Here is a 57,671-nt window from a genome sequence, read left to right as displayed (position 1 = left end):
AAGGTGAAATGTCGCCAATAAAACAGGCGTTAATCGATAAAATCATGACACGCATTCAAGGCGTTATTCAAGCTCGTGAATCCAAATATATTATGCTCCACGCCCCTACTGAGGTGTTAGATGATATTGTTGCGCTATTGCCGGGTGCCGAAAATCCAACCATTTTACCGTTAACAGGCGAGCAAAATCGTGTTGCGCTACATATGGTGAGTAGTGAATCTCTTTTTTGGGAAACCATGGAAAAATTAAAAACATTAGGCGCAAGTTCAATTCTTGTATTACCAATTGAAAAAATGATGGAGTAATAATATGAAACTCTCTTATTGGCAACAATGTACTGACGATCAACGCAGGAAACTACTTACTCGCCCAGCAATTACTGCTTCTGATTCGATTAGTCAATCGGTAACTGATATTTTGGGTCAAGTTAAACAAAATGGTGATGAGGCATTAAAAACGCTTAGTAACAAGTTTGATAAAATTCAGATCAAGCAAATTAAATTAACTCAAGATGAAATTAAAGCTGCAACTTGCCGAGTTAATTCAGAATTGAAACAAGCTATGCAACTTGCTGTTTCTAATATCGAAAAATTCCACCTAGCTCAAGTAAAACAAGCTATTACAGTTGAAACAATGCCAGGTATAAATTGTCAGCAAGTGACTCGCCCAATTGAATCTGTAGGACTATATATTCCTGGTGGCTCAGCACCTTTATTATCAACCGTATTAATGCTAGCAATCCCTGCAAAAATTGCAGGATGTAGTAAAGTTATTTTATGCTCGCCGCCTCCGATTGCTGATGAAATATTATATGCGGCTGAACTTTGTGGCGTGACCGAAGTTTACCAGCTTGGTGGAGCCCAAGCAATTGCAGCTATGGCATTTGGAACCGAATCAGTGCCTAAAGTAGCTAAGATTTTTGGTCCTGGAAATGCTTACGTTACCGAAGCCAAACGCCAAGTTAGCCAACGCCTTGATGGCGCAGCCATTGATATGCCTGCAGGTCCATCTGAAGTATTAGTCATTGCAGATAGTTCGGCTAATCCTGCTTTCATTGCTGCCGATCTTTTATCACAAGCTGAACATGGTCCTGATTCACAAGTTATTTTGTTAACACCTGATGAAAAAATAGCACAAGCAGTATCGATTGAAGTCGATAAACAACTTACGCAACTATCCCGCCAGAATATCGCTGAAAAATCATTGCAAGAAAGTCGCCTTATTGTAACTAAAGATTTGGATGAATGTGTTGCTATTAGTAATCGCTATGGTCCCGAACACTTAATTATTCAAACTGCAAATGCGGATGAATTAGTTGAGCAAATTACTAGTGCTGGCTCAATCTTTTTAGGGGATTGGTCACCGGAGTCAGCAGGTGATTATGCATCAGGAACCAATCATGTATTACCAACTTATGGTTATACAGCCACATATTCTAGTCTTGGGCTTGCTGATTTTCAAAAACGTATGACGGTGCAAAAATTAACACCAGAAGGATTAAAAGCAATAGGTAATGCCGTTGAGCTTATGGCAGAGGCTGAACAACTCACCGCCCATAAACAAGCAGTTAGTCTTCGTTTATCGGTATTAAATTCAATAAATCAAAAATAGGTAGTTAAAATGGATATTAATAAATTAGTTCGAAAAAATGTTCAGCAATTAACACCTTATCAATCTGCTCGGCGAATTGGTGGTCAAGGCGATGTGTGGCTAAATGCCAATGAATATCCGGTAGCACCTCATTTTGACTTGACCGATCAAACCTTAAACCGTTATCCAGAACCGCAGCCTGAAAAAGTAATTCAGCGTTATGCACAATATGCAGGGGTTAAAACTGAACAAGTGCTTGTTAGCCGAGGAGCTGATGAGGCCATTGAGCTTTTAATGCGTGCATTTTGTGAGCCTCAGCACGATAGTATTTTATATTGTCCACCAACTTATGGCATGTACCAAGTAAGTGCTGAGACATTAGGTATTAAAACCAAAACTGTGCCAACCACTTCTGATTGGCAGCTTGATCTTGATGGCATAAAACAAAATCTTGATACTGTAAAATTAATTTATGTCTGTTCACCAAATAATCCGACCGGTAATTTAATTAATCCTGATGATATCAAAGCTTTACTTAATATTGCCAAAGATCGTGCTTTGGTCATTATTGACGAGGCGTATATTGAGTTTTCTCTTGACTCAACGGTTGTAAGTTGGCTTGCTGACTATCCGCATTTAGTAATTTTACGCACGCTATCAAAAGCATTTGCTTTGGCTGGATTACGTTGTGGCTTTACCATCGCAAATAAACCCGTTATTAATGCATTACAAAAAGTTATAGCTCCTTATCCTCTTGCAACTCCCGTTGCCGATATTGCGGCTCAAGCGCTGAGTAAAGATGGCGTGAATACCATGAAGCTACATGTGGTAAATTTAAATAATCAAAAGGAAAAATTTGCCAATTTACTTCGACAATTGCCAATTGTCGAAAAAATTTATCCGAGTTATTCCAACTATTTGTGTGTTAAATTTCAACATGATAAAGATGTATTTAATATTTTATGGTGCCAAGGCATTATTTTACGCAATCAAAGTAAATCTATTGGGCAACAAAATATAATTCGAATTACCATTGGTACTCAAGCCGAGTGCGAAGCTGTCATTTCTGCGCTCAAAAAAATTAAATAGGAGCAAAAATGTTACAAAAGTACTTATTTATTGATCGAGATGGCACATTAATTACGGAGCCTCCGGTTGATTTTCAGGTTGATCAGTTTGAAAAATTGGCTTTTGAACCTAATGTGATCCCAGCACTACTCAAGCTACAAACTGCGGGATACCATTTAGTGATGGTCACTAATCAAGATGGGCTCGGGACTAGTAGCTATCCACAGGCTGATTTTGATGGTCCACACAATTTGATGATGCAGATTTTTAAATCGCAAGGTGTTAATTTTGAGGATGTCTTAATTTGCCCACACTTTCCAGAAGATAATTGTGAGTGTCGTAAGCCGAAAATCCAATTAGTTTTGCCATATCTTACTAGTGGTAAATTAGATAAACAAAACAGTTATGTTATTGGTGACAGGGTCACAGATATTCAATTAGCTGAAAACATGCAAATCCAAGGATTACGATATCATCCTGAAAATTTAAACTGGGACGAAATCGCCCAACGATTAACCATTAAAGATCGTTATGCAAAAGTTAAACGCAATACCAAAGAAACTAAAATACTTGTTGAAGTGTGGCTTGATCGCCAAGGTGGCAGTCAAATTAATACTGGAATTGGTTTTTTTGATCATATGCTCGATCAAATTGCGACTCATGGTGGAATTAAACTCAATATCCAAGTTGATGGTGATTTACATATTGATGATCATCATACCATAGAAGATACTGGACTAGCTTTAGGAGAGGCACTAAAAATAGCACTCGATGATAAACGTGGTATTACCCGTTATGCCTCAGTTATCCCTATGGACGAGTGTTTAGCTAAATGTGCAATAGATATTTCAGGACGCCCTTATCTAAAATTTAAAGCAGAGTTTACTCACCCTAAAGTTGGCGATATGAGCACGCAAATGGTAGAACATTTCTTTTACTCAATTAGTTATGCTATGGCTATTACATTGCATATTGAAACAGAAGGCGATAATGATCATCATAAAGTAGAAAGTTTATTTAAAGCTTTTGCTAGAACATTAAAACAAGCCATCAAAATTGAAAGTGACCGATTACCAAGCTCAAAAGGAGTACTATAAATGAAGATTGTCATCCTAGATACTGGCTGTGCTAATTTATCTTCGGTCAAATATGCCGTGCAACGATTAGGTTATGATCCAATAATTAGCCTTGACCCAGATATCGTGCTCAGCTCAGATAAGTTGTTTTTACCAGGAGTAGGATCTGCAAGTTCGGCAATGAAAAAATTAAAAGAGCGTAATTTAACCGAACTAATAAGAGTTTGTACTCAACCTGTATTAGGGATCTGCCTTGGTATGCAACTTCTAGCCGATTATAGTACCGAAGGAAATGTTAACACATTGGGAATTATTCACGAAAAAGTTAGAGAAATTCCTGATTGTGGTTTACCTTTACCACATATGGGGTGGAATCAGGTTTCACCTAAAGCCGGTCATCATCTATTTCGAGATATTCCTGATGATGCTTATTTTTACTTTGTACATGGATACGCGATGCCATTATGCTCAGCAACAATAGCAGAAACCAATTACGGCGAAAGCTTTACCGCAGCCGTACAAAAAGAAAACTTTTACGGCGTGCAATTTCATCCCGAGCGTTCTGGCTTAGCCGGTGCAAAATTGCTAAAAAACTTTTTGGAGATGTAACTATGACAGCTTTTCCAATAATCATTCCTGCACTTGATTTAATCGATGGTTCCGTTGTGCGATTACATCAAGGTGATTATAAGCAAAAACGTGATTATGGCAACGATCCACTTTTACGCTTACAGGATTATGAAAAACAAGGTGCTAAACTGTTACATCTTGTTGATTTAACAGGTGCGAAAGATCCCCAAAAACGCCAAATTTTACTAATACAAAATCTGATTAATGGTGTGCAAATACCAGTTCAAGTTGGTGGAGGAATTCGTACTGAAAAAGATATACAATCATTGCTATCTGCCGGCGCTGCTCGCATAGTAATTGGTTCGACAGCTATTAAGCAACCCGAATTGGTCAAACAGTGGTTTTCAAAATATGGTGCAGAAAGGCTAGTATTGGCTCTTGATGTCCGCATTAACAACCAAGGAAATAAATATGTCGCTATTCATGGATGGCAAGAAGATTCCTGTCAGACACTAGAACAAGTGATTGATGATTACCTTCCTTATGGCTTAAGGCATGTATTGTGTACAGATATTTCCAAAGATGGCACACTCAGTGGCTCAAACGTTAAGTTGTATCAGGAAATTAGTCGTAAATACCCACAGATTGCTTTTCAAGCGTCTGGCGGAATTGGTCAATTGAGTGATGTCAAAGCACTGAAAGACAGTGGTGTTAAAGGTGTCATTGTTGGCCGTGCTTTACTTGAAGAAAAATTTACAGTTCAGGAGGCAATTTCATGTTGGCCAAAAGAATAATTCCCTGTTTAGATGTTCGCGATGGACAAGTGGTTAAAGGTGTACAATTTCGTAATCATGAAATTATTGGAGACATAGTCCCCTTAGCAAAAAAATATGCAGAAGAAGGTGCAGATGAGCTCGTTTTTTATGATATCACCGCTTCGTCAGATGGTCGTGTTGTCGATAAAAGTTGGATCGCAAAAATTGCCGAAGTGATTGATATCCCTTTTTGTGTTGCTGGTGGTATTAAAACGGTTGAAGATGCAGGTCAAATATTAACCTTTGGAGCTGATAAAATTTCGATTAATTCCCCTGCCCTTGCTGATCCTAGTTTAATTACACGGCTTGCAGATCGTTACGGAGTACAGTGCATTGTAGTTGGCATTGATAGCTGGTATGACAAACAGTCAAACAATTATCATGTTTATCAATTTACTGGTGACGAAAAACGTACCGTTGCCACAAAATGGAACACTCTCGACTGGGTACAGGAGGTACAAAAACGTGGTGCAGGTGAAATTGTTCTTAATATGATGAACCAAGACGGTGTTCGTAATGGATATGATATTATTCAACTAAACGCCGTTCGAGAAGTATGCAACGTGCCACTAATTGCTTCAGGCGGTGCTGGTACTATTGAGCATTTTTTACAGGCATTTAATGAAGCACAAGTTGATGGAGCATTAGCTGCCTCAGTTTTTCATAAACAAATTATTAATATTGGTGAACTTAAACAATATTTGGCACAGCATGGAGTAAATATTCGATTATGTTAACGCAAAATTGCAATACCCAATTAGATTTACAACAACTGAATTGGCAAAAAGTGGATAATTTAATGCCGGTCATTATTCAGCATTATGTTTCGGGCGATGTGTTAATGCTTGGCTATATGAATCAAGAAGCGTTAGCACAAACACAAAATAGCGGCAAAGTCACTTTTTATTCACGAACCAAACAGCGCCTTTGGACAAAGGGTGAAACTTCTGGCAATTTTCTTAATGTTGTGAGTATTTCAACGGATTGTGATAATGATACGTTATTGATTTTAGTTGATCCAGTTGGCCCAACTTGCCATACCGGCTCAACAAGTTGTTTTGCTTCGACTAAAACTCAATGGGGATTTTTATTTGAATTAGAACAGATAATTGCAGGGCGTAAAAATGCCGATCCTAAATCATCATATACCGCAAAACTGTATCATGACGGCACTAAACGCATAGCTCAAAAAGTGGGAGAAGAAGGCGTTGAAACAGCCCTTGCAGCAACAGTTCATGACAGCGAGGAACTAAAAAATGAATCTGCCGATTTAATTTATCATTTATTAGTTTTACTCCAAGACCAGAATCTGTCTTTACAAGATGTCATTGGTATTTTAAAAGCAAGACATAAATAGTTATAACCCATCCAAAGTGCGAGTTATGTCGCACTTTGTTTCAATTTTTTATTCTCATAAAAAAAGATAGAATAAATTAGTAAACCGGTAATTTAACCCCGTTAAACATCGTTAATACTTCGGAATTGTTTTCACATAACATAAGTTTGTCTACAGCTTGTCGATTCAAATGAGGCGAAAACTGACTGATAAAATCATACATATAACTGCGTAAATATAATGAGCGAGGAAAAACGATATAGGTCGTGCTGTAAGGAAAAATATGTCCAGCATTAAGTACAACTAAATCGTCATCTGAAGTATTGATCACCGCCATTTTTGCCACAATACCAACGCCGACACCTAATTTAACATAAGTTTTAATTAACTCGGCATCCGTTGTGCTAAAAACAATATTAGGTGATTGGTTAGCACGCAAGAAAGCTTGATTTAAATCTGAACCATCATTAGAAAAATCATAACTAACTAACGGATATTTTGAAAGCTCTTCAATAGAAATTAATTTACTTTTGGCAAGCGGATGATCTTTCATCACAATCACAGCTTGGTTCCAGTGATAACAAGGTAAGGCTATCATATCATCGCTAAGCTGTGAGATATCGGTCACAATAGCAAATTCTGCCATACCTTCTTGAGTTTGTAAAATACATTGAGGGGATGATCCTTGCTCCATATGCAATGTAATACTTGGATATTGCTGCATAAACTGTTGAATCACAACTGGCAATGTATAACGAGCTTGAGTATAGGTAGTGGTAATTGTTAATGAGCCTTGATTTGGTTGACTAAACTCTTTGGCGATAATCTTAATATCATTGGACTTATTGAGGATCTCTCGGGCAAAAGCAATGATTTTTTCACCAACCGGTGTGATTTGAGAAAGGTGTTTACCCACTCGAGTAAATATCTGAACGCCGAGCTCGTCTTCTAATAATTTTATTTGTTTGCTTATACCGGGTTGAGAGGTATACAGTTTTTCGGATGTTAGCGATACATTGAGGTCGTTATTTGCGACCTCAACAATATAGCGTAATTGTTGCAATTTCATAACACTCAAACGCTCCTCTAACTGTATGCTCTTCTTCCTTTCTATAAAACTCCAAAAGGAAAAATTGCTAAGGTAAGTAATTTCACAGCCTAGCACAAAAGAATAATTATTTTATACTTAACCACATGCTTTCCTGAAAGTTTTTAACAAAATTCAAACGTGTCTACCTATTTTTTGCTATTGATCCATTTGCCATCTACATATTGCATCACCCAACCTGTCGATTTTCCATTAACTTCAGAAGTAACATATTGTTGTTTATTTTTACGGCTAAAACGAACAATTGATGGATTACCATTAGGATCTTTATTTGGTGCTTCGGTCAAATAAATGAATTTTTCGGGCAAGCGTTCTTTAAAACGTTGTAACTCTTCTATCAAAGGTGCGCGTGTTTCTCTTGATTTTGGAAAATTATGCGCCGCCAAAAAGATACCCGCAGCACCGTCACGTAATACAAAATGTGCATCTGACTTGGTGCATTTTAGTTCTGGCAGATCAACTGGGTCTTCTTTTGGTGGTGCAACATCACCATTTTTTAAGATCTTACGCGTATTTTTACAATCAGGATTAGTACAGCCCATATATAGGCCAAATCGCCCCGATTTTAAATGCATTTCTGAACCACATTTTTCGCATTCAATAATTGGCCCTTCATAACTTTTAACCTTAAAGTTACCTTTTTCGACAATAAAACCATCACAAATCGGGTTATTGCCACAGATATGCAGTTTTCGTTCATTATCAAGTAGATAACTATCCATAGCCGTGTGACATTTTGGACAGCGTTTACGGGCTCTTAAAGCATCAGTTTCTGCTGTTTCAGCTTCTTCTAGAATATTTAATGTTTCGTGCTCAGGAATTAAGTTAATGGTCTGTTTACAACGCTCCTTAGGTGGCAACGCATAGCCTGAACAAGCTAAAAATACACCGGTACCGGCAGTTTTAATACCCATTTCACGCCCACAATTTGGACATTTAATTTCAGGTGTTAGCACCAATGGATTAAGCTGCATTCCACCTTTATCTGGTGCTTGTTCAGCAACCTCAAAATGCTGACTAAAGTCACTAAAAAACTGATCAAGCACTTCACGCCATTCTTGTTTTTTATGAGCAATCTCATCCAGAGCATGTTCCATACGTGCTGTAAAATCATAACTCATTAGATCATTAAAGTTTTCACTAAGTCTATCGGTAACAATTTCACCAATTTTTTCAGCATAAAACCGACGATTATCTAAACGCACATAACCACGATCTTGAATTGTCGAAATAATGGTTGCATAAGTCGATGGTCGCCCAATTTCTCGCTTTTCAAGCTCTTTAACAAGAGATGCTTCGTTATATCTTGCTGGTGGTTTGGTAAAATGTTGATTTGGATTTAAGTTAATCAAATCAAGCTTATCGTTTATCGATAGTGATGGTAATATTTTATCTTCATTATTTTTGGCTAGCTGTGGCTGCACTTTAGTCCAACCATCAAAACGCAATGTCCGACCTTTGGCTTTTAAAGTAAAATCACCTGAATTAACCGTAATTGTTGTTGAGTTATATTCAGCCGATGTCATTTGGCAAGCTACAAATTGGCGCCAAATTAGTTGGTATAATTTAGCGGCATCAGCTTCAACATCACTAAGATTATCAGCTAAGATAGTAACATCTGATGGGCGAATCGCTTCATGCGCTTCTTGCGAGTTCTTTTTACTACTGTATATATTAGCCGATTTTGGTAGATATTTATCGCCAAAATTTTTACCAATATAATCACGTACCATCGCTAGCGCATCCTGACTTAAATTGGTCGAGTCAGTACGCATATAGGTAATGTAACCTGCTTCATATAATCTTTGAGCCAACATCATGGTTTTTTTAACACCAAAACCAAGACGAGTACTTGCTGCTTGCTGTAAAGTTGAGGTAATAAAAGGTGCTGTTGGATTACTTTTAGTTGGCTTTTGTTCAATATTAGTTACTTGATATTGGTTTTTATTAAGTTCAGCTAGCGCAATATCAATGGCAACTTTATCTTTAGGTTCGAATGCATCGTTTTTATAATGAGTAACTTGTAAACTTAATGGCTCATTTTTAGCCGTGCTCAAATCAGCAAACAGATCCCAGTATTCTTCAGGAATGAAAGCATGAATTTCGCGTTCACGCTCAACAACAAGGCGTACAGCAACAGATTGTACACGTCCAGCTGATAAGCCCCTAGCAACCTTTTTCCAAAGTAATGGCGATAGCATAAAGCCAACTACCCGATCCATAAATCGACGTGCTTGCTGGGCGTTAACCCGATCCATATCAAGCATCGATGGTTCATTAAAAGCATTTTTGATCGCCGTTTTGGTAATTTCGTTAAAAACAACACGACGATATTTGCTATCTTCACCACCTATCACGTCTTTAAGATGCCATGCAATGGCTTCTCCTTCTCTATCCAAATCGGTTGCAAGATAGATCATGTCAGCATCTTTAGCCAGTTTTTTCAGTTCAGATACTACTCTTTCTTTACCTGGTAGAATTTCGTAATGCGCTTTCCAACCGTTATATGGATCGACGCTCATGCGATCAACCAATACTTGTTTTTCTGAACGTTTAACTTTTTTCTCAACTTTATCTTTTTTGTCTTTTATTGATTTTTCAGCTCGTTGGCTGCTACCACTTACAGGTAGATCGCGAATATGACCTACACTTGATTTAACCACGAAATCTTTGCCAAGATATTTATTGATCGTTTTTGCTTTGGCTGGTGATTCCACAATAACAAGGGATTTTCCCATAATTAAACCTTTCTATTCTGTTGTTTGTATTATTTACTATCAATATTTACATCTAGGAGTGACAGTAAATCATCTTTAATTGTTGATACTTTCGTTGCATATTGTTCTTTCTGCTCTGCATCTTCAATTAGTTGAGTAATGGTTTGTGACAACGTGCATCCACGGCGTTTAGCTAAATTAGCCAATCGTTGCCAAACTAAAAATTCCAAATCAATGGATTTTTTTCGAGTATTTTGTTGTTCTGCATTAAAATGACGCTTTCGCCTTGCCCGAATAGTTTGCTTCAGGCGATTATCTAAGTCAGGATTTAAATGCTGTTTTATCCAATCAACAACACCAGTTGGGTTATGTTCCAACAACAATAACTCATTGACCGCATGTTGCGCAGCACTTTTTTCAATATAGCGTGTAATTAACTCGCCTTCTAAGTGCCTTTTAACTAGGTAATTCCATTTCCAACCGCATTCAAGGTTTTCTAACTGTTGATATTTCATCCGTTCACCTTGTGACGCTGTAACTAAATAGCTATTTGTAGCATAATCTGCTCACACAATAAAGAAAATTATTGCGTTTGACAAATTTTTTATAAATCTGTTATCGTGAGCCTTTCATTTCGATCTTTATTTAAGGAATTCTACATAATGGCTAAAGCTGATGTTATTTATATTAATGGCTATATTTACACCGCAGATAAGCAAGACAGCGTGTGTGAAGCTATCGCAATTGAAAATGGCTATATTATTGCAACAGGCTCCACGCAAGAAATAAATAACAGTCACTATGTTGATAATCATACAATAATTTATGATTTGCAAGGCAAAACAATGATGCCAGGTATTATTGACTCACATTTACACACCTTTTGGGGTGGCATGCAATTATCATCATGTAATTTAAATTACCAAAGTTTAACTATTGATGAAACTTTAGCTATTATTCAAGACTATTTAGATAAAGATAATCCCAATCATAACGCTAATTGGTTGCAAGTCCGTGGTTGGTTACGCCAAGAAGTGTTACCAATTGGTACAGATATTACTCGTTTTGATCTTGATAAACTCAATACAAAACGCCCTGTTATTTTGTTTTCAAATGATTGTCATACTTTGGTTGCTAACAGTATAGCATTAGAGAAATTTGGTTTAGATAGAAACACACCGGAACCATCGGATGGTAAAATTGGTCGTACTGATGAAGGTGAATTAAATGGTATATTAGAAGATGCTCCAGCCATGCGTGCTTTTGATAGTATTTCTAAATTAACTGATGAACAAGCACTTAATATTGCTAAATTATCGCAAGCAGAATTAAATAAACAAGGCGTTACTGCTGTTATGGATGCTCGAATTACTGAAACTCAAGCCGATGCCTTTTTAAGACTACAGCAACAAGATGGGCTTTCTATCCGCCTGTTCGGCGCACGGGAATTGCCACCTGATGATGTGTCATCAATTGCCGATATTCCAAATGTCATTGAGAAAGTAAAACAGTTTGCCGCTCGTTATGATGATAAAAACTGGCAACCTAAACCAGGCATTAAAATATCACATACTAAGTTATTTGTAGATGGCGTAATGCAAGCACCTTTGATGACTGCACGATTACTTAAACCATATCAGTTAGAAAACGAAAAAGATCGTTACGGTGATCTTTATTATTCCACTGAAATGTTAGATACATTAATACTTGAATCCGCAAAAGCAGGTTTTCACCCACATATGCATACTGTTGGTGAAGGGGCAATTGAAGTGGTACTTGATGCTATTGAAAAAATGCGAAAAGCCTTACCTGATGCAGATATCCGTCCAAGCACTGCACATAACGAACTAAGCGCAACACACCAGTTTGCCAGATATAAACAATTAAATGCTTGCGTAGTATTTTCTTTCCAGTGGGCTGGTTGTAGTTCAGCAATGGTTGAGCAGTATCAAACTCTATTTGGTCCAGAACGTTATAATGGATTAGAAGCACACGGGCAATACATTGATGCTGGTGTAAACTGTGCATTTGGTAGCGATTGGCCAATTGATCCTTTAAACGAATGGTATGATTTCCAAATTGCTATGACTCGACAAATTGATGCTGATCATCCACGATTAGACAGCGATCGTAATTTAACTATTACTGAAGTATTGCGTAGTGCTACTATCAATTCTGCATATGTATTAAAACAAGATGAATATATTGGTTCAATTGAAAAAGGTAAATTTGCTGATTTAATTATTTTAGATCGCAACCCATTTACCATACCAACTAATGATATCCAAAACGTTAACGTGTTAACAACTATTGTTGGCGGTAAAACGGTTTATCAAAATGATGTAATTTAAAATTTAAATTTTTTATGTCAAATTACTACACCACAATTATTAGTGGTGTAGCATAAATAATTATCCAAGCTTTAATCAACTTCAATTGCTTTTGATTTTTCTGTTTCCACCGCTGTCGTTTTTGTGAAATGTAAGATAGCAGCAATAATCAATGCTCCGATAAACATATCAATCACATACCATATGGCTCCCTTAGTCACTCCCCCTAACGCTACTAGACCACCGAATGCGACAAGCGAATCTATGCCATTTATCATGCCTAACAAACCTGCAACCGCTGTACCAACAACAATTGCAATGATAACGCGTTTAGGATCTTTGGCGGCAAAAGGAATGGCACCTTCGGTTATCCCAGCTAACGATAAGAAAAAAGCTGTTATTCCAAACTCTTTTTCTTCTTTAGTATATTTTGAACGTGAAATAATCAATGATGACACCGCTAAACCTAATGGTGGAATAGCGCAGCACATACGAAACACGCCATTTGGACCATAAACCCCCTCAGCCATTGCTGCTAGGGTAAATGCAGTCGCCGCTTTACTACATGGTCCTCCCATATCAAGCGCCGCTAATACTCCGATTCCAATACCTAAAAATGCGGCATTCACCTCTGACATCCCTTTTAAAGTAGCGACCATAACTTTAACAAACCAATCGAGAGGATAAGATAATCCATAAATATAAAGTGGTGCCATCACTAATATCGTCACCGTAGGGATGATCATCACTGGCATAATCGAGGCAATTACCGGATGGACTTTAATCGTTTTCAACCATTTCACGAAATAGCCGATTAAAATACCAAAAATCATTGCACCAATAAATCCTGTACTGACTTGATTGTAACCAACTGGATTATTAACCACATAGCCCATAATAAATGCTGGCGCTAAAGCCGCATTTCCTCCAATGGAATAAGCCATGTAGGCCGCTAGTACGGGAACCATCATGGCAAAACCATATAGTGCAACCTGTTTTAAATCGACAAAAAATTGATTGCTTGGTAAGATATCGTCATTAGTAACATCGCCTGTCATTAACACAATTGAAAAAAGTATTCCTGATGCGATGATAACTGGTAAAAATTTACTAATACCTGTATTTAACGCTCTAAATATTTCTTTGCCTATACTATCTTTAACTTCTTTGGTTGATATTTGATCCGCATTATTAAAAATTGTAACGGTATTTTTTACAGCTTCACCAGTACTAACTTTAATGATATTTTTATAAGGTTCTAGTCTATCAGCATTTTCGATTGAAATATCGGTAGCTAATACAATAACATCCGCAGTTTTAAGATCTTGCTCGGTTAATAGATTATCAATTCCAGCAGCACCTTGTGTTTCAACCTTATAATCCCAACCTCGTTTTTTCGCTTCATTTTCAATTTTTTGTTTGGCAATATAAGTATGCGCCATGCCAGCTGTGCATGCACAAATCGCAACAATCTTTTTTTTACTCATATAATCCTCTGATTTTATTAGCTACAATTTGAATATCGCTGTTAAGTAAATCCTGAATAAAATCATCATCAGCTAAATTTGATGCTAATTTAGCAATAATAGATAGATGTTCTTTATTAGCATGCTCTGGCGCACCAATTAAAATTACTAATTTGACTTTATTATCATTATTCCAAACTATGCCATCAATATATTTACCGACAACAATAAATGGCGTATTAACTGCTGTACTTTTGGCATGAGGCAAAGCAATATCTGGTAACATATCTGTTTCCATTTCCTGCTCATGAGCCATCACATCATCAAAAAAACTTTTAACATTTGTTAAATAAACTTGGCTAGCTTTAGCCATTAAATTAATAACGGAAGATTTTTGATTAGTAATATCACTAGTCAAATCAACCGATAAAACAGGAATTGACTGCATAAATAGACTCTCTTTAATTAATGATAACTATACAAAATAAACTAATTTTTATTTCACTTTGTTCATTCAATATACAATAATTTATTTATGCTGACATTTTTTGTTTAGAAAATAATAGATTTGGATCACAAATATGAAAATTAAAATGCATAATGTGTTTTTTCCGAAATCGTTTTATGCGGTTTAACTGTAATAAAATTTAAAAAATCATTTAAGCTTCTATTTTATATCATTTAAATTGCTAAATATTTTTGGCCATGTCATATTTCAATTTAAAGTTCGTATCACTCTTATCATTTTTTTAATCTTTAGACGGTATAGAATCCTGAATATTTTTTACAAAAATATAATCTAAAAAGCGAGCAGTGCGATCCTCGACAAAATATTAGACAATGCCCACCTCTATCATTTTTTTGTTTGAAAATGTGGTCATTCCGAGTATGATTAAAAAATAACAATATAGATTGGAAATAATGAATAAATTTTTAATATTGATAACAAGCCTATTAATAATTTTCTCTTGTAAAGCACAAGATGAGATAACCAATATTTCTAAGTCATGTAATGATTTAAAATTTCGAAACCTAATTTATTATCAAATGTGTTTAGATTGGAATTTAAGTGCAGACAATATCCTGGAAATTATTCAAAATAAGCACGAAGAGTACTTACCCAATGATGTTGATTTTGGACATTTTTATGGTTTTACCCCTGATAGTATCTATATTAAAGCTGAATTAACAAAAAATAATAAACTTTATGATGTTCTGTTAGACTCAGAATCTTGGTTTTTACTTACCGAAAAGCATACCGATAAATCACAGCTTTTTTCTTGTCGAGATCCTAAAATTTCACAATACTTTATCGGTGACTTTGTCACCGAGGCATTAGTCGAACAACATCCTGAGTTAGAAGAACGGTACAAACAACATGATCAAACAGCAATTAACACTATTTTGCAATATCAACCTACTACCTTAAAAGATTTTAATGGGCATTATTTCTCCACTAATTTAACACTTACTATTAGTGATACTAAGATTAAACTTAATACGCTTGATTATGATTTACCACTATTTCTAAAAGAGGATGATAGTATTAGAGCTTATCAAGGATTAGCAAAAGAACAAACGCAAGGCAATTTTATCTTTACCCTGTTTATTAAGGATAAAAGATATTATTTTCAATCACCGGACATTATGGATAATAAAATCATTGAAGTTCATAAAAAAGATTAAAAAATGATAAAAATCATCATTCTACATACCTTACCGTTTACTTAGGATGGTTTAAAAAATTTTTATTCTTATGACGAAAATAAGGATACTTATAAAACAAATGCCCATTTTTTGGAAAATTAAAAATGAGAATATTATTACTAATTCTATGGTCTTTGGCTAACCTATCATGCAGTCAAAAAATAGAAAATCAACCAGCAGTTACTCAAACAATTCCACAACAAGAGTTTGAACCTACAGTGTATCAACTTATTGACTTTTTTTTAATAAAAAGGATTTTGAAGGAATTAACCAATATATTCATAAAGATATAGGACTTTTCATTGTATATAATGCGAGTACCAGCCCAACAATGAGAAGAATTGAAGAATTGAAGAATTGAAGAATTGAAGAATTGAAGAATTGAACAATTTAAAATCTAATAATAAAATAATTGAAAATACTATACCGTCTTGGATAGAAGATGAATTGCTAGGGGTTTCAATATCTGGCAATCCTAAAATACAATATGAACAATATCCTACATTTAATCCATGTAGTGAAAAAGTCACTAAACTAGGTCTGTATGCCAATCCAAAAGAAAAAAATATTGAGGCTTTAAAAATAGCGCTTGATTATTATCATTGGGAATTAAAACACTATCAATTTGAAAAAAGCCCTATTTGGGAGAAGTACCAATCCATTGCCGATAAAATAGCCTCTAAAACAGTTAAAGTTGTATATATAGAAAACTTTCCAGGTATATTACCGAATGATGAAAAAAATATTTTCATATTTTATCTTACACAACTGGATAATAAATGGTATTTAACCATTCTAGATTTTTATACTATGGATTGCAGCGCATAAAAAAGTATTCTGACAATATAAATTTATTAACAATGAAGAAAGAAAAAAATATACTCAATGGATCAAAGAATTTATAGAATATGATAAAAAATGTCCTAATCGATAGCTATATGAAAAATAAAATAATCTATATTTTTATTATTGTTTTACTATCTAGTTGTAGCAATAAACAATTAAATAAAAAAAATGTGGAAGTTAGTTCCTTCAATGAAAAAAAGAATATTCATGAAACGGCTAAAACCATGTCACCCATCATAAAAGATGATTTCGAAGGTACTTATATTTTAGATACGTTCAATGTTTTTTCTCATAAGATAATTTTGCAATCCGAAGTTTTTTTAAATCAACAAAATATTTATGAAAGGGTTTTTGAAATCTCTCTGATAAATAAATCGGATTTCGCTATTGTCGAAATACAAAACAGAATGGGCGTAAGCGCCTATCAACTATTTATTCGAGAAAGAAATAAGAAATTGGAAATTTTCAAACAAACTAGTTGGGATAGTATAGTTTTTACAATGGAAATAGCAAAAGATGATTATACTGATGAAAGAGCAAATTTGATCTGCTTAAGTCAAGAGATAAAACCAATAAATGGCATCATAAAAATCTCCGATGATTTAAATTTTACCAATGAAAATACAAAAGACTGCTTTGCCTGCCCACAACAATATACCACTGAAGAATGTTTGCAAAAAAAACAATCGGGTGAAAAATTTAGTTGGAAAAAATAAGAAGAAAGAAATATCACATATTTTTAATCCATGTAATGAATTAAAAGAGAAACATATCATCAAAACAAGCACAAGAATTTTTACTTGATAATGTTGTTCTTATTTATTGCTATGGTTTTTGTTTCTATTTTGGAGAAAACTATGAAAAAAATAAAATATCAACTAAAAACTATACGCCATGAGGAAATATAAGCAATTAAAACATGCCGTACAATTACAAAAATAGTTAGACCATAAATATGGCGCTCACCGTTTCCATGCTGCTTTTATTATGGTGCTATTTTTCTGTCTGTTTTTTACTTCGTGTAGCAATTTTTTCTATTAACTGGCGCAATAGAATATGGGGTTTATAAAGACTTAATTAATGGTATACGAAATATTCAATTTTTACCATTTTATTTTAAAGAAGATATACAGTTGCATAACAATAAAGGTAAATTTATTTTGTCAACAGCGATTAAAACCACACCACAGCTAGAAGCCATTTGCCAAGAAAGATATTTTGATGAGATCCGGAAAGAGTCTTATTTGGCTCAAAAACAGTTCTATCAGAATGAAATAATCGATAAGCCAGAAAAATATAAGGATTGTTGCCTTAAGTATATTGAATATGCAACACAGTTTTTATCTAAAAAAGAGCGTGATTTTCACTCATTACAAATCCTGTTTGTTGAAATTAAATGTAGGAATTTCTCACGTTATTTACAGTAATTTCTTAAATTATCCCTACATCTTAATTCTACATCCATATTTTCATATATTTTAATTGGTTTAAGGGGGATTAATTCTTTGTGGTTTACTTCACATTCAGAATTTTTATTTGAAAGAATAATAATTTGTCCCAATGGTAATTTCAAATCAAGAAGTGCATATGGTACAACGGGAGCTAAAGAATAAAACTCTCTATCTCTGTTATCTGGAGGAAACTCATAATAAACAACTTTTTTATTATAAACATACACGATTGTGTCAGAATGTTTCTGATATATTCCAAAATCAGTATTGGTATCAGAATACTGAACTTTTTTGACATCAATACCTTGATCACGCATAAACTTTAAATAATATCCGCTGATATTGCCACTTATTAACCATACTTCATCCCATTTAAAATCAGTATAATCAGTTAACTTGACAGTTTTAATAGAATTTTCTTCAATATCATTTAATATTTTTTCTAATGGTGCTTTATTACAAGTTGTCAAAACTAAACAAATAATTAATAACAAAATGATTTTTTTCATTTTTTGATTTTCCTTTTACCTTAAAACTGTATTTATTGTTTTATAACTCTAACTTTTCCCTAAAATATTATTTATTTTAAAATACAAATTGACATTGAATTAGTGGAAATTTTTTACTTTACTAGGGTTTGATTATAATTAGTTCATATTAAGTTATTAACTACATAATTTACATAATTTAATGTCAATATAATTAAAATTAACTTGCATAATTATCATAATATGTCAGAATTCCCTGCCGCTTTAAGCGGGTAAAAAGGCAAAACTATACTTAGTAGTTTTTTATTGTTTTTTGGGACAGAGGAGCAAAGTAAGTCATGTCCGCAATAAAAATGAAACGAGTTTTAACCACACCTGCATTAATTGCATTTGGTTTAGCTTATATGGTTCCTTTAGGGATCTTTACCACTTATGGGGAAGTCACTGTTGCCAGTAATGGACACTTACCTATAGCCTATATCATCACCCTTGCCATGATTTTTTTCACTGCATTAAGCTATTGTCGTATGGCAAATAAGCTACCTATTGCTGGTTCTGCTTATTCTTATGTACAACGTACTTTTGGTGGAAAAGTTGGTTTTTTGGTGGGTTGGGCACAAATTCTTGATTACCTATTTTTGCCAATATTAAATTATTTGGTTTTAGGTATTTATCTTAATGAAGCATTTCCAAGCATTCCTGCTTATGTTTTTGTATTGGGTTCACTTATTAGTGTTAGCTTTTTAAATTACCTTGGTATAAAACTGATTAATTCAGTAAACTTTACCTTAATCATTGTACAAATGGTTTTTATCGGGTTATTTATATTTTTGAGTTTAACTAATGTGGATTTAACTCCTGAAGCAATGATGAAACCATTGCAAGTTAATGCCAGCGATTTTAGTGGTTTAATGTCAGGAGCAGCAATATTGTGTCTTGCTTTTTTGGGTTTTGATGCCATTGCAACCCTAGCCGAAGAGTCTAATGATGCACAAAAATCATTACCTAAAGCTATTATATGGACTGTGTTAATTGCGGGTTGTATTTTTTTAGTGGTTTCTTATTGTGCTCACTTAGCTTACCCAACGTGGACTGCTTTTGCTGATAATAAAGATACTGCAAGTTTAGAAGTGGTTCGTCAAGTTGGTAAAATTAGCCAATTAGGCGGTGATTTTATGTATAATTTCTTCCAAGCAGCCTACTTAACGGGAGTTTTTGCATCAGCGATGACTGCGCAAACTAGCGTGTCACGGATTTTTTATGCAATGGGACGTGAAGGGGTGCTACCTAAACAGATTTTTTATAAAATTCACCCACGCTTTAGAACACCTTATTTATCAATTATCTTTGTTGCTTGCTTTTCATTGCTGTCATTAGTATTAGATCTTAGTTTAGTGGTTTCAATGATAAGCTTTGGCGCATTAGTGGCTTTTACTTTTGTCAATTTATGTGTGATTAAAACCTACCTTGGTGGTAATAATGCAAAAACAGCATCAACGTTATTTAAGTACGGACTATTACCTGCAATTGGCGTTTTACTTTCATTGTGGTTGTGGACAAGTCTTGATGCAACAGCAATGATTGTTGGTTTAGTTTGGTTAGCAATTGGGTTTATTTATTTGCTTTATCTTACTCGAGGATTTACTCACTTATTACCGTCGATTGATCATAAAGAGCTCAATTCGATTATTAAAGATTAATTTGATCTTTTTAAATTAGGTCTACTTAAAAGTATCTAGTTACGCCTTTTAAAAAAATTCCGTCGACCTGAGTCGACGGAATCAAATAAAAAATAATTATTAGCTAAGCTAATATTATAATTACTCACCAAAACCAGTAGCGAATAATTCACGGATTTCATCCATTGCTGCTTGTTCATCTTCACCATCACAGATGATTTCAACAGTTGAACCACCTTTAACACCAGCACCAAGTAAGCCCATCATACTTTTTAATTTAATTGCTTTATCATTATAAACAAGCTCGATTGAAGATTTATAACGGCCTGCTAATTTAACTAATGCTGTAACAGGGCGAGCATGAAGACCAGTTGAATTTTTTACTACCATTTGTTCTTTTAACATAATAAAGTCCTTATTTATATCTTAACGTTAATACAATGCCTGTATTTATATCATAAATTAAATCATTTTTCTCTTTTTTAGTTATAATTTTTATACAATACTTTTAATTAGACCCATTATGTCCAGTAATATCGCACAATATGAAAAAAAACGGGTGCAGCAAAGCAGATAGAGTCTAAACGGTCAAGCACACCACCGTGCCCGCCAATGAGTTTCCCCCAATCTTTGATACCTTTATCTCGTTTTATTGCTGACATGACTAGTCCACCTAAAAAACCAAGCAAAGTAATCATCAGTGAAATCAAACCTGATTGAATAAAAGTAAAAGGTGTTATCCAAAATAAACACGCACCAATCAAACTTGCCGATAACACTCCCCCAATAAAACCTTCAATGGTTTTTGATGGTGATAAATTTGGGCTAATAAGATGTTTGCCAAATAATTTTCCAAAAACATATTGTAAAACATCTGAAAGTTCAACAACTAAGACTAAAAAAGCAATCAAAAGTAAATTACGATCTTGGTAATGTTCAATGTTTAATGCTAATAATGCTGGCACGAAAGAGATACTATAAACAGTAATCATTAATCCCCATTGCACTTCAGCTGTTCTTTCTAGAAAATTATGCGTTGAGCCAGTGATTGCTGCTAAAATGGCTAATAACAAAAAGCCATAAACAGGAATAAAAATACTAAATAGCCCGTACCACGACATAGCAACTAAAATATATTGTAAAGGTAAAGCAATAAGATAAGAAAATATTAAAGCATAATTATCATAACTATTAGCTGAAGTTAAGGTAAGAAATTCTCGCAAAGCGATAGCAGATGCTAGGAAAAATAAAAAAATAACTGCCAATTTACCTAATAAAAATGCAATACCTATGATTGCTACCATTACCCACCATGAATTAATGCGAGTATTTAAATTATCAATGACACTATTCGGGCTTTTTATGCGTTTTTTTAGTTGTAACCCTATTATTGATGCAATAACGAGTAATACACCTATACCCGCAAACAATAATAAAGTATCACGTTGATAATCAGACATTGTTCCCCCCTTAATTATATTTGCAGCGCAATACATTTAAATCAATTTTACATTGATACCATTTAACCAAAACGAATCATTCCACTGATTAATATTCCAACTAATAGTAGCATTTGTAAAATAAGCCAAAAAATTTGTTTTTTTAATAACTTTATTGTTCCTTTTTGGCGTTCAATAATCGATCTTGTAGGGAGTTGATTGGTGTTAATTAAATTTAATTGTTGTAATGCTTCATCTAATTCGATTAACTTATTTGGTAACTGGTCAACATTAATGACTAAATATTCAAACAGCTTTTTATCAAATTCAATGCGCAGGGCATAATATTTACTTATTAATCCTATCCCAAAACCGATAAGACAGCCAATAACGCATAGCAATGAACCTATCCACCAACTTGCTATCAATCCAAAACATAATGTTATTATGGTTATAGCTAATGAAAAAATATAAAATTGCTTACTCATTGCCAATAAGCTACAAAATGTCACCAGTGTAGTTTGATTGGTAATTTTAGCTGATTTCATTTTGTTATTACTTTGCATAGGTTTCCTTTGTGTATTTGTAAAAATAGATCTGACAAAATTAAACGTTGCTTAGTTGTAATAACGACTGAATGACGGCTTGACTTGACTTTTGTAATGGCATCATCAAGGCTAGAAGCCCTTTTTGTTAGTAATAGCCAAGCAATTACTGCTGTAGCGCTGCGTGAATAACCTAACGCACAACATACTAATACATTTCCTTGTTTATGATACTGCTCTATCATTTTAGACGCTTGCTGACATTGTTCAATAGTTAGTGGTGTCATGTCTAACACTGGAATTGAGCAATAATTACCCAAAACATGCCCTATAGGTAATTCAGCACATAGATCAACAATCGAGGAATAAGAATTTTTTGGTAATGTATTGTTAGAGGGTATCTGCCCTAAATAAACATTATCATAAATTAAATCGGCTGGCTTATTTTTAAATGTCCATAATCGTGAATTGATCCACATGATCATAAAATAAGGTAGATATAAAATCGTAGTGGCAAGATTAAAACGTCCGTTAGTCTGTTTTTGAAATCCTATTGCACCAATAAATAAATAATTGACACAAACCAATAATAAGGAACCCGAAAGCCATAACAACCAAAGCCACCATCCATTAAAGAAAACAGCTAAACTCAATGACAACAAAAATAAGATAAAATAGATACCTGCCCAAACATAGTGTTTGGCTAATTGTCTGTTTTTTAACGGCGATAAGTTATTATCTGGCCATAACCAAATACAAAAACAACCAACCCATAATCCAGTTGGAATATCAAAGAAATGGTGTTGCCAAGTTGTTAATACTGACACACCTATAAAAAAACACCAAACATGCAAAATGTAACGAGCTAGCTTGCTATGTAAATAATTAACATAAAACTGCCATAAAATAATAAGTAATGTGATATGTAATGAAGGTGCTTGATTAAATGGTTTATCAAATCCCATTAAAACAGCAAACAATACTCCAGAAAATCCACCTAATGGTGGGCGCTCAAAACTAAATTTAAGCGGAAAGATTAAAAAACAAAAAATACAAATAATTTGGGCTGACAAAAGTCTGAAGCCAAGCCTTTTAAGAGCAGAGAAAGAACTAGCCAACAAAATGGCTAATCCATACATAAGATCTATTGACCAATAAGGTATAATAGTCCAAGGCCATAAAGGTATTGAGTGTTCCCATTCAAAAACTAAACTACCTACATCACTTCGTATCGCGGTAAGTTCATTGGCAAAATTATAGCTAGTAAAAAAGAAAACGGTTAAACCAACTAACCATGCTAACTTATAAGCAGTTAGCTTATTAAAGCAATATTTTAACTCATACATTCTTTATTATTTAATTCGTTGAGCCAGTGATACGGTAAAAATCCCCCACTGATCAATACGCATGGTGATCTTTTTAAATCCAGCATCTGCGACAAGTTGATCCATTTCTAGTTGGGTACGTCTGCGCATAATCCAAGGTTGTCCATCTCTATGTGATGTTAATGCTCTTGCTATAAATTCAAGTTGTGGGTGCCAAGGTTGGTTAGTATAAATTAAATAGCCACCTTCAGCGATTGAATCAGCTAGACCTGACAAAGATTCACGCAGTAACTGGTTATCACTAAATAATTCATATAAGCCTGAAACAACAGCTAATGTTGGTTGCGGTGATAATTGGGCTAGCTGTTCACGATTAAAAGCATCACCTTTTTCAAAGCGGGCTATATTAGTTAATCCTTTTTCTTCTATTAATGCTTGACCATTTTGTATGTTAATATCACTATAATCTCGTAATAGTACCGAATTGGGTTTATTAGCAATTTGGCTTATCGTTTCTAAAATATAACGGCCATGCCCTGCGGCAATATCAAGAATATCGACAGGTTTATTTTGTTCGTGAAGTTGATTGATAGCGAGTTTTAACAGCTCTTCAAGATGTGTTTTTCGTTGACGGATACCTCGCCACCCGATAGATTGTAAGTAAATGTAATCTAAAAAACGACCTAGTTTTGAAGTACCAGAAGGTTCATTGCGATAGACATAATCCAATGAGCTTCCCGAATCAAAGCCCATTGTCGTGCCCAATTTTATCCCATCTGAAAGTCGGCTAGCGTATGCTAAACTATCTTTAATAAATTGCCAATATAAAGGTTTAATCCAACCTGATGGCGGTAAGGATAAATTATCTGCTTCTTGTCTTGTATAACCTAGCATATCGGCATTAATAAATGATTGAATCTTTGGTTCAGTGGCAAAGGATCCGAGAATAAATCGTCTTGCACGATCGATTGCAAGTTTTCGTTCTTTTTCACCCAAAGTATCATGATAAAAACCAGGCAACACATGAAACTCTTTTTGTTCGGTACCTAAATTATCATAAAATTGTTTTTGCGGTTTACGCTTGACTACATAATCCGATCCTGAAACTAATAGTTGCGTTGGAATGTTAATCGCGTTGGCATCTTTAACAATACGATCAGACACGGCATATAAATCAAGGAGTAACCGAACCGATATGGGGCGAGTAATCAGTGGATCTTGGGTAAATGATTCGGCACGTTCAACGTCGTGTGTCAACAATTTAGGTTTAACATAACTATTAACAAAAAAATTGCCTTTTAAGTTATACAGCAATTTCAAACTAGGTACGGCTAATGGTACATATAATTTTACGCTAAAAGCGGGGGAAGCTAATACCAAAGCACGAATATTGGGCACATAATCATGTACCCATGCCGAGGCAATAACCGCCCCAACGCTTTGGGCGATAATGGCAATATCCTCATAACAAAGCGAATAGGTTTGTTTAATATGTTCAATAAAACAGTTAGCATCTTTAATTAATGTTGCAAAATTAAGAGCATCGCCACGCTCGCCTTCAGATAGACCATTTCCTCTAGCATCCCAAGCAAATATGTGATAATCAGGTAGTTCTAATTCGTCAGCCAAGTGAGCCATACGCCCAGAATGTTCATGTCCTCGATGAAAAAGTACAATTGCTTTAGAAAGGCCTGTATTATTATCAGTAGCAGGCCAATAACGATAAAATAACCGACAACCATCATGGCTAATAAAACTTTTTTGTTGCTGTTGACGCATAATTTTCCTCGCTATTTTTGTATTTCTTGCATGCCCTTTCGAACTCGGTTAATGACAGTATAAATAAGCAAAAAGCTGATGATCCATAATAGCGTATTGAGCCAATTTAAAGGTAATAAATAAGTTGCAATACCTAAACTTATCATCCCAAAGACAAAAGCACGATCGCTTTTACCCATAGGTCCATCATATCGCCTTGACGCGCCAATCATGATACCTAAAATGCCACTATATTCCGTTAAAATAGATAGTAAAACCACAAAAATCACTAAATTGCTATTTATTTCGTGAAGTTGTGTAAAAATGAGTAACAGCGCGCAGTCAGAAATGACATCACAAATTTCATTTAAATAAGCACCTAAATTTGATTTTTGCTGATATTCTCTCGCAAGCATACCATCAATCGCATTGAGTGCCATACGGATAAACATCCATATTGGAATAAGACAAAAAATCCATTGATATGATGCCAATATCCCAACAATACAAGCAATCGCGATAGAGCCTAAACAGGCAATCAAAGTTACTTGATTAGCTGTAATATTGGCTTTATAAAGACCCTCAACATAAGGGCGCAGTTGTGATTGAAACTTGGGCTTTAATTGATAAATTGAGAACATCAGCGATCCTTGTTTAAAGTTCTTTGGCTAATCCTTGTTTAGCGATTTTTATCACATTTTTTAAATCGACACCTTGTGCTTTAGCGGCAAAAATACAGCCACAATAACACTGCCGATAAACATCATACTCTTTACAAAGCTCAATGGAACGTTTATAACCATTATTCTTTTTGAAATCAGAAGGCAGATAATTGACCGAAAAAATTTCTTGAATTTCTAATCCTAGCTCATTAATTTTTTGGCTATTTTTTTTAGGACTTAATGTTAATGCACTGGCAAAATAGTCAAAACCCAACTCTTGCGCTTTAATAGCAGCCAAATCTAAACGCATTTTATAACAGAGATGGCACCGTTCCCCTCCTTCTGGAGCATCACGTAAATGTTCAACTTGCTTAATAAACTCAGCAGGCTGATAAGGAGCTTCTAAAAACTGAACGTTATTGCCTGTTTTTTTATTAAAATCAGTAATAAACTTTTGTTGCACCACACTACGATATTCATATTCAACACGAGGATGAATATTAGAATTAGCAAAATAGATTGTAATATCAGCATACTGTGCTAAATACTCTAAAACATAGGTACTACAAGGAGCACAGCAACTATGAATCAACAGTTTAGGACGAATGGCTGCCGATTGCCAATCAGCAATCAGCTCTTTTAAAACGGAATCGTAATTTACTTTATTGTGTGGGTTTAATTTATCAAGAATAGTTTTAGCATTAATTAACATGAGGACTCATTTATTTGTTATTTTAGTGAATAAAGTCTTTATGGTTGGCTATAATATAGCGATACCATTCATCGTTCAAGATCAACACAAAACTTTTATACTTATCATTATTTATCCAAACTCATTTTAAAATATTTGGTTATTACCCACAAATTCCAAAATAAATACAATAACTAATTACACATAGCCATTAAAGGCTATGTGTATAGTACCTTCAAATTACGTCGATAACTATTATTGATTGTCTTTTCTAACTTCCGTGACAATCATCTTCTTGATACAACGCCTTTCTAAAATAAAGGCAATAAGAAAATAGATAATCGTCAATACCCACAAATGCCAGTATTGCAAGCTAAATTCAGAAAAATTTGCCCCCATTTGATTAATTTTTACAGAGCCAACAATAGTTGGTACTGCAGGAAATATATAACCAATTAAGTGGAACAATGAAGGCATCAACTCTTTTGGCCAAGATAGTCCTGTAACAAAAAATATAATCATACTTGACGGTATAATTAAACAAAAAACATCGCTAACCGTATGAACAAAATGCGATATCACTTTACCCAATAACGCCGTAGAAAAAATAAAAGGAATAATAAACGACAAAGAAACGAAGATATTCCCTAAACGTGGCAAGTTATACCAATAATTAGCAAAGACGGTATAGATAATAAAATAGACCAAATAAAGTACTAAATAAGTAAACAACTTACCTGAAAGTAGCAATAGCGCTGAAGATGTAGCATTATTTTGTTGATTAATAAATGCTGCTTCAAAATCAGAATTTTTGCTAAATAGACGGCATAATATGCTACCAATAAGTAATGTTTGATATAAAATCAAAATAAAGGCAGCAGGAATAATATAAGTTGCATAACCAGATTGTGGATTAAATAAACTAATCAACTGAGTACTAAAAGGCGAAACATTACTGGTTGCAACAGCAGGATCAACGCCTTGAGCTATTTTGCGTGAAATTGAAATTTTAGCACCAAAATTACTAGCTACCGTATTAATAGCCGTTGCCACATTACTATAAATTAAAATATAACTAGCATCACCATAATATAAAACAGTGCTTGTTTTTCCCTCTAAAATATGTTGCTGAAAGCGATAAGGTATCAACACTACACCATATATTTTACGCTCTTCAATCAGTTTTTTAGCTGTCTGTAAATCTGCAATGTGTAAGTCTGTTTCAATGGACTTATTTGCATCAATCTGCCTAATTAGCTCTCGGCTATAATTGGTATTATCTTGGTCGATAACGGCAATAGGAACATCGCGTATCGCTTCATGTAAATAAGGTTGCGGATAAAAAAAGAAATAAATAAATATCCCCAAAAACATAACGCTAAGTATCGCTTTGGTTTGAAATATCCGCTTTAACTCATCATAGGAAATTAATAGTAAAGACTTAATCATATTAACCGCCTACGAATTTTTCGTAAATGAAGCATAATAAGCATTAACACAACACTGAATTGAATCAGTAAATAAACAAAGGGTTCTAATGAAGTCATCATATTCGGTGCTCTAAGTGTTTGATCAAGACGGATCTGTATATACCATGTCACGGGTAATAAAGCTCCCCAAACATAAGCAAAAGTATTCATGGCAATACGAGGGAAAATAAGCCCTGTAAAACCAAAACTAGGCGAGGCAACTAAACTTGCAGTGCCATATGCCTGTGCTAATGTTGAACCTGTTAAACCAAAAAAAATCCCATATAAACATGACGTCAAGATAAAAGCTATATCACCAAATATAAGCAATATCAAATATCCATTTAGTGGTAAGTTAAAATAGGCAATTAAAATACTATCAAATAAAATTAGACAAAATAAAAAATAGACAAAATAAGGTGTAATGCGCCCTACTAAGAAAGTCAAAATGTTGTAATTAGCTAATTGTAATGTTTTTTGATAGCTTGTTCCATCAAAGCGATCGCGAGTAATACTAGTAACCATCGCAATCATAATAATAATCTGCAAAATAGTAGGAATTAAACCACTCATTAATGTATATAAATAATTTAATGTTGGATTAAATAATGGATGTAAATTTGTTGGAACTATTTGCATTTGGCTTTGAGCAACAGGTGAAGCAATCCCTTTTTCTAATAATCCCTGCAATACGATTTGGCTATTAGCTGTTTTTAATGCGGTGCTCATAGCTCGAAAAATAATAGTACCCGCAGACATATATTGATTATTATAAAAAGCAACTACTTCTGGTTGACGACCGGCTATAAGATCTTTTTCAAACTTAGGCTGAATAAAAAGCACAGCATAAACATCCCCTTTAATTAACGCATGTTTAGCTGAAGAAAGATCTTGATAACGTTTAGCTACCTGCAATTGCGGTGAAGCAGCTACTTGTTGAATTAATAAGCGTGATGATTTGGTTGTATCTTGATCAACAACAGCAATAGGTACCTGAGTAATAACACCGGCATGGTACATATAAAGAAATAAAAAAATAAATAATAAAGGATAGATAAAAACTAGCAAAAACAAAAATCGTTGTTTGACTAATTTACTCAGTTCCCATCTAATCACTTGTAATAGCGAACTAGACATGAATGCCGTTTCCTTTTGTGTAAGATCACCAAATTAATTATGTTAATGAGATTGCCATTTTGTGGTAACACTCATCCCTGGACGGAGACCTGCCACTTGATTGATTGGTTTTGCACGCATTTCAAAGGTTTTTAGATCAAAGTCACCTGTTGCTTTAGTCGCTTGCCAATTAGCGTATTGCCCTAAAGCATTTAACACCGTAACTTTAACATCAATAACTTGATTGTTTAATGCAGGAACTTTTACCTGAAACTTATCGCCAACTTTAAGATTGCCTAATAAGTCTTCACGAATATTAAATGTAAACCAAATATCATTTAAATCAATAATAGAATAAAGAGGAGTTCCTGGGCTATATAACTGCCCCGTTTCAGCAACTCGAGTCGTAATTTGGCCATTAATAGGTGCAACCAAAGTTAATTCATTAACATCTGCTTTTACTTGCGCTAAAGCAGCCTTTGATTGTTCTACTTGAGCATCAGCTAATTTCTTCTGTTCTATGCTACTGCCATTTTCAGCCAATGTCAGATTAGCTTTAGCTGCTTCATAAGCTTTAATAGCGACTTGGTATTGATTAAAAGATTCATCATAATTTTGCTTTGAAACCGTTCCATTTTTGGCTAAACGATTAATTCGGTCATAGCTAGCTTGAGCTAAAGCTAAATCCGATTTTGCTTTATCTAATTGAGCTTTTTGTAGATCAATTGTTTCTGGCCTAGTACTATACGTCGTATCACGACTTGCTATTGCCACATTTAATTGTGCTTCAGCGGTTGCAAGCTGAGCTAATAATGCAGGACTTGAAAGAGTAAGAAGAGTATCACCTTTTTTAACATCATCCCCAACATCATAGTTAAATTGAATCACTCGACCTTGTACTCTAGCGGCAACATCAACACGGTTAGATTCAACTTCACCCTGTAATATAATGGTACTAGGTTGATTAGCAAAATAGATAATAATAACCATAGCAATAACGGCAATGATTGCTATAATCAAAGAAAGACGTTTTTTATGCATAAATTGTGCTTATAAATGATTAGAATAAAATTAAATGATACTATTGAGACATAATATAAAGCCAAATACTAAATTACGCAATAAAATATGGCATTATACAATATAGGCTTAAAAAAGCTTTACATAAATAAAGCTAAAAATGTAAGAATAATTCACATTGTTTACAGCAATTTGAGAAAATACTGTAATTAATAGACATAAAAGAGCACAACTAACCGCTTATCACCGACAGCGATAGGATGCTGATATCAAAAAGAAAAATAGCTGTCACCAATTTGGCTAAACACTTTATGGTCAACCGCTAGACCATTTATAGCGTGATAAAAAAACCGATGAAACCTTTTTACCTTTTTAACTAGTCAGAATGAGCATTATAAAACCATCAGTTAGAGGGTTAAATGTTTGTTTAAAATCGAAAAGCCCATTGAAAATAAATTAAGACCGGCAAGCTAAAAGTGATAACAAAACCTATCCGAGCAAAATACGACAGGTTGATACCAAAGGTTTACCTTTACTTAAAAATCAAACAAAACAGCAAACTGAGAATACTTAGCAATTTTTATAATATTGATTTTTAAAATCTTTTTACATAAACGTAGTACACTCCTGAAAGTTTTTGACAAAATAACGCTGTTTTTATTTGTTCAGATAAAATGTCTGTTTAGACAAACTGGTGATAACCATCATTTCAACCAAAAATTGACAAAATCATTTGCCCACAAACCAATGGAAACACCGAAAACGTGATGCAAAATTTGAATTCAGATATAGCATAATCAGCAATTATTTAGCGATCCAAAAGTGAGAAAGCATCTTGTGCGTTTTTAGAGAGCTATTTTAATCATGAAGTATAAACAATTTGGGTTGTCCTAAAGTTTTATTATCACAATTTATATTAATTGACTGGGCTATTTAATTAATTTGCCAACTGATAAGCTAAAGCGTAAAATGCCCATCCTATTTTGCTTAACCTATTACTAATAAGTAATACTGACCTGAAATCAGAGGCATTTTTAATGACAAATTTATATGCAAAACCAGAGTTACTTTCTCCTGCTGGTTCTTTAAAAAATATGCGTTACGCTTTCGCTTATGGAGCGGATGCGGTTTATGCTGGTCAACCTCGTTATAGTTTACGTGTACGAAATAACGAATTTAATCATGAAAATTTAGCTATTGGCATCAATGAAGCTCATGCTCAAGGCAAAAAGTTTTATGTGGTAGTTAATATTGCCCCTCATAACTCTAAACTCAAAACTTTTATTCGTGATTTAGAACCTATTGTAAATATGAAGCCAGACGCTTTTATCATGTCTGATCCTGGTTTAATTATGTTGGTTCGTGAACATTTTCCTGAAATGGAGATTCATTTATCAGTCCAATCTAATGCTGTTAACTGGGCAACGGTAAAGTTTTGGCATCAAATGGGATTAACTCGTGTTGTGTTATCCCGTGAATTATCGCTTGATGAAATTGCTGAAATCCGTGAAAAAGTTCCTGAAATGGAGCTTGAAGTGTTTATCCATGGTGCACTTTGTATGGCTTATTCTGGGCGTTGTTTGCTTTCTGGTTATATTAATAAGCGTGATTCAAACCAAGGCACTTGTACTAATGCTTGCCGTTGGGAGTATAAAGTTACAGAAGGTAAAGAAAATGAAGTAGGACAAATTGTCCATAAATGCGAACCAATTCCTGTGCAGGAAATTGAACCTACGTTAGGAATTGGTAAAACTACCAATAAGGTCTTTATGCTTGAAGAATCAGGTAGACCTGGCGAATATATGCAAGCTTTTGAAGATGAACATGGTACTTATATTATGAATTCAAAAGATTTAAGAGCGGTCGAGTTGGTGGACGATTTAACTAAAATTGGTGTGCATTCTCTTAAAATTGAAGGGCGCACTAAATCATTTTATTATTGTGCAAGAACTGCACAAGTGTATCGCCAAGCTATTGATGCGGCAAGTGAAGGTAAACCATTTGATCCACGTTTATTAGCCGAACTCGATTCTTTAGCTCATCGAGGCTATACTGAAGGTTTTTTACGTCGCCATAAACATGAAGATATGCAAAACTATATGCATAGCCATTCTGTATCTGATCGGCAACAGTTTGTCGGTGAATTTAGTGGTAAACGTTTAAATGGCCTTGCTGAGGTTATTGTCAAAAATAAGTTTTCGGTCGGTGATAGTATTGAAATGATGACACCAAAAGGTAATAAAACCTTTATTATTGAACGTATGGAAAATAAAAAAGGACAGCCTGTACCTGCTGGATTAGGTGATGGACATATTGTTTATATTCCAATCCCTGAAGAAATCGATTTGAATTATGCATTATTGATGCGTAATTTTGATTAGTTTTGTTAAACAGAATAACTGTTCGGGTGACCGAACAGTATGTTAACTTTTATGCTAATTTTGATTTTTTATTGGCGAATCAAATCATCACCATAACCGATCCATTTATAAGTCGTCAGCGCTTCAAGTCCCATTGGCCCACGAGCATGCAATTTTTGTGTACTAACCGCAACTTCAGCACCTAACCCAAATTGCCCACCATCAGTAAAACGTGTCGAGGCATTGACATAAACAGCAGCTGCATCAACTTGATTTACAAATTGTTCTGCGTTAATTAAGCTACGCGTTAAAATTGATTCTGAATGACCTGTACCATATTCGCGAATATGTTCTATAGCCAGTTCAAGCGAATCAACAATAAGTACATTCAAATCTTTTGATAACCATTCTTGTTGTAATTCCTCATCTTTAACAGGAAAGACGGTTGCTGTACAGGTTTTTAATATGTCATAACAGCTTGCATCAGCATGTAAAATCACATTATTATCTGCCATGATCTGGCTAAATTTAGGTAAAAACTGCTTTGCAATATTTTGATGAATTAATAGCGTTTCAAGCGTATTACATGTGCTTGGACGCTGAGTTTTAGCATTAACAATAATTGGTAGGGCTTTATCAAAATCAGCCGTTTCATCGACAAAAATATGACAAACACCTATACCCCCTGTAATAACAGGAATTGTTGAATGTTCACGACATAATTTGTGTAAAGATGCACCTCCACGAGGAATAATCATATCAACGTATTTATCAAGTTTAAGTAGCTCATGAACATATTTACGATCAGGATCATTAATACATTGAACAGCTGTTTGCGGTAAACCAACTTGTTTTAATGCTTTTTGGATAACAGCAATTATGGCTGCATTAGTATTGATTGTTTCTTTTCCACCACGAAGTATTGCTGCATTACCTGTTTTTAAGCACAAAGCTGCAATATCAATTGTTACATTTGGCCGTGCTTCATAAATCACACCAATAACGCCTAAAGGCACTCTATGACGTTGTAGCTTTAATCCATTATCTAAAATTGAACCATCAATCACTTGACCAATAGGATCTGTTAAGGAAACCACTTTTCGTACATCATTGGCGATAGATGTTAACCGTTCAGGTGTTAAAAGTAGACGATCTAAAATAGCTTCGTTTAAACCTTGTTTTTTTGCCGCTTGGATATCTTTTTCATTTGCACTGAGTATACTTGCGCTATGCTGTTCTAATAAATCAGCAATAACTATCAAAGTGTGGTTTTTTATAGTGGTAGAACATTGCGCTAGTTGATATGAAGCAAGTTTAGCTGTTTTACCTATTTGCTGTAACATTATTATTGCCTCTAAAGTTTATTTTTAATAATTGTAGTTGTTAAGCATTATTTTTTCTAAAAAATCTCTTGTATAACGTTAATATTATATTGAAATTTGTCAAAAATTTTTATTTTATTATTTATTTGGCGTTTTTCTACACATAAAAAGCAAACTCACTTATACCCCACTAACATTTCACGTTTTAAACCAAACCCTTTTCGTTTTTGAACAGTAAATCCAGCATTAATTAAATGACGACGAACAAATCCAGCCGCTGTAAAGGTAGCAAAACGCCCACCATGAGCGGTTAGTTTAAAACAATGTTTAAATAAACATTCTGACCACATATCAGGATTTTTTGCTGGTGAAAATCCATCAAAAAACCAAGTATCAATCAATACATTTTGCTTTACTAAAAAATCTGAGTAATTGCTAATATCATCATAACATATCGCTAAACTGACGTTGTCAAACTGACAAGTCGCATCAATTAAATGCGTTTGAAGCCGCTTAGCTAACAAAAATAAAGGCGAGTTTTTAGAAATGACCTTATCATGAATCTTGATTAATTCGTCTAATGATAATGGATATTTTTCGACACTAAAAAAAGTAAGATACTTAAGTTTATGATTTGGGTGCTGACGCCTAAAATTTAAAAACGTTTGCCATAAAATCAAAAAACTCAATCCCGAACCAAAACCTGTTTCAGCAACGACAAATGTATCTTTTTGATGTTGAGTAAAACGCTGAAGTAAATCATTACCATCAATAAAAACATAAGTGGTTTCGGCAATTGCCCCTTGCGTATTAAAATACACATCATCAAAATAAACAGAAACAGGCGCCTGATTTTCATTCCAAGAAATAGTCGATTTATGCATGAATATCCTTTTAAACAGTAATATTTAACAACTGTATATTAATGTTGATTATGTATATAATACGCAAGTTAACTTATGAGGTAAATTATGGTATTTCTTTTTCGTCTAATTAGTGTTGTGATAATTGGTATTGCTATTTGTGTGTTAGGCACCATTTTTTGCTTGTTTAATCCAAGAAATCCCAAAAATGTTGCAAGATTCGCTCATTTATTTGGATTTTTCTTTAAACCGATATTTGGCGTAAAAGTGGATACTCGCATTCACCCTAATATTAGTAAAATAGGTAGCTGTGTGTATATTGCCAATCACCAAAATAATTATGATATCGTTGTAGCTAGCGATGTTGTACAACCTAAAACAGTCACTGTTGGTAAAAAAAGTTTGGCTTGGATTCCTTTTTTTGGGCAGCTTTACTATCTTACTGGTAATATTCTTATTGATCGTAATAATAAATCAAAAGCTCACGATACAATTGGACAAGTGGTTAATGAAATCCAAAAACGTAATATTTCTATTTGGATGTTCCCTGAAGGTACTCGTAGCCGTGGTCGTGGATTATTACCTTTTAAAACTGGCGCATTTAAAGCAGCAATTGCAGCGGGAGTGCCTATTGTACCAATTTGTGTATCTCAAACCAATGATATCAAATTAAACCGTTTAAATAATGGCCATTTTATTGTTGAAATGCTAGAGCCTATTGAAACCAACATATTAAACAAAGAAGATGCTAGAGCTTTAATGGAACAATGCCATAATAAAATGACAAATAAAATAGAACAAATAAATGCAGAAGCAAAACAGTTAAATAATCAAAAATAACTATGAATAAACAAGATCGTAATTTTGATGATATCAGTAATAAATTTGCTCAAAACATTTATGGCACTACTAAAGGTAAAATTCGTGAAGCGGTAGTGTGGCAAGAACTAGAAAAGATCTTAGCGACCTACCCCACCAATAAACCAATAACCATACTTGATGCAGGTGGAGGACAAGGTCAAATCGCCTGTAGATTAGCCAAACTTGGACATCAAGTAATGCTTTGTGATATTTCGGAACAAATGCTAGAACTAACCAAACAAAAAGCGCTAGCAGAAAACCTAACTATCAATTGCTTTTGCTGCCCTATTCAGCACCTTGATAGTTTAATTAATCAACAATTTGATTTAGTTATTTGCCATGCGGTATTGGAATGGGTAGCTGATCCAATTGAATTGATAAATTCATTAAAAAATCACCTTAAGCCTGACGGTTATTTATCGTTAATGTTTTATAATTATCATGCACTTTTGTTTAAAACGGTGACATTAGGCAATTTTGGCTACACTCAAGCGGGGTTAGCTAAACGCAAAAAAAAGACACTTTCGCCCGATTATCCAAGGGATCCGAACGATGTATATCAATGGCTTATTCAAGCTAATTTTACTATTTTACAAAAAACGGGGATTCGTATTTTTCACGATTATCTTACTAATAAATCCAAAGCAGAAACCCATTTTGAACAACTATTAGAACTGGAACAAAAATACTGCCAAACAGAACCTTATCTTCACTTAGCAAGATATATTTTAGTCACAGCAAAAATAAAATAAATTCGTAAATATCCCACTTTCATTCATGCTTTTTAAAATGATCACTCGAAAATTTTGCCATAAATCGGTATCATAAGCAGATAAATTTATTGGTTAAGGAAAATTATATGATCGTGGTAACCGGTGGGGCTGGATTTATTGGTAGCAATATTGTTAAAGGCTTAAATGATCAAGGTCGTAAAGACATTTTAGTCGTTGATGATTTAACTGATGGCACTAAATTTGCTAATTTAGCTGATTTAGATATTGCCGATTATATGGATAAAGACGAATTTATTGCTGCTATCATTTCAAACGAAGACCTTAATATTGACGTTATCTTCCATCAAGGTGCTTGCTCATCAACCACCGAGTGGAATGGCAAATTTATAATGGAAAATAATTATGATTATTCCAAAGGTTTACTGCATTATTGCTTAGATTTTAATATTCCATTTTTATACGCATCATCAGCTGCTACCTATGGCGGACGCAGTGATAACTTTATCGAAGATCGACAATACGAAAAACCTTTAAATGTTTATGGGTATTCTAAATTTTTATTTGATCAATATGTCAGAGAAATTTTACCCGAAGCAAAATCACCAGTTTGCGGATTCCGTTACTTTAATGTTTATGGCCCTCGAGAAAATCATAAAGGTAGTATGGCCAGTGTTGCGTTTCATTTAAATGAACAAATTAATAAAGGCGAAAAGCCAAAGTTATTTGCTGGTAGCGATAACTTTAAACGTGATTTTATTTATGTTGGTGATGTGGTTGATGTCAATTTATGGTTCTGGAAAAACAATATTTCAGGCATTTATAACTGTGGAACAGGCCGTGCTGAATCATTCCAAGCTGTGGCTGATGCCGTTCTTACTTACCACAAAAAAGAAGAAATTGATTACATCCCTTTCCCTGATCATTTAAAAGGCCGTTATCAAAGCTTTACACAGGCAGATCTATCTAACTTTAGAAAAACAGGTTGCCAGATTGAATTTAAAACAGTCGCAGAAGGCACAACCAAATATATGCAATGGCTTAATAAGCAAGAAAGGTAATTTAATGAAAACACTCATTATTGGTCCATCTTGGGTTGGCGATATGATGATGTCGCAAAGCTTGTATCGCACATTAAAACAACTTGCTCCTAACAATGAAATTGATGTTATGGCGCCAGCTTGGTGCCAAGCATTATTAAATAAAATGCCTGAAGTGAATCAAGCTATTGATATGCCTATAGGTCATGGTGAATTTGCATTATCAAAACGCCACGAAATAGGAAAATCACTTCGTGATAGCCATTATGATCAAGCAATTGTGTTACCTAACTCATTTAAATCAGCATTAATTCCATTTTTTGCCAAGATTCCTAAACGTACAGGTTGGAAAGGTGAAATGCGCTATGGATTATTAAATGATATGCGTAAACTCGATAAACAAGCTTTTCCATTAATGGTTGAACGCTATATTGCGCTAGCGTATCCTAAAGAGCAAATACATTCAGCATCTGATTTATCACAACCTTTATTATGGCCTAAACTTAGTGTTAACCAAGATGAAATAGCTCAAGCACTTTCAACCTTTACAATAACACAAGATGAACCATTAATTGGCTTTTGCCCAGGAGCTGAATTTGGTCCAGCAAAACGTTGGCCTGATTATCATTACGCTGCCCTTGCCGACATGCTAGTTCAACAACATGCTAAAATTATTATTTTTGGTTCAAAAAACGATCATAATGTTGGCGAGCAGATTATTGCCAAAATGACTCATGGCGATCAATGTATAAACTTGGCAGGTCAAACGCAATTAGAACAAGCGGTAAGTTTAATTGCAGCATGTAAAGCAATTGTTACTAATGACTCAGGATTGATGCATGTTGCTGCTGCATTAGATAAACCACTTGTCGCACTTTATGGACCAAGCAGCCCTGATTTTACACCGCCATTATCAAATAAAGCCGAAGTTATTCGTTTAATTACCGGATATCAGCGCATCCGCCAAGGTAATGCAGAGCAAGGCTATCATCAAAGCTTAATCGATATTAAACCTGAGAACGTATTTGAAACATTGATGAAACTGATAATGCGTTGTGAAAAGAGTAATAGATAATGCGTGTATTAGTTGTTAAAACTTCATCAATGGGCGATGTTCTACATACTTTACCTGCATTAACCGATGCTGCAAATTGCGTGTCTAACATTACCTTTGATTGGGTAGTTGAAGAAAGCTTTACCCAAATTCCAAGTTGGCATTTTGCTGTTGATAAAGTCATCCCTGTGGCAATAAGGCGTTGGCGAAAAAATTGGTTTTCTAAAGCTATTCGCCAAGAGCGACACGACTTTATTAATAACTTACAGCAACAACAATATGATGCAATTATTGATGCCCAAGGGCTTATTAAAAGTGCACTTTTTATTACTCGTAAAGCTCAAGGTATTAAACATGGTTTAGATCGCAAAAGCATCAAAGAGCCTATTGCTAGTTGGTTTTATGATATAAAACATAATATCCCCAAGCAAATGCATGCCATTGAACGCATCAGATTGTTATTTGCACAAACTCTACAATGCAATTTACCTAATTCAATGGGTGATTATGCCATTGCTCGCCACTTTTTATCTTCGTTACCTAGCGATAACCAACAGTATCTTGTTTTTTTGCATGCCACAACTCGAGATGAAAAACATTGGACTGAAGACGGTTGGCGACAATTAATCAAACTTATTGAACCGACAGGCTTAAAAGTTAAGCTACCTTGGGGAGCTTCACATGAACAGCAACGAGCAATACGCCTTGCTCAAGGATTTAACCATGTTGAAGTATTACCAAAACTTTCACTTAATGACATCGCAACTGTCATTGTAGGAGCTAAAGCTGTCGTATCAGTTGATACTGGACTAAGCCATTTAACCGCCGCATTAGATAGACCCAATATTACACTATTTGGCAAAACCGATCCTATGTTAATAGGAGGATATGGAAAAAATCAATACAGCATTATCTCACCAGATAAAATGATGAAAACAATTAGTGCTAATCAGGTTTATCAAAAATTGAGTGATTTTTTGTAGTTGAATTTCTACTTACAATTTAATTAAAAGGAATAAACAAAATGAATAACTATTGTGGACTAATTCGTGAAAAATATGCCCAAATTGGCAGTAATGAGCTTGGCTATATTGATGATGCGTTAGGCGCAGTAATACGAGTTCTTGATGAAGTAGTTTGTAATGAACAAGTTCCCGAAGAATTACGGCATAAAGCCGCTTATGCAGCGGCTAATTTATTAATCAGTGACTTTGATATTAAATAGCGGTTGGTAGGTTAATAATAAATCGAGTGGACTGTTCGTCTGATTCAACTGTAATATTACCTTTATGCGTATCAATGATCGATTTAACAATTGCAAGCCCAATCCCCGTACCCGAAGTATTATTGCCGTTACGATGACGAGACTCATCTACACGATAAAAACGATCAAAAAGATGAGGAAAATGGCGACTATCGATTTTTTTACCAGGATTTGAAATCACAACTTTGACACGATTTTCACTAACTTGAGCTAAAGTAATTTTAATAATTCCATTTTCTGGCGTATAACGAATGGCATTAGATAAAATATTACTTATTGCTCTTGCTAGCATCATTCTATCACCTAGAATATGACAACACTCCCCTTCTAATTCGAATTTGATAGCTTTTTCATCAGCAAGTGGCTCAAAATAATCACATACCATAACCATCATGTTATGTAAATTAATATCAACTAGATTAGGTACTAATTGACGATTATCTGCCTGTGCTAAAAAGAGCATATCAGATATCATTTGTGACATTCTTTCATACTCTTCTAAATTTGAGTATAAGATTTCTCTATATTCTTCAGTCGTTCTTGCATTGCTTAATACGATTTGAGTTTGAGTTGTCAAATTAGTAATAGGTGTACGCATTTCATGAGCTATATCTGCCGTAAAATTACGTTGTCTTTGAAAAACATCTTCCATTCGATTAAGCATCTTATTAAAAGCCCTGACTAAACTAACATATTTTACTGGAACAGATGAAGTTGAAATACGATGGTTAAGGTTTTTTAAGTTAATACGTTCAATCTTCTTAATTAATCGATTAATCGGTTTTTGAGTAAGATAGATAGAAATAAATGAACCAATTAACGCCAAGATACAAGAAATACCAATAAGTATTTTTAAGCCTTTTCTTAATCGCCTGATAAATTCAATCTGTAAGTCACGACCAACAGCTACAATAGTTGTGTATTGTTTGTTTTGATCAGTTATGACCCTTGATGCAGCAATACGATAAGATGATTGATTCACATTCGATACTGTTGTTGTATGCTTAGTAATAATTTCTTCAAAATCAGCAGGTTTTAAGGCAATAGAAAGATTAGGTCCCCGTGTGCGATATAATATTTTGCCTGAATCATCAACAATATAGACAAATAACCGATGATGGCCAGTTAAAATTAATAGTAGGCTCTGAAAAAATTCATCACGATTATCATCCTGTGAATAATAAGTAAGTTCGCGCTCTATGGATGAGATAACAGATGTTAACTCAGATACATTTTGGTGAACAGAAAGTTTTTCAAACCAACGTTCAATAAAGTAACTAAAACAGTAAAGTAGTCCACAAGTAAGTAAACAAACAATTAATGGTAACCGAAATGATACAATTTTAGTCAACTTCATCTAATACATCCAATTTATATCCCATTCCACGTACAGTATGAATCAATTTAGGTTCAAAATCTGCATCAATTTTATTACGTAATCGCCTAATAGCCACATCAATCACATTAGTATCACTATCAAAATTCATATCCCAAACTTGTGAAGCAATAAGTGATCTAGGTAACACTTCACCAGGATAACGCAAAAAATATTCTAACAACATAAATTCTTTATTAGTCAAATCAATTCGTTTTCCAGCTCGCGTTACTGTTCGTTTAGGTAGATCCATTACCAAATCTGCAATACTTAATTGATAATTATTTACTTGTGGTGCATTACGTCTTAATAATGATTTGATTCTTGCTAGTAATTCAGCAAACGAAAATGGTTTAACTAAATAATCATCTGCACCTAAGCTAAATCCTTTGACTTTATCATCAATACTTCCCATAGCGGTGAGTAATATAATTTGAGTATCTTTTCCAGCTTCACGCAAAGATTGAACAAATTTCCAACCCATAATATCGGGTAACATCACATCCAAGATAATTAAATCATAATCTTCAGTCATTGCTCGATGATAACCATCTAAACCATTATCGGTCAAATCAACAATAAAACCTGACTCTACTAGCCCTTGACGAAGATACTCACCAGTTTTATGTTCATCTTCAACAACTAACAATTTCATTTTTAATATTCCTTTCATTATTTTAGGCGGTTATCAAAAATTACATAATGTAATAATAGAATATATGAAAAAACAAAACAGATCATGACAAATAAATTACTGTATTGTAATATACCGGTCATCAATTAGTTTTATTTAGTTTGCTATAGTATCTACACAATGATTCATGAGGCTAGACATTATTGTTTCATTGTTTTATTTCCTTTCATCCATTCCTTGCAATTTAATGCAGCCCTAGTTTACTAGGGTTTTTTTTATTCTAAATAGACGTAAGCTGATACAGACTTTGAGCAATAAGTGGTTAGGTATAAATAATGGAACATTATTAACTAATAATATTCTATTTTACATTTTTTTACTTTTTACACAATACAACGCCAGTTTCAATATGATCGGTATAAGGAAACTGATCAAACATAGCAAAATGTTGAATTGAATGTGTTTGGGTTAAAAGTTGTAAATTATCATGTAATGTATTAGGGTTACATGATATATAAATAATCTTTTTATAAGATTTGAGTATATTAATCGTATTTAAATCAACTCCTGCACGAGGAGGATCAACAAGCACTGTTTCGCACTGATAATCATCCAAATTAATCCCTTTTAAACGATTAAACTCGCGTTCTTTTTTTATAGCGCTAGTAAACTCTTCGGCTGATAACCGTGCGATAACAAGGTTATCGATATGGTTGACAGCAATATTATGTTGTGCTGAATAAACAGATGCTTTGGCTATTTCAGTGGCTAACACTTTACGAAAGTTTTGTGCCAACGCGATCGAAAAATTACCATTACCGCAATAAAATTCGAGTAAATCGCCCGATGAGTTTTTGGTGACTGAAATAGCCCATTGCAGCATTTTAATATTTACCGCAGCATTAGGCTGAGTAAAGCTATTTTCGACTTGACGATAAATAAATTTTTTATCCATTACTGGCAAAACTTCATCAACATAATCGACATCTATTGTTATTTTTTGATTACTTGCGCGCCCTACAATATTAACATCTAAGCCTTGTTCTTCTAATTGCGCTTTTAACTTTTTTGCTTCAAGAGTCCATTTTTCATTTAATTTTTTATGATACAAAAGCGTAATTAACAGTTGGCCACTTAAAGTAGAAAAATAATCAATTTGAAATAATAAATGACGAAGTTCTTGGTTATGCCGTAACAAAGGTAAAATTGCCTGCATCGCTTGATTTATTAACTTTGTTGCGACCGGAAACTCATCAATTCGCACCCGTTTTTTTGTTTTTTTATCATACATAATATGATAAAGATCTTCATCCTGATGCCAGATTCTAAACTCAGCACGCATACGATAATGGCTAATAGGCGATGAATATACTGCTAATTCAGGAACAGAGAAATCCGATAATAATGCTTTTAAATTATCGACTTTCTTTTCTAATTGTTGGTTATAGTTTTCATTTGAAAAACATTCAGTCATAGTTATTATCTGATGATTATTATAGAAGTATTATTTAATATGAAGTTTTGAATCACGTTGTATTAAATAACGAAATGGTTAAACATAAAACTAAGCAATTTTACATCAATAATATAACTATTTGTATATCATTACGTATAGGCACAATATTATCACAAATAACTAATAGTGATAAGTTTTACATGAACAAAAGCCTCGTTTTTAGACGGATATACAATAAAACAACGAATAAAAATAGAATACTTTTAAATATAGTTATAAAGATTCTGGTGATAACGATTGTAGTTATAATGATTAACGTTATAATGTGTCGTATCATTTTAGGTAAAAAGAACACTATGACAATACAGACTTTTTCTGATTTAGAGTTAGACGATATTTTAATTCACAATCTTCAAGCACAAAATATAACCACACCGACAGTAATCCAAACGCAAACAATCCCTGTTGCTTTAGATGGCAAAGATATTTTAGGCTCAGCCCCTACAGGCACAGGTAAAACACTAGCCTTTTTAATTCCTACCGTGCAACATTTACTAGACTTTCCACGTCGAAAGCCAGGCCCACCGCGTATTTTAATATTAACACCAACGCGTGAGCTTGCCATGCAAATTGCCGAGCAAGCCAAATTATTAACCGAATCGACACATTTAAGTATTGCAACCATTACTGGTGGTGTTGCTTATATGAATCACGCTGAAGTATTTAGCAAAAATCAAGATATTGTTATTGCGACAACTGGTCGATTATTACAATATATAAAAGAAGAGAATTTTGACTGCCGAGCAGTTGAAATGCTTATTTTAGATGAAGCTGATCGCATGTTAGACATGGGCTTTTTGCAAGATGTCGAAACCATATCAGCCGAAACACGCTGGCGTAAACAAACCTTACTATTTTCAGCTACACTTGAAGGTGATGGACTACATGATTTTGCTAACCGTATTTTGAACGATCCTGTCGAAATCAACGCTGACCCATCGCGTAAAGAACGTAAAAAAATCTTACAATTTTATTATCGAGCTGACGATCTCGCTCATAAAGTAGCACTGCTTACTTACTTATTAAAACAAGAGGAATTTAAAAAAACGATCGTTTTTGTCCGTAAACGTGAGCGTGTACATGAATTAGTTAGCTTACTACATCAAGCTGGTATCCATAGTTGCTATTTAGAAGGCGAAATGGTACAAGCCAAACGTAACGAAGCAATTAAAAGAATCAGCAACAATACAGTTAATGTACTAGTAGCTACCGATGTCGCGGCTCGTGGAATAGACATTGATGATATCACCCATGTTATTAATTTTGATGCGCCAAAAACAGCCGATGTTTACTTACATCGAATAGGTCGCACGGCTCGTGCTGGTAAAAAAGGCACAGCAATAATGCTAATCGAAGCCCACGATAACGAATTACTACAAAAAATTGAGCGCTATATTCAAGAGCCAATCAAATTAAGAACAATTAACCAATTGCGACCAAAAACCAAAGATCCAAAACCAGCAACAAAGAAAAAGCCATCGCAAAAAGCAAAATTAAAAAAAGCTGGCAAAAAAGAAGAAATCAAAAAGAAAAAAATAAAACAACGTCATCGGGACACAAAAAACAAAGGTAAACCCAAAAAATCAATAAATAATACCGAACAATAAATCACAACTTAATAGGTTAAACTTATGATATTGATTGTTTATAATGACTTGGATAACAGATTTAAATCGCTATAATACGTAGCGACAAGATTTGCAATAATATATAGGAGAAAACGCATGACATTAGTCACTCGCAAAGCCCCAGACTTTACATCAGCCGCAGTTCTAGGTTCTGGTGAAATTGTTAACAATTTCAATTTATCACAACATATTAATGGTAAATATGCTGTTGTATTTTTCTGGCCAATGGATTTCACTTTTGTTTGTCCTTCTGAAATCATCGCATTTGATCACCGCTTAGAAGAATTCAAAAAACGTGGTGTTGAAGTAATTGGTGTTTCAATGGACTCTGAATACGTGCACAATGCATGGCGAAACACACCACAAGACAAAGGTGGTATTGGCGAAGTTAAATTCCCAATTGTTGCTGACGTTAAACACTCAATTATGCAAGCTTATGGTGTTGAACATCCTGAAGCTAGTGTTGCGTTACGCGCTTCATTCTTTATTGATAAATCAGGTATTGTACGCCACGAAACAATTAACGATTTACCAATTGGTCGTAACATCGACGAAATGATCCGTATTGTTGACGCGTTCCAATTCCATGAAGAACACGGTGAAGTTTGCCCTGCACAATGGACAAAAGGTAAAAAAGGTATGCAAGCAAACCCAGACGGCGTTGCTAGTTTCTTAAAACAACACGCTAACGAAATTTAATTTATTTTTACTTATTAAAATATTTCTGCCGGAGTTTACCTCCGGTTTTTTTATCCACAAACAAACTAATCCAACAGAATCATAAAGTTGCGTGTAACCCCACAACGCCAATAATAATAATGGTAAGCCCAAACAAACGTGGAAAGTTTTTAGGCTCATTAAATAACAGCATATTGGCTAATACCGCGCCTGATGTACCAAGACCAACCCAAACAGGGTAAACAATACTTAATTCAAGATAATGGAGTGAAAAGTAAAAAAGTACAAAAGAAACAAAAAATCCCCCCCAATACAATACAAGTCTAGATGGATTTTTCTCCTCAGCATATAACTTAAGACCAATTGCACCAAGCACTTCAAAAACTGACGCTATCAATATAAGCAGCCATCCCATGATTGAAATTATCCTTTATTATAATATTAACTATCAGCTCGTTTTAGTTGAACAACACCAACAATAATTAGTGCAACAAAAAAAAGTTGAATTAACTTAACTTCTTTGTCAAAAAGCAACATATCAATTACTGTTGCGCCAATCGCTCCAACACCTGAAAAAATAGCATAAACTGTACCTGTGGGAATCGTTTTGCAAGCATTAGTCAAAAAGGTAAAATCGACAATAATGAGTGATACAATAATAATCCAATGCCAAAGTTCCGTTGCGATGCTAAATCCCAAAATCCAACACAATTCAAAAAAGCAGGTCAGCATCACAAATACCCACTCTTTATTTACGCCAAACATAGCTACCTCGCTTTGCTGTTTTAGTTTTGCCGTAGTAATCAAATTTTTGCTTTAAATATATGTTTGATTATGCTCTATTGCCGATAGAAATCGGCAAAACAAGGATGGTTCGCAAATAAAAATTTGCCACCAAAAAGATGTTAATTGTTATATATTCCCAACCATTAAGCCATAGTGTTTAATGCTACGAAAGTCGTTACAACTTTTATTCTTATTTTTCAAATAAGTAAATGATTCTATAATGAAGGTTCATAAATAGCAAGGGCTAATTTTTATAATTCATGCGTATCTCTTATATAGATTAAACTACCTAAGTAAAACGCTACGCCTTAATACCAAACGTTTACCTTTACTTAAAAATCAAACAAAACTACAAACTAAAGAATATTTATTTTTTATTATTGTTATGATTTTTTTGTTTTTTTACTTAAACACTATACGTTCCTGAAAGTTTTTGACAAATGGCGCTGTTTTTGTTTATTTAGATAAATAGCGTAATAACCATCATATTAATCAAGAATTCACCAAACTCGTCCACCTATAAACGAATAAAAAAGCCGAAAGAGTGATATAAACTTTGAATTGAGGTGTGAGATAATCAGCAAATATTTAATAATTCAAAAGATAAAAAAACAAAAATTAAGTGGTTTATTAACTTTTATAATAAGGTTAAACCAATAAAGTGATTTTGGGAAAACGCATTATTCATTTTTAGAGAACCATTTTTATCATGATGCGTAAACAACTCGGCGTTTTCCCACAACTAAATTAAATAATATTGTTGTGAGTTGTATTACATTGATTTACGATACTCAACTATATCTTCAATGGTTACAACGGGCATATGATATCTTTTAGCAAATTGAACGACCTCTGGTGCCCTTGCCATTGTTCCATCATCATTCGTTAACTCACACAGTACTGCGGCAGGTTTTAAACCCGCTAATGTCACTAAATCAATTGATGCTTCGGTATGGCCTCGGCGAACCAATACACCACCTTTTTTAGCAACTAATGGAAAGACATGCCCTGGGTGATTAAGATCGCTAGGTTTAGCGTTATCATTAACCGCAGCTTTAATGGTTGTAACGCGGTCGGCAGCTGATACGCCTGTTGTAACTCCATTTGCAGCTTCAATCGAAATGGTAAACGCTGTATTATTTTTACTAGTATTATTTTCTACCATCATAGATAAATTTAACTCATCACAGCGTTTTTTAGGCAAACATAAACAAACAATACCACTGCCATAACGAATGGTTAAAGCCATTTGTTCACTAGTAATGGACTCGGCAGCCCAAATAATATCACCTTCATTTTCGCGATCTTCGTCGTCTAACACGAGCACACCTTGACCTGCTTTAATAGAGGCAATCGCTTTTTTGACACGCTCAATCGGCGTTCCAAATTCATTTAAATTAAACTGATTCATGGTAAATACCTATATTTTTTAACACTTGCTCATTTCATTATTTACTAAATTAACTTTAAATAACCGTTTAACGATGATGCTATTTAGCCATAAAATTAATTAAGTACAAATAAATAAAATACCAGAATCAGGGCAGTGCTCGACCAGCATAGTTTTGCTTTTCAACAAATATTGGAAAGATAAGCAACTCTCTTTTATCCAGACTTTAACTGTCGGCTTTGGAATTTCACCAAATCTGCTTGACCTTAACTTATCAATAATTAACTGCATAATAAAATAATCATCACAGTTAAAAGGACAAATTAAGCGCTCGTGGGCTATACCACCGGTGGGGACTTACACCCCGCCCTGAGAATTTTGCCAAAACATTGGCAAGTCACACTATAATACAAAATGATAAAAAACACACGGAGATTTTAAAACGAAATATTGCCGCAAAATGCGGCAATAATAGAAAGTGAAGAATATTAATGCATACGGGTTTCATTTATTTTACGTCGTTCAGTTTTACGCATCCATAACCATGAAATAAACCCTATAATTCCAACGATCAATAAAATAATAGTTGCAAGCGCGTTAACTTGCGGATCAACCCCTAATTTTACTTTAGAGAAGATCAATTTAGGTAAAGTCATTGCCCCAGGTCCTGTTACGAAATTAGCAATCACCACATCATCAAGTGATAAAGTAAAGGCTAATAACCAACCAGAAACTAGTGCTGGTGCAATCATTGGTAATGTAATAATAAAAAACACTTTCAATGGATTAGCACCTAAATCTAAAGCAGCCTCTTCAATTGATTTATCAAGTTCACGCAGTCTTGCGCTAATTACCACTGTCACATAAGCCATACAGAAAGTTGTATGCGCCATCCAAATAGTAATTGCACCACGATCTTTTGGCCACCCAAGAATTTGCCCCATACCAACAAACAAAAGCAATAATGCTAACCCGGTAATAATATCAGGCATAACAAGCGGTGCTGTTGTCATAAACGAAAACAGATTTGCGCCTTTAAATTGTTTAAAGCGAACAATAGCATAAGAAGCAAGTGTACCTAAAACTGTTGCAAAAGTCGCTGCACACGCGGCAATTGCTAAACTCAGACCAACAGCTTTAAATAGTTCTTCATTATGCATTAGCTCAAAGTACCATTTAGTTGAAAATTCTGCCCATACCGTAACTAAGCGAGAACTATTAAATGAGTAAACAATTAAAATAATCATTGGGATATATAAAAATGAAAATACTACCAATAAAATAAGCCCTTTAAGGCATCGAAAAATAAGCGCTAATGTCACAATCACTGTCACAATCAAGCTAAATATTAAACTATTAACATATAAGCTTATATTGGTAAGTAAACCTAACCCAGCCGAACTAATCAGTACTGATAGTATTAACGAGCCCAATAGTAATGAGATAAATACAATCACAGAAGATCGCAAAATAACAGGTAAATCATTCATCTATTTACCCTCCATTTGTCGGCTTTGAAATTTATTAAAATAGTAAATTGGTACTATCAAAATCAACAACATAACAGTCGCAACCGCAGCTGCTGCAGGCCAATCGGTATCTCGAGAGAATATAGTCCAAATCTGCGTACCAATCATAATGCTTTGGGATGGCCCTAATAATTCAGGTATCACATATTCACCAACGGCTGGAATAAACACTAGCATACCACCAGCAATAATGCCATTTTTGGTGAGTGGCACAATAATTTTAAAAAAGGTTTTAATTGGCTTACAACCTAAGTCTAATGCGGCTTCAATTAACGTCGAATCTACTTTACTTAATGAAGTATAAATCGGTAATACCACAAACGGTAAATAAGAATACACAATACCAATATAAACAGCCAAATAGGTTTTTATAATCACAAGTGGCTGATCAATAACCCCTAACCACATTAAAAAGTGATTTAACAAACCTTCTTGATTTAAAATACCAATCCACGCATAAACTCGAATTAAAAATGATGTCCAAGATGGCAAAATAATTAATAATAACAAAATATTTCGTGTGGATTGTTTACATTTTGAAATTGCCCATGCTAATGGGTAACCAATTAAAATACATAATATGGTTGAAATAGCTGCAATTTTTAATGATTCTAAATAAGACTCAAAATAAATATTATCATTAACTAAATTAATATAATAACCAAAATTCAAAGCAATATTTAGTAGCCCAGCATCATAACTAAATAAATCAGTATAAGGAGGGATGGCAAAGATTTTTTCAGAAAAACTAATTCTAAAGACAATTAAAAATGGTAATAAAAATAACAATAACATCCATAAATAAGGGATGGCAATAACAATTAAACGCCCATAAAGTGTCATCAGATCAGTATCTGAACGTTGTTGCTGCATCTTTTTATAAGCAAAATAAATTGCCACAAGCCCAGCAGGAACAAACAGTACACTACCTGCAATAATCAGCCGATAAGCAAATTTAGATGGCTTATAATTTGCTAAACATAATCCCACACATGACAACAAAAAACTTAATGTCATCGCGGTAAATAGCGCATCTAAAAATAAGTTATCAAATGCCCCTGTTGTCACAAAACGCCAATAAACATTGAGCAACACAAATGCATTTAACAACAATCCTAATACAATGGATCGCATTATGATATCCTCTTTTGTTTATTCAGTAAGCACAACACAACTATCTACTTCCCAACTTAAGTTAACTATGTCACCCCAAGTTGGCATACCTTTACGATAACGATATTCATTTTGAAGCTGTGCAATAATAATTTGCCCGCTTGGTAATTTAACATGATAAATCGACAAATCCCCAAGATAAGCAATTTCGACCACTTCACCAGTTGCCACATTGTAGCCATCTTCTGGAATTTCGTCGCAAAGTTTAATTTTTTCAGGACGTAGTGCAACTTGTGTTGGCACACCTTCAACCGCTGGCGAATCATAATCGACTTTTAACGGACGCTTAATCATAGGACAATTAATGATCAAACCGTCTTCTTGTGTTTCTTGCAAAATACCATCAAAAACATTTACCGAACCAATAAATTCGGCACTATAACGGCAATTTGGATGTTCATAAATCTCTTCAGGTTCACCAATTTGTACAAATTGACCTTTATTCATAATCGCAATACGGCCTGCCATGGTCATAGCTTCTTCTTGATCATGAGTTACCATCACACATGTTGCACCCACTTGCTCTAAAATGCTCACCACTTCAAGTTGCATTCGATCTCGAAGCTGTTTATCAAGTGCCCCCATAGGTTCATCAAGTAATAATAATTTTGGACGTTTAGCCAAACTACGAGCTAGTGCCACACGTTGTCTTTGCCCACCAGATAATTGATGCGGTTTACGTTTACCAAATTGCTCCATATGCACAAGGGCTAACATTTCATCAACACGTTGTTTTATTTCATCCTCATCTAATTTATCTTGTTTTAAACCAAAGGCAATATTCTGCTCAACCGTCATGTGAGGAAATAAAGCGTACGATTGAAACATCATATTAATTGGACGATCATAAGGCGGAACTTGTGATAAATCCTTACCATCAAGAATAATTTGCCCTGATGTAGGCTGTTCAAAACCAGCAAGCATTCGTAACAATGTAGATTTACCGCTACCTGACGCACCTAATAAGGCAAAAATTTCACCAGTGTAGATAGTCAAGTTGACATCATCAACAGCATAATAATCATCATTAAAAACTTTAGTTAAATTTTTGATCTCCAACAGTGGAGTTACCATCTTTTTTTTAGGCTGCACCTGATTTGTTGTTTTATTGTTCACTCTATTTTCCTCATAACAACAAGCCAAAAAAAACGAGACGGAAAGGCTAAATAACCCATCCGTCTAGAATTATTATCTAAATTCGATATACAAAATATCGACTATTTACCAGTTTTAAGTTTAGTCCATGTACGAGTAATTACGCGCTCAAGTTTAGGATCTTTAACTTGTAAAGTGAATAGTTTTTCCATCACTTCTGGTTTTGGATAAACCGCTGGATCGTTTTTCACCTCTGGTTTTACAAATTTGTCATTTGCTTCTTTATTGGCACTAGCAAAATTCACATCGTTGGTGACTTGTGCGGCAATTTCAGGATTCATAACAAAATTTAAAAATTCATGCGCTTCATCAGGATTTTCAGAATCTTTTGGAATAGCAAAAGTATCAAAGAAGACTAATGCGCCCTCTTTTGGAATTTGATAACCAACATGCACACCATTTTTTGCTTCGTTAGCTCTATCTCGTGACTGTAAAATATCGCCAGACCAACCTAAAATGACACAAATATCACCATTTGCCAAATCAGTAATATATTGTGAAGAATGGAAATAACGAATATTTGGTCTCACTTTCTCTAACAACTCGTAAGCCGCACCAGTATAATCTTTAGCATCAGTACTGTTTGGATCTTTACCTAAATATCGAAGTGCACTTGCAAAGATTTCAGTTGGCGCATCTAAAAATGCCACACCACAATCTTTTAGTTTTTCCATGTTTTCTGGTTTAAAGACTAAATCCCAGCTATCAACTGGTGCGTCTTTACCCAAACGTTCTTTAACTTTATCAATGTTATAACCGATACCTGTTGTCATCCATACATAAGGGATAGCATATTTATTGTCAGGATCATGCGTTGCCATTAACTTCATTAAATTTGGATCAAGATTTTTCCAATTTGGTAACTTGCTTTTATCTAACGGTAAATAAACATCTGATTTAATTTGTTTAGCTAAAAAGCTATCAGAAGGTGAAACCACATCAAACCCAGAATGGCCTGCCATTAATTTACCTTCAAGGATTTCGTTTGAATCGTACACATCATAAACAAGTTTGATGCCTGTTGATTTTTCAAAATCAGAAATAGTATTAGAACCGATTTGACCCGCCCAATTGTAAAAATGTACAACACGATCTTTAGCAATAGCAGATTGAGATAACGCTAGTGAAACACCAGCCACGATTGAAAGAATTGTTTTACGTTGAGTAAACATGCTCACCACTTCTCCTCTTGTAGGGATATTACATGTTAGACACAAGCCCATTGCAAAGACACAACGGACCCCCAAATTTTGCTATTGACGTTATTAACAATGAATAAATCACCAACATAATAAAACGCCTAGCGAAACCGAGGTAATCAGGCAATCACAAGTCATTAATAAAATAAATGAACAAGTAGAGCTAACCTTGCATTACGAGGGATAAAATACCTTTTTTTTTCGAGATGTCTACTTAAAAAATCAAATATTAAAACTTTCTTAACTGAGTGGCTATGTTTTAACCACTCACAAGATAATAAACAGTATTTAGCAATTAATTAACCGTTATTATTCGGCAGTAGCTTGCATAGTTTTACTATTAGGTTGCCAAACGCGGTATTTTACTTGTAAATCATTAGGAACATAAAAAACTAACGGTAAGCTACTGTTATAATTTAATAAACCTAAATTATGGTTAATTGTCACAAACTCGTTTTTACTGCTACCTTCAGGACACGCCATTAATGTTGATAAATTGCCAACGGTCTTTTCAACAACATAATAAGAATATCCCCAGCCTTTAAGCTCTTCTTGTTTAACTACGCCACCTAAATTATGAAAATTACAATCAACGTTCATCTCTTTACCAATAATCACCTCAACTTTTGTATTGTTCTCATTAGTAATCGCTGGTAAATGAATAGCATAACGTGTAAAACCAGCTTGAGCTGTAGGGAATGGCGCCGTATCATTGGCATTTTGTGCTATAGGTTTCATTTTAGGCGAATTTGCACACGCAGTTAACGCCACACCTAATAATGTCAATAACATTAATTTTTTCATTTTTTAAATCTCCATTAACAAAATTAATTATAAACACCATCATATTAATTTGAAGTGATAATGCGTATAATAATACTATCAGAATTAATAAATATGGTAAAAAAATGCCAGTAGAAAAAAACACGACTGACTTATTAAAACTAATTTTAAACCTTTTAATCATCGGATTACTAATCATTATTACCTATCGTATTGTTGAAGCTTTCTTATTCGGATTCTTCTGGGCGGTGATGGTGGTTATTACCACTTGGCCATTAATGATAAAAATTCAACAAAAATTATTTAATAAACGCTGGCTATCATTACTGGTTATGGCTATGATATTGGCTCTTGTTTGCATCATACCTTTCATATTAATTATTAGCTCAGTAGCACAAAATGGTCACCACCTTATTGAATGGGCAAAATCACTTTCACATCAACAATTACCTAAACTAGATTGGTTAAATAACATCCCTGCTTTTGGTCCCGAACTACACCAAAAATGGTTAACACTAATTCAAACTGATGGTTCTGACTTAGTATCAAACATACAACCCTATATTGGTATAATGATAAGTTGGTTACTTGAACAGGCCACCAACATTGGTATATTCATCTTTCATGCAGGTGTGATGATCATTTTTAGCCTATTACTCTATTTAAAAGGTGAAAGCATCACCAAATATGTCTACCTACTAGCCAATCGATTATCAAAACAATATGGCGCAACTACAGTCACATTAGCAGGTCAATCCATCCGCGCTGTAGCGCTTGGCGTTGTAGTTACCGCTATCACCTTAGCCCTAATTGGAGGATTAAGTTTTGTATTTACTGGAATGCCATTACCTGGTGTGCTAACACTCATCTTATTCATTTGTTGTGTGGCACAAATTGGTCCTGTCGTTGTTATGCTAGGATGTATCTGTTGGCAATTTTGGATGGGCAACACCGTTTCAGGTATTATCTTAATTGTTGTTGCTATTATATTGACCACTTTAGATAGCGTAATGCGGGCCTACTTAATCAAAAAAGGCGCTAACTTACCTTTTTTACTTATATTATTTGGTGTTATTGGCGGATTACTAGGTTTTGGTATAATGGGGCTATTTATTGGTCCAGTAGTACTGGCATTAACTTATAAAATAATTCAAACATGGGTTGATGAACAATCTTAAACCATTTATCATCACCCACAAAAAAGCATAAACAAATTGCTAATACATAAAGTGGCACAAGCAAAAATATACATTTAACTAAAAACAACTTAGCAAGAATGCACACAAATAGAAAGGAGCGTTATTTTTACTGATCGTATTTAGGTTACTTTAGATAAAACGCTAACGTAACAGATCAGTTATAATAATATATAAATCATGCGAATACCATTTATAAAATACAATCATCAAAAACATCTTGATGAATTAACTAAAATTCAACAAAATGCAAATCAATACCAAATTATATATAATCCTAAAGCTTATCGACTAGCTTTACTCGAAAGCATAAAGCAAGCTAAGCATCGTATTTATATCGTTGCACTCTATTTAGAACAAGACGAAGCTGGTAGAGAAATCCTTAACGAGCTATATCAAATCAAACAACAACGCCCAAACTTAGATATCAAAATATTTGTTGACTGGCACCGTGCACAACGTGGACGAATTGGCGAAGACAAAGCGCACACCAACGCCAACTATTACTACCAGCTAAAACAGCAACACCCAGAGATCGACATTCCGATTTATGGCGTTCCAGTAAACCGCCGCGAAGTACTTGGTGTATTGCATTTAAAGGGCTTTATTATTGATGATACCGTCATTTACAGTGGCGCAAGTATTAATAACGTCTATTTACACAAACGTGAAAAATATCGCTACGACCGCTACCACTTTATCACTAATCCGTTATTAGCCGATAGCATGGTGCAATTTATCAACGACCACTTTATGCCATATCAAGCTATACAGCTACTTAACACTGGCACACACAAAACGCGCAAACAGATCAAATCCGAAATCAAAGCTCTGCGCCAACACTTAATGGATGCAAGTTACCAATATGACGGCAATGCCGATAACGACACCTTATCGGTTGTCCCAATAATGGGACTTGGGCGTAATAACTCACTAAATAAAATCATCCATCACTTAATCAACGTAACCGAACAAAAAATTATTTTTTGTACGCCATACTTTAATTTGCCTAACATCCTAGTGCGCGACATTATTCGCCTGCTACGTAAAGGACGCCAAATCGAATTGATCATTGGCGATAAAGAAGCTAACGACTTCTACATTCCACCTGATCAACCCTTTAACATATCAGGCGGATTGCCTTATTTATACGAAATCAACTTAAGAAGCTTTATTGAGCGTTTACAAAATTTTATTGATAAAGGACAACTGACCATAAGATTATGGAAAGACGGCGCGCAAACCTATCACCTAAAAGGTATCTGGGTAGATGACAAATGGGCGCTCATAACGGGTAACAACCTAAATCCACGAGCGTGGCGCCTTGACCTTGAAAACGGCATATTAGTACATGACCCAAAACAAGAATTAAGCGACAAGTTCAACCAAGAACTGAACACCATTCGTCAAAAGACCACGTTGATAACGCATTTTCAACAAATCCAAGCAAGCCAATTTTATCCAAACCAAGTTCATAAGTTGATAAAGCGACTAACTCGCATCAAAGTGGATAGGATTATTAAGCGGTTGTTATAACTGTGGAGGGGATGAATAAAAAATTTAATAGATTTGTTTGAATTTGGTAACAGAATTAACTATCAACTTTATTTGCAAATACACAAAATTTAGGATGGGTTCGAAATTTTACCCAATCGTTGGTATAAAGTATTTCCATATTTTATTTTTCCCAATGCACCATGTCGTAAGGGTAGTATGGTTGGTCTTTTAGGGTGCTGTCGTCTAAGCCGAGTATTTTGGCTAACGCACCACTTTCAAAGCACCAATAGCCTGTATGAATATTCCATTTGCTTTTATGATCATCATACCAGCCAGTATCTGAATGCCCTCTATACCACTCTTTTTGTAGGTATTTTTTTAATCTTTCTACCGCTGCGGTTTTATCTGTTTGAGCCAATGAAATAATGTCTTGGGTTGCTTTATAAGGTCTTGGAAATTCAAACTTTGCCGTTTGTTTGCCCCATTGGGTACTGTTTTGTAAAAGAAAATCAACCAGATAATCATTGAGATGATCCCTTTCAACCAAAGATTTTAATTTTTCAAATATATCTGGCTCTGCATCTAACATAATACCGATAGATAACATCCAAACCATGGATACATAACCATTACTTTTTTTCCAACTTTCCTGCATTGAATTTATTATAGAGTAATAACATTTTTCAATTTCTACTTTACTCATTCCTAAAGAATACTTAGCCCTAAAAACTTTATATTTATATTGGATCGGCTACACTAATTCATACAACTTTTTTAAGGGGTAAGGTAAACTTATCACAACTAAAAAAGGAACAAATATGAATAAGATTAAACGCAAAAGACGAACATTCACAGATGATTTTAAACAGCAAATGGTCAGTCTTTATCAACATGGTAAATCACGTAGTGAAATCGTTGCAGAATATGATTTGACGCCATCCGCATTGGACCGTTGGATAACGCAATCAAGCCAAAGTGGCTCATTTAAAACAAAAGATAATCGCAGTCCACAAGAACAAGAGTTAATCGCGTTGCGTAAAAAGCTTAAACAGCTGCGTATGGAAAACGATATTCTAAAGCAAGCAGCACTGATAATAGGGCGAAAATCGCTATCCTAAAAGCAAATCGACATCGTTATAGCATAACAAAGCTATGTCAATATTTAGGATTATCAAGATATTATGCTTATTATCAGTGTAAATTGAATAGACAAAAATCAGTAGGGCTTTATGCCGATAAAATCGTGACGCTATTTAATCAGAGCTATCAGTCTTATGGTACAAGACGAATTCGTTTTGATTTACAAAAAGAGAATATTTGGGTGTCACGCCGTTACATTGCTCGGGTGATGAAAGCCTTATTGCT

General features: G+C 34.4%; 57 protein-coding genes and 1 riboswitch (1 of these 58 running past the window's edge). Of the genes, 27 read left to right on the top strand and 30 right to left on the bottom strand.

Annotation, left to right across the window (positions count from 1 at the left end):
* The 8 genes in view from hisG to hisIE are tightly spaced (at most 17 nt apart) and all read left to right on the top strand, a layout consistent with a single transcriptional unit that may run on beyond the window.
* On the top strand, positions 1-305 hold the 3' end of the coding sequence (hisG, locus tag A9G35_RS03985) for an ATP phosphoribosyltransferase (RefSeq protein ID WP_034913062.1). The gene continues 595 nt to the left of window position 1, outside the view; only the last 305 of its 900 coding nucleotides appear in the window; its start codon lies beyond the left edge, outside the window; it ends in the stop codon at positions 303-305.
* A 4-nt stretch (positions 306-309) separates the two neighbouring features.
* Positions 310-1,611 carry a histidinol dehydrogenase gene (hisD, locus tag A9G35_RS03980; protein WP_065635771.1) on the top strand — a complete coding sequence of 434 codons (1,302 nt, stop codon included), beginning with the start codon at positions 310-312 and terminating at the stop codon, positions 1,609-1,611.
* A gap of 9 nt (positions 1,612-1,620) precedes the next feature.
* Positions 1,621-2,679, top strand: a complete 1,059-nt coding sequence (hisC, locus tag A9G35_RS03975; protein WP_065635770.1) for a histidinol-phosphate transaminase — start codon at positions 1,621-1,623, stop codon at positions 2,677-2,679.
* A gap of 8 nt (positions 2,680-2,687) precedes the next feature.
* Positions 2,688-3,755, top strand: a complete 1,068-nt coding sequence (gene hisB, locus A9G35_RS03970) for a bifunctional histidinol-phosphatase/imidazoleglycerol-phosphate dehydratase HisB (RefSeq protein ID WP_065635769.1) — start codon at positions 2,688-2,690, stop codon at positions 3,753-3,755.
* Entirely contained in the window at positions 3,756-4,343 is a 588-nt protein-coding gene (gene hisH / locus A9G35_RS03965; protein WP_065635768.1) for an imidazole glycerol phosphate synthase subunit HisH, read from the top strand.
* Between the two features lie 17 nt (positions 4,344-4,360).
* Positions 4,361-5,098 carry a 1-(5-phosphoribosyl)-5-[(5-phosphoribosylamino)methylideneamino]imidazole-4-carboxamide isomerase gene (hisA, locus tag A9G35_RS03960; protein WP_065635806.1) on the top strand — a complete coding sequence of 246 codons (738 nt, stop codon included), beginning with the start codon at positions 4,361-4,363 and terminating at the stop codon, positions 5,096-5,098.
* Positions 5,080-5,856, top strand: a complete 777-nt coding sequence (hisF, locus tag A9G35_RS03955) for an imidazole glycerol phosphate synthase subunit HisF (RefSeq protein WP_034913044.1) — start codon at positions 5,080-5,082, stop codon at positions 5,854-5,856. The genes hisA and hisF overlap by 19 nt, the downstream gene beginning before the upstream one ends.
* Positions 5,850-6,476, top strand: coding sequence for a bifunctional phosphoribosyl-AMP cyclohydrolase/phosphoribosyl-ATP diphosphatase HisIE (hisIE, locus tag A9G35_RS03950; protein WP_065575539.1), 627 nt, complete (start codon positions 5,850-5,852; stop codon positions 6,474-6,476). The genes hisF and hisIE overlap by 7 nt, the downstream gene beginning before the upstream one ends.
* A gap of 76 nt (positions 6,477-6,552) precedes the next feature.
* Here hisIE and cysB read toward each other — a convergent pair whose 3' ends face one another.
* From cysB to matP, 3 genes are all read right to left on the bottom strand, one after another.
* Positions 6,553-7,524, bottom strand: a complete 972-nt coding sequence (gene cysB, locus A9G35_RS03945) for an HTH-type transcriptional regulator CysB (RefSeq protein ID WP_065575538.1) — start codon at positions 7,522-7,524, stop codon at positions 6,553-6,555.
* 167 nt (positions 7,525-7,691) lie between these two features.
* Positions 7,692-10,301 carry a type I DNA topoisomerase gene (gene topA, locus A9G35_RS03940; RefSeq protein WP_065575537.1) on the bottom strand — a complete coding sequence of 870 codons (2,610 nt, stop codon included), beginning with the start codon at positions 10,299-10,301 and terminating at the stop codon, positions 7,692-7,694.
* A 29-nt stretch (positions 10,302-10,330) separates the two neighbouring features.
* Complete coding sequence (matP, locus tag A9G35_RS03935) at positions 10,331-10,795, bottom strand: macrodomain Ter protein MatP (RefSeq protein WP_034913031.1); 465 nt, start codon at positions 10,793-10,795, stop codon at positions 10,331-10,333.
* 147 nt (positions 10,796-10,942) lie between these two features.
* Here matP and A9G35_RS03930 point away from each other — a divergent pair, with 147 nt between their 5' ends.
* Entirely contained in the window at positions 10,943-12,631 is a 1,689-nt protein-coding gene (locus A9G35_RS03930; protein ID WP_065635767.1) for an amidohydrolase, read from the top strand.
* Between the two features lie 71 nt (positions 12,632-12,702).
* Here A9G35_RS03930 and A9G35_RS03925 read toward each other — a convergent pair whose 3' ends face one another.
* Together A9G35_RS03925 and A9G35_RS03920 are read right to left on the bottom strand one after the other, a co-directional pair.
* Positions 12,703-14,097 (bottom strand): PTS fructose transporter subunit IIC, encoded by a 1,395-nt coding sequence (locus tag A9G35_RS03925; RefSeq protein ID WP_065635766.1) that lies wholly within the window; start codon positions 14,095-14,097, stop codon positions 12,703-12,705.
* Positions 14,090-14,524, bottom strand: coding sequence for a PTS sugar transporter subunit IIA (locus A9G35_RS03920; RefSeq protein ID WP_065635765.1), 435 nt, complete (start codon positions 14,522-14,524; stop codon positions 14,090-14,092). The genes A9G35_RS03925 and A9G35_RS03920 overlap by 8 nt, the downstream gene beginning before the upstream one ends.
* A 473-nt stretch (positions 14,525-14,997) precedes the next feature.
* Here A9G35_RS03920 and A9G35_RS03915 point away from each other — a divergent pair, with 473 nt between their 5' ends.
* The 4 genes from A9G35_RS03915 to A9G35_RS03895 all read left to right on the top strand — a co-directional run bounded on the left by A9G35_RS03915 (position 14,998) and on the right by A9G35_RS03895 (position 18,056).
* Positions 14,998-15,762 (top strand): hypothetical protein, encoded by a 765-nt coding sequence (locus tag A9G35_RS03915; RefSeq protein ID WP_065635764.1) that lies wholly within the window; start codon positions 14,998-15,000, stop codon positions 15,760-15,762.
* Between the two features lie 402 nt (positions 15,763-16,164).
* Positions 16,165-16,611, top strand: coding sequence for a hypothetical protein (locus tag A9G35_RS03905; protein ID WP_065635762.1), 447 nt, complete (start codon positions 16,165-16,167; stop codon positions 16,609-16,611).
* Between the two features lie 110 nt (positions 16,612-16,721).
* On the top strand, positions 16,722-17,345 hold the full coding sequence (locus tag A9G35_RS03900; protein WP_141673764.1) for a hypothetical protein: 624 nt from the start codon (positions 16,722-16,724) through the stop codon (positions 17,343-17,345).
* A gap of 444 nt (positions 17,346-17,789) precedes the next feature.
* Positions 17,790-18,056 carry a hypothetical protein gene (locus A9G35_RS03895; RefSeq protein WP_065635760.1) on the top strand — a complete coding sequence of 89 codons (267 nt, stop codon included), beginning with the start codon at positions 17,790-17,792 and terminating at the stop codon, positions 18,054-18,056.
* On the opposite strand, the gene A9G35_RS03890 is transcribed toward A9G35_RS03895, so the two are convergent.
* Complete coding sequence (locus A9G35_RS03890) at positions 18,044-18,589, bottom strand: hypothetical protein (RefSeq protein ID WP_065635759.1); 546 nt, start codon at positions 18,587-18,589, stop codon at positions 18,044-18,046. The two genes, A9G35_RS03895 and A9G35_RS03890, sit on opposite strands and share 13 nt — an antisense overlap.
* Before the next feature lie 317 nt (positions 18,590-18,906).
* On the opposite strand from A9G35_RS03890, the gene A9G35_RS03885 reads away from it, so the two are divergent.
* Positions 18,907-20,268 carry an APC family permease gene (locus tag A9G35_RS03885; RefSeq protein WP_065635758.1) on the top strand — a complete coding sequence of 454 codons (1,362 nt, stop codon included), beginning with the start codon at positions 18,907-18,909 and terminating at the stop codon, positions 20,266-20,268.
* 120 nt (positions 20,269-20,388) lie between these two features.
* Here the strand turns inward: A9G35_RS03885 and A9G35_RS03880 are convergent, their stop codons facing one another.
* From A9G35_RS03880 to A9G35_RS03835, 10 genes are all read right to left on the bottom strand, one after another.
* Positions 20,389-20,652, bottom strand: coding sequence for an HPr family phosphocarrier protein (locus A9G35_RS03880; protein ID WP_065558280.1), 264 nt, complete (start codon positions 20,650-20,652; stop codon positions 20,389-20,391).
* 116 nt (positions 20,653-20,768) lie between these two features.
* A complete protein-coding gene (locus A9G35_RS03875; protein WP_065635757.1) occupies positions 20,769-21,707 on the bottom strand; it encodes a phosphatidate cytidylyltransferase in 939 nt (312 codons plus the stop codon).
* Positions 21,708-21,769: 62 nt separating this feature from the next.
* Positions 21,770-22,252 carry a hypothetical protein gene (locus A9G35_RS03870; RefSeq protein WP_065635756.1) on the bottom strand — a complete coding sequence of 161 codons (483 nt, stop codon included), beginning with the start codon at positions 22,250-22,252 and terminating at the stop codon, positions 21,770-21,772.
* Positions 22,231-23,577 (bottom strand): phosphatase PAP2/dual specificity phosphatase family protein, encoded by a 1,347-nt coding sequence (locus tag A9G35_RS03865; protein WP_065635755.1) that lies wholly within the window; start codon positions 23,575-23,577, stop codon positions 22,231-22,233. The genes A9G35_RS03870 and A9G35_RS03865 overlap by 22 nt, the downstream gene beginning before the upstream one ends.
* Before the next feature lie 6 nt (positions 23,578-23,583).
* Complete coding sequence (locus A9G35_RS03860) at positions 23,584-25,335, bottom strand: bifunctional alpha/beta hydrolase/class I SAM-dependent methyltransferase (protein ID WP_065635754.1); 1,752 nt, start codon at positions 25,333-25,335, stop codon at positions 23,584-23,586.
* A gap of 11 nt (positions 25,336-25,346) precedes the next feature.
* Positions 25,347-25,955 (bottom strand): CDP-alcohol phosphatidyltransferase family protein, encoded by a 609-nt coding sequence (locus A9G35_RS03855; RefSeq protein WP_065635753.1) that lies wholly within the window; start codon positions 25,953-25,955, stop codon positions 25,347-25,349.
* Between the two features lie 13 nt (positions 25,956-25,968).
* Entirely contained in the window at positions 25,969-26,688 is a 720-nt protein-coding gene (locus A9G35_RS03850; protein ID WP_065635752.1) for an epoxyqueuosine reductase QueH, read from the bottom strand.
* Positions 26,689-26,922: 234 nt separating this feature from the next.
* Positions 26,923-28,116, bottom strand: a complete 1,194-nt coding sequence (locus A9G35_RS03845; RefSeq protein ID WP_065635751.1) for an ABC transporter permease — start codon at positions 28,114-28,116, stop codon at positions 26,923-26,925.
* The gene (locus tag A9G35_RS03840; RefSeq protein WP_065635750.1) at positions 28,113-29,273 is read right to left on the bottom strand and encodes an ABC transporter permease; all 1,161 of its coding nucleotides are present in this window, start codon (positions 29,271-29,273) and stop codon (positions 28,113-28,115) included. Before A9G35_RS03840 ends, A9G35_RS03845 begins: the two co-directional genes overlap by 4 nt.
* A gap of 42 nt (positions 29,274-29,315) precedes the next feature.
* On the bottom strand, positions 29,316-30,293 hold the full coding sequence (locus tag A9G35_RS03835) for an HlyD family secretion protein (protein ID WP_065635749.1): 978 nt from the start codon (positions 30,291-30,293) through the stop codon (positions 29,316-29,318).
* Positions 30,294-31,309: 1,016 nt separating this feature from the next.
* Between A9G35_RS03835 and trhP the strand changes: the two genes are divergently transcribed.
* Positions 31,310-32,653 (top strand): prephenate-dependent tRNA uridine(34) hydroxylase TrhP, encoded by a 1,344-nt coding sequence (trhP, locus tag A9G35_RS03830; protein ID WP_065635748.1) that lies wholly within the window; start codon positions 31,310-31,312, stop codon positions 32,651-32,653.
* Between the two features lie 68 nt (positions 32,654-32,721).
* Here trhP and proA read toward each other — a convergent pair whose 3' ends face one another.
* A complete protein-coding gene (gene proA, locus A9G35_RS03825) occupies positions 32,722-33,975 on the bottom strand; it encodes a glutamate-5-semialdehyde dehydrogenase (protein WP_065635747.1) in 1,254 nt (417 codons plus the stop codon).
* Positions 33,976-34,130: 155 nt separating this feature from the next.
* Positions 34,131-34,838 (bottom strand): tRNA (5-methylaminomethyl-2-thiouridine)(34)-methyltransferase MnmD, encoded by a 708-nt coding sequence (gene mnmD, locus A9G35_RS03820; protein WP_065635746.1) that lies wholly within the window; start codon positions 34,836-34,838, stop codon positions 34,131-34,133.
* 87 nt (positions 34,839-34,925) lie between these two features.
* On the opposite strand from mnmD, the gene A9G35_RS03815 reads away from it, so the two are divergent.
* From A9G35_RS03815 to A9G35_RS03790, 6 genes are all read left to right on the top strand, one after another.
* On the top strand, positions 34,926-35,657 hold the full coding sequence (locus tag A9G35_RS03815) for a 1-acylglycerol-3-phosphate O-acyltransferase (protein ID WP_065635745.1): 732 nt from the start codon (positions 34,926-34,928) through the stop codon (positions 35,655-35,657).
* 2 nt (positions 35,658-35,659) lie between these two features.
* Positions 35,660-36,430, top strand: a complete 771-nt coding sequence (locus A9G35_RS03810) for a methyltransferase domain-containing protein (RefSeq protein WP_065635744.1) — start codon at positions 35,660-35,662, stop codon at positions 36,428-36,430.
* A gap of 107 nt (positions 36,431-36,537) precedes the next feature.
* Positions 36,538-37,470, top strand: coding sequence for an ADP-glyceromanno-heptose 6-epimerase (gene rfaD / locus A9G35_RS03805; protein WP_065635743.1), 933 nt, complete (start codon positions 36,538-36,540; stop codon positions 37,468-37,470).
* Positions 37,471-37,474: 4 nt separating this feature from the next.
* A complete protein-coding gene (rfaF, locus tag A9G35_RS03800) occupies positions 37,475-38,524 on the top strand; it encodes an ADP-heptose--LPS heptosyltransferase RfaF (protein ID WP_065635742.1) in 1,050 nt (349 codons plus the stop codon).
* Complete coding sequence (rfaC, locus tag A9G35_RS03795) at positions 38,524-39,486, top strand: lipopolysaccharide heptosyltransferase RfaC (protein ID WP_065635741.1); 963 nt, start codon at positions 38,524-38,526, stop codon at positions 39,484-39,486. The genes rfaF and rfaC overlap by 1 nt, the downstream gene beginning before the upstream one ends.
* A 41-nt stretch (positions 39,487-39,527) precedes the next feature.
* Positions 39,528-39,728, top strand: a complete 201-nt coding sequence (locus A9G35_RS03790) for a YaeP family protein (RefSeq protein ID WP_065635740.1) — start codon at positions 39,528-39,530, stop codon at positions 39,726-39,728.
* On the opposite strand, the gene A9G35_RS03785 is transcribed toward A9G35_RS03790, so the two are convergent.
* The 3 genes from A9G35_RS03785 to trmA form a co-directional block, all read right to left on the bottom strand.
* Positions 39,721-41,124 (bottom strand): heavy metal sensor histidine kinase, encoded by a 1,404-nt coding sequence (locus tag A9G35_RS03785; RefSeq protein WP_065635739.1) that lies wholly within the window; start codon positions 41,122-41,124, stop codon positions 39,721-39,723. The two genes, A9G35_RS03790 and A9G35_RS03785, sit on opposite strands and share 8 nt — an antisense overlap.
* Positions 41,111-41,797, bottom strand: a complete 687-nt coding sequence (locus A9G35_RS03780; RefSeq protein WP_065635738.1) for a heavy metal response regulator transcription factor — start codon at positions 41,795-41,797, stop codon at positions 41,111-41,113. Before A9G35_RS03780 ends, A9G35_RS03785 begins: the two co-directional genes overlap by 14 nt.
* Positions 41,798-42,152: 355 nt before the next feature.
* On the bottom strand, positions 42,153-43,250 hold the full coding sequence (gene trmA, locus A9G35_RS03775) for a tRNA (uridine(54)-C5)-methyltransferase TrmA (RefSeq protein WP_065635737.1): 1,098 nt from the start codon (positions 43,248-43,250) through the stop codon (positions 42,153-42,155).
* 338 nt (positions 43,251-43,588) lie between these two features.
* Between trmA and srmB the strand changes: the two genes are divergently transcribed.
* Positions 43,589-44,899: an ATP-dependent RNA helicase SrmB gene (gene srmB, locus A9G35_RS03770; protein WP_065635736.1), complete on the top strand. Its 1,311-nt coding sequence runs from the start codon at positions 43,589-43,591 to the stop codon at positions 44,897-44,899.
* Between the two features lie 117 nt (positions 44,900-45,016).
* Positions 45,017-45,619, top strand: coding sequence for a peroxiredoxin C (locus A9G35_RS03765; RefSeq protein WP_065635735.1), 603 nt, complete (start codon positions 45,017-45,019; stop codon positions 45,617-45,619).
* Between the two features lie 79 nt (positions 45,620-45,698).
* Here the strand turns inward: A9G35_RS03765 and A9G35_RS03760 are convergent, their stop codons facing one another.
* From A9G35_RS03760 to eco, 8 genes are all read right to left on the bottom strand, one after another.
* Complete coding sequence (locus A9G35_RS03760; RefSeq protein WP_065635734.1) at positions 45,699-46,013, bottom strand: DMT family transporter; 315 nt, start codon at positions 46,011-46,013, stop codon at positions 45,699-45,701.
* A gap of 26 nt (positions 46,014-46,039) precedes the next feature.
* Positions 46,040-46,363, bottom strand: a complete 324-nt coding sequence (locus A9G35_RS03755; RefSeq protein WP_065635805.1) for a DMT family transporter — start codon at positions 46,361-46,363, stop codon at positions 46,040-46,042.
* A gap of 793 nt (positions 46,364-47,156) precedes the next feature.
* Positions 47,157-47,795, bottom strand: coding sequence for a 3,4-dihydroxy-2-butanone-4-phosphate synthase (gene ribB, locus A9G35_RS03750; RefSeq protein ID WP_065635733.1), 639 nt, complete (start codon positions 47,793-47,795; stop codon positions 47,157-47,159).
* Between the two features lie 182 nt (positions 47,796-47,977).
* A riboswitch (FMN riboswitch) is annotated at positions 47,978-48,155 on the bottom strand.
* A 107-nt stretch (positions 48,156-48,262) separates the two neighbouring features.
* Positions 48,263-49,099, bottom strand: a complete 837-nt coding sequence (locus A9G35_RS03745) for an ABC transporter permease subunit (RefSeq protein ID WP_065635804.1) — start codon at positions 49,097-49,099, stop codon at positions 48,263-48,265.
* A gap of 165 nt (positions 49,100-49,264) precedes the next feature.
* Positions 49,265-50,176, bottom strand: coding sequence for an ABC transporter permease subunit (locus A9G35_RS03740; RefSeq protein WP_081300108.1), 912 nt, complete (start codon positions 50,174-50,176; stop codon positions 49,265-49,267).
* Positions 50,177-50,455: 279 nt separating this feature from the next.
* Complete coding sequence (gene potG / locus A9G35_RS03735; protein ID WP_218057195.1) at positions 50,456-51,592, bottom strand: putrescine ABC transporter ATP-binding subunit PotG; 1,137 nt, start codon at positions 51,590-51,592, stop codon at positions 50,456-50,458.
* Between the two features lie 101 nt (positions 51,593-51,693).
* Complete coding sequence (locus A9G35_RS03730; protein ID WP_065635731.1) at positions 51,694-52,803, bottom strand: extracellular solute-binding protein; 1,110 nt, start codon at positions 52,801-52,803, stop codon at positions 51,694-51,696.
* A 336-nt stretch (positions 52,804-53,139) separates the two neighbouring features.
* Positions 53,140-53,634, bottom strand: a complete 495-nt coding sequence (gene eco, locus A9G35_RS03725) for a serine protease inhibitor ecotin (RefSeq protein WP_065635730.1) — start codon at positions 53,632-53,634, stop codon at positions 53,140-53,142.
* Positions 53,635-53,738: 104 nt separating this feature from the next.
* On the opposite strand from eco, the gene ydiK reads away from it, so the two are divergent.
* Together ydiK and pssA are read left to right on the top strand one after the other, a co-directional pair.
* Positions 53,739-54,791 (top strand): AI-2E family transporter YdiK, encoded by a 1,053-nt coding sequence (ydiK, locus tag A9G35_RS03720; RefSeq protein WP_065635729.1) that lies wholly within the window; start codon positions 53,739-53,741, stop codon positions 54,789-54,791.
* A 198-nt stretch (positions 54,792-54,989) separates the two neighbouring features.
* Positions 54,990-56,345: a CDP-diacylglycerol--serine O-phosphatidyltransferase gene (pssA, locus tag A9G35_RS03715; RefSeq protein WP_065635728.1), complete on the top strand. Its 1,356-nt coding sequence runs from the start codon at positions 54,990-54,992 to the stop codon at positions 56,343-56,345.
* A 142-nt stretch (positions 56,346-56,487) separates the two neighbouring features.
* Here pssA and A9G35_RS03710 read toward each other — a convergent pair whose 3' ends face one another.
* A complete protein-coding gene (locus tag A9G35_RS03710) occupies positions 56,488-57,054 on the bottom strand; it encodes a PoNi-like cognate immunity protein (protein WP_255305941.1) in 567 nt (188 codons plus the stop codon).
* Between the two features lie 70 nt (positions 57,055-57,124).
* Between A9G35_RS03710 and A9G35_RS03705 the strand changes: the two genes are divergently transcribed.
* Both A9G35_RS03705 and A9G35_RS14075 read left to right on the top strand, forming a co-directional pair.
* A complete protein-coding gene (locus A9G35_RS03705) occupies positions 57,125-57,424 on the top strand; it encodes an IS3 family transposase (RefSeq protein ID WP_065635726.1) in 300 nt (99 codons plus the stop codon).
* Positions 57,425-57,549: 125 nt separating this feature from the next.
* The coding region (locus A9G35_RS14075; protein ID WP_442903167.1) for an IS3 family transposase at positions 57,550-57,671 on the top strand (122 nt) is incomplete at its 3' end.

It is taken from the genome of Gilliamella sp. Choc5-1 (assembly GCF_001690595.1).
Classification (GTDB): Bacteria; Pseudomonadota; Gammaproteobacteria; order Enterobacterales; family Orbaceae; genus Gilliamella; species Gilliamella apicola_M.
Note: the sequence above shows the minus strand (reverse complement) of the source record. Positions and strands in the feature narration are given on the sequence as shown.

Excerpts from the sequence above, each read along its gene's own strand:
- hisD (WP_065635771.1), top strand. The coding sequence starts at position 310 with ATGAAACTCTCTTATTGGCAACAATGTACTGACGATCAACGCAGGAAA.
- hisC (WP_065635770.1), top strand. The coding sequence starts at position 1,621 with ATGGATATTAATAAATTAGTTCGAAAAAATGTTCAGCAATTAACACCT.
- hisB (WP_065635769.1), top strand. The coding sequence starts at position 2,688 with ATGTTACAAAAGTACTTATTTATTGATCGAGATGGCACATTAATTACG.
- hisH (WP_065635768.1), top strand. The coding sequence starts at position 3,756 with ATGAAGATTGTCATCCTAGATACTGGCTGTGCTAATTTATCTTCGGTC.
- hisF (WP_034913044.1), top strand. The coding sequence starts at position 5,080 with ATGTTGGCCAAAAGAATAATTCCCTGTTTAGATGTTCGCGATGGACAA.
- hisIE (WP_065575539.1), top strand. The coding sequence starts at position 5,850 with ATGTTAACGCAAAATTGCAATACCCAATTAGATTTACAACAACTGAAT.
- cysB (WP_065575538.1), bottom strand. The coding sequence starts at position 7,524 with ATGAAATTGCAACAATTACGCTATATTGTTGAGGTCGCAAATAACGAC.
- topA (WP_065575537.1), bottom strand. The coding sequence starts at position 10,301 with ATGGGAAAATCCCTTGTTATTGTGGAATCACCAGCCAAAGCAAAAACG.
- matP (WP_034913031.1), bottom strand. The coding sequence starts at position 10,795 with ATGAAATATCAACAGTTAGAAAACCTTGAATGCGGTTGGAAATGGAAT.
- A9G35_RS03930 (WP_065635767.1), top strand. The coding sequence starts at position 10,943 with ATGGCTAAAGCTGATGTTATTTATATTAATGGCTATATTTACACCGCA.
- A9G35_RS03925 (WP_065635766.1), bottom strand. The coding sequence starts at position 14,097 with ATGAGTAAAAAAAAGATTGTTGCGATTTGTGCATGCACAGCTGGCATG.
- A9G35_RS03920 (WP_065635765.1), bottom strand. The coding sequence starts at position 14,524 with ATGCAGTCAATTCCTGTTTTATCGGTTGATTTGACTAGTGATATTACT.
- A9G35_RS03915 (WP_065635764.1), top strand. The coding sequence starts at position 14,998 with ATGAATAAATTTTTAATATTGATAACAAGCCTATTAATAATTTTCTCT.
- A9G35_RS03900 (WP_141673764.1), top strand. The coding sequence starts at position 16,722 with ATGAAAAATAAAATAATCTATATTTTTATTATTGTTTTACTATCTAGT.
- A9G35_RS03890 (WP_065635759.1), bottom strand. The coding sequence starts at position 18,589 with ATGAAAAAAATCATTTTGTTATTAATTATTTGTTTAGTTTTGACAACT.
- A9G35_RS03885 (WP_065635758.1), top strand. The coding sequence starts at position 18,907 with ATGTCCGCAATAAAAATGAAACGAGTTTTAACCACACCTGCATTAATT.
- A9G35_RS03880 (WP_065558280.1), bottom strand. The coding sequence starts at position 20,652 with ATGTTAAAAGAACAAATGGTAGTAAAAAATTCAACTGGTCTTCATGCT.
- A9G35_RS03875 (WP_065635757.1), bottom strand. The coding sequence starts at position 21,707 with ATGTCTGATTATCAACGTGATACTTTATTATTGTTTGCGGGTATAGGT.
- A9G35_RS03870 (WP_065635756.1), bottom strand. The coding sequence starts at position 22,252 with ATGCAAAGTAATAACAAAATGAAATCAGCTAAAATTACCAATCAAACT.
- A9G35_RS03865 (WP_065635755.1), bottom strand. The coding sequence starts at position 23,577 with ATGTATGAGTTAAAATATTGCTTTAATAAGCTAACTGCTTATAAGTTA.
- A9G35_RS03860 (WP_065635754.1), bottom strand. The coding sequence starts at position 25,335 with ATGCGTCAACAGCAACAAAAAAGTTTTATTAGCCATGATGGTTGTCGG.
- A9G35_RS03855 (WP_065635753.1), bottom strand. The coding sequence starts at position 25,955 with ATGTTCTCAATTTATCAATTAAAGCCCAAGTTTCAATCACAACTGCGC.
- A9G35_RS03850 (WP_065635752.1), bottom strand. The coding sequence starts at position 26,688 with ATGTTAATTAATGCTAAAACTATTCTTGATAAATTAAACCCACACAAT.
- A9G35_RS03845 (WP_065635751.1), bottom strand. The coding sequence starts at position 28,116 with ATGATTAAGTCTTTACTATTAATTTCCTATGATGAGTTAAAGCGGATA.
- A9G35_RS03840 (WP_065635750.1), bottom strand. The coding sequence starts at position 29,273 with ATGTCTAGTTCGCTATTACAAGTGATTAGATGGGAACTGAGTAAATTA.
- A9G35_RS03835 (WP_065635749.1), bottom strand. The coding sequence starts at position 30,293 with ATGCATAAAAAACGTCTTTCTTTGATTATAGCAATCATTGCCGTTATT.
- trhP (WP_065635748.1), top strand. The coding sequence starts at position 31,310 with ATGACAAATTTATATGCAAAACCAGAGTTACTTTCTCCTGCTGGTTCT.
- proA (WP_065635747.1), bottom strand. The coding sequence starts at position 33,975 with ATGTTACAGCAAATAGGTAAAACAGCTAAACTTGCTTCATATCAACTA.
- mnmD (WP_065635746.1), bottom strand. The coding sequence starts at position 34,838 with ATGCATAAATCGACTATTTCTTGGAATGAAAATCAGGCGCCTGTTTCT.
- A9G35_RS03815 (WP_065635745.1), top strand. The coding sequence starts at position 34,926 with ATGGTATTTCTTTTTCGTCTAATTAGTGTTGTGATAATTGGTATTGCT.
- A9G35_RS03810 (WP_065635744.1), top strand. The coding sequence starts at position 35,660 with ATGAATAAACAAGATCGTAATTTTGATGATATCAGTAATAAATTTGCT.
- rfaD (WP_065635743.1), top strand. The coding sequence starts at position 36,538 with ATGATCGTGGTAACCGGTGGGGCTGGATTTATTGGTAGCAATATTGTT.
- rfaF (WP_065635742.1), top strand. The coding sequence starts at position 37,475 with ATGAAAACACTCATTATTGGTCCATCTTGGGTTGGCGATATGATGATG.
- rfaC (WP_065635741.1), top strand. The coding sequence starts at position 38,524 with ATGCGTGTATTAGTTGTTAAAACTTCATCAATGGGCGATGTTCTACAT.
- A9G35_RS03790 (WP_065635740.1), top strand. The coding sequence starts at position 39,528 with ATGAATAACTATTGTGGACTAATTCGTGAAAAATATGCCCAAATTGGC.
- A9G35_RS03785 (WP_065635739.1), bottom strand. The coding sequence starts at position 41,124 with ATGAAGTTGACTAAAATTGTATCATTTCGGTTACCATTAATTGTTTGT.
- A9G35_RS03780 (WP_065635738.1), bottom strand. The coding sequence starts at position 41,797 with ATGAAATTGTTAGTTGTTGAAGATGAACATAAAACTGGTGAGTATCTT.
- trmA (WP_065635737.1), bottom strand. The coding sequence starts at position 43,250 with ATGACTGAATGTTTTTCAAATGAAAACTATAACCAACAATTAGAAAAG.
- srmB (WP_065635736.1), top strand. The coding sequence starts at position 43,589 with ATGACAATACAGACTTTTTCTGATTTAGAGTTAGACGATATTTTAATT.
- A9G35_RS03765 (WP_065635735.1), top strand. The coding sequence starts at position 45,017 with ATGACATTAGTCACTCGCAAAGCCCCAGACTTTACATCAGCCGCAGTT.
- A9G35_RS03760 (WP_065635734.1), bottom strand. The coding sequence starts at position 46,013 with ATGGGATGGCTGCTTATATTGATAGCGTCAGTTTTTGAAGTGCTTGGT.
- A9G35_RS03755 (WP_065635805.1), bottom strand. The coding sequence starts at position 46,363 with ATGTTTGGCGTAAATAAAGAGTGGGTATTTGTGATGCTGACCTGCTTT.
- ribB (WP_065635733.1), bottom strand. The coding sequence starts at position 47,795 with ATGAATCAGTTTAATTTAAATGAATTTGGAACGCCGATTGAGCGTGTC.
- A9G35_RS03740 (WP_081300108.1), bottom strand. The coding sequence starts at position 50,176 with ATGCAGCAACAACGTTCAGATACTGATCTGATGACACTTTATGGGCGT.
- A9G35_RS03730 (WP_065635731.1), bottom strand. The coding sequence starts at position 52,803 with ATGTTTACTCAACGTAAAACAATTCTTTCAATCGTGGCTGGTGTTTCA.
- eco (WP_065635730.1), bottom strand. The coding sequence starts at position 53,634 with ATGAAAAAATTAATGTTATTGACATTATTAGGTGTGGCGTTAACTGCG.
- ydiK (WP_065635729.1), top strand. The coding sequence starts at position 53,739 with ATGCCAGTAGAAAAAAACACGACTGACTTATTAAAACTAATTTTAAAC.
- pssA (WP_065635728.1), top strand. The coding sequence starts at position 54,990 with ATGCGAATACCATTTATAAAATACAATCATCAAAAACATCTTGATGAA.
- A9G35_RS03705 (WP_065635726.1), top strand. The coding sequence starts at position 57,125 with ATGAATAAGATTAAACGCAAAAGACGAACATTCACAGATGATTTTAAA.